Source organism: Micromonospora sp. RHAY321 (assembly GCF_023896955.1).
Taxonomy (GTDB): Bacteria; Actinomycetota; Actinomycetes; order Mycobacteriales; family Micromonosporaceae; genus Micromonospora.
Genome location: NZ_JAMHIW010000016.1, coordinates 56,702 through 113,902, shown reverse-complemented (window position 1 = coordinate 113,902; position 57,201 = coordinate 56,702). Strand labels below are relative to the sequence as shown.

The window sequence follows — 57,201 nt, the reverse complement described above, 5'->3', positions numbered from 1 at the left end:
CCTCGCGGCCGAGTCGCCAGACCTGCTCGACCACGCCGGCGGTGTCGGCGACCGGCGAGGTGTTGGCCATCGCGCAGACGGCGGTGTAGCCGCCCAGCGCGGCCGCCCGGGAGCCGGACTCGACGGTCTCGGCGTCCTCCCGTCCGGGCTCGCGCAGGTGGGTGTGCAGGTCGACCAGGCCGGGCAGGGCGACCAGGCCGGTGCCGTCGACGACGGTGGCGTCCGGCGCGGACAGCCCCGGGCCGACCTCGGCGACCACGCCGTCGCGGATCAGCAGGTCGGTCGGCGCGGCGCCGACGACGCTCACACTGGTGATGAGGTACGCGGTCACCGGTTGTTCCCTCCGAGCAGCAGGTACAGGACGGCCATCCGCACGGAGACCCCGTTGGTGACCTGTTCGACGATGGTGGAGCGGGGTGAGTCGGCCACCTCGGGGGTGATCTCCATCCCCCGGTTCATCGGGCCGGGGTGCATGACGATCGCGTGCGCGGGCAGCCGGCGCATCCGGGGCCCGTCCAGGCCGTAGCGGCGGGCGTACTCGCGGGCCGAGGGGAAGTACGAGTCGTTCATCCGCTCCCGCTGCACCCGCAGCATCATCACCACGTCCACGTTGGGCAGCACGGAGTCGAGGTCGTAGGAGACGTCCGTGCCGGGGGCGAGCGCCGCGGCGATGTCCACCGGGATGAGGGTGGGCGGGCCGACCAGGGTGACCTTGGCGCCGAGGGTGGAGAGCAGCAGAACGTTCGAGCGGGCCACTCGGGAGTGCAGCACGTCCCCGACCACCGCGACCGACAGGCCGGCCAGCCGGCCCAGCCGGGCCCGCATGGTGTACGCGTCCAGCAGCGCCTGGGTGGGGTGTTCGTGGGTGCCGTCGCCGGCGTTGACCACCGACCCGTCGACCCAGTTGGCCAGCCGGTGCGGAGCACCGGACGCGGGGTGTCGGACGACCACCGCGTCGGCGCCCATGGCCTGCAGGGTCAGCGCGGTGTCCTTCAGGCTCTCGCCCTTGGTGACGCTGGACCCCTTCGCGGAAAAGTTGATCACGTCGGCGCTGAGTCGCTTCGCCGCCGCCTCGAAGGAGATCCGGGTACGGGTGGAGTCCTCGTAGAAGAGGTTCACCACGGTCCGGCCGCGCAGCGCGGGCAGCTTCTTGATCTCCCGGCCGGCGACGGTGGCCATCTCGGCCGCGGTGTCCAGGATCTCGGTGGCGGTGTCGGCGTCGAGGTCCGCGCCGGAGAGCAGGTGCCTGATCATGCGGTGGGACCCCCGTAGAGCTTGACCTCGTCCGTCCCGTCGGTCTCGGCGAGCGTCACCTTGACGCTCTCGGCGAGCGAGGTCGGGATGTTCTTGCCGACGTAGTCGGCCCGGATCGGCAGCTCCCGGTGGCCGCGGTCGACCAGCACGGCGAGTTGCACGGACGACGGGCGGCCCACGTCGTTGAGCGCGTCGAGCGCGGCCCGGACGGTGCGGCCGGAGAAGAGCACGTCGTCGACGAGGATGACCCGCTTGCCGTCGATGCCGCCGGGCGGCAACTCGGTGGGGCCGACCGCGCGGGTCGCGTGCCGGCGCAGGTCGTCGCGGTACAGAGTGATGTCGAGCACACCGACCGGAACGGCGACGTCCTCGAAGGTGCTGATCCGGGCGGAGAGCCGCCGGGCGAGGGGGACGCCCCGGGTGGGAATCCCGAGCAGCACCGTGTCTGCGGCGCCCTGGGTCTTCTCCAGGATCTGGTGGGCGATGCGGTCGACCACGCGTTGCACGTCGGCGCTGGCGAGGATCACCTTCACCGAGGGTTGTCGCGGTGGCGACGAGCGGGCAGCCGGTGGGTATGCCACGGCGGACCTCCTTCCCCGCCTCACGGGACGGGTCGTTAAAGGATGTCGGGCACCTCCGGCCGGTCCGGGGGCGGACGTGGGCCGGGGCTTCACGCCACGTTACCAGTGGTCACCGGGCCGATGGACGGCGGCCGCTGATCATCGGATCAGGCCGACGAATGGGGATAACTCCCCCCGTGCTCCCCAACGGTAAGGTCACGACCACTTGACCAGGTGTCGCAATCCCCGTACCGTCACGCTCCGTAGCGATCGACGGGAGAACCCCGAGCAGCACTGGGAGTGTCCGAATGCCCTCTGAATACGCCAAGTCGCTGGGCGCCCGCCTGCGCTCCATCCGCCAGCAGCAGGGTCTGTCCCTGCAGGGCGTGGAGGAGAAGTCGAACGGGCGGTGGAAGGCCGTGGTGGTCGGCTCGTACGAGCGCGGCGACCGGGCCGTGACGGTGTCCCGCCTGGCCGAGCTGGCTGAGTTCTACCGCGTCCCCGTCTCGGAGCTGCTGCCCGACGGCAGTGGGGTCCGTCACGAGCCAACCAGCAAGATCGTCCTGGACCTGGAGCGGCTCTACGACGAGGCCTCCGAGGACCTGGCCTACGTCGCCCGCTACGCCCGTGCCATCCAGCAGCAGCGCGGTGACTACAACGGCCGGGTGCTCTCCATCCGCGCCGACGACCTGCGGGCGCTCGCGATCGTCTACGACGCCTCGCCGTCGGGTCTGATCGAGCGGCTGACCGAGCACGGTGTGCTGGTCGCCGACCCGCGGGCGTTCTTCGCCTCCTGAGCAGTCGATCCACCGAAAGGGCCCGTGCCATCCGGCACGGGCCCTTTCGTCGTACGGGAGCTGAGCGGTGGCTCAGCGGGTGGCGTACTCGGCGATCCGCCCGAGAATGCCGTTGAGGAAGCGCGGCGAGTCGTCCGTGGACATCTGCCGGGCCAGCTCGACGGCCTCGCTGATCGCCACCGCGTCGTCGATCTCGTCGACGTAGAGCAGCTCGTAGACCGCGATGCGGGCGAGGTTGCGGTCGACCACCGGCATCCGCTCCAACGTCCAGCCCTCGGCGTAGCTGGCGATCAGCTCGTCGATCCGGTTCAGGTGCTCGGCGACACCCTCGACCAGGCCCACCGCGTAGCCCAGGTGCTCCGGTGCGGGCTTCTCGATCCGCTGGAGGTAGCCGGCGAGCACCTCCACCGGGGGCCGGTCCCGCAGGTCGGCCTCGTAGAGGACGTCCAGCGCCCGCTTGCGCGCCTTGCGGCGCGCCGGCATCTGCTGCTTGGGACCCTCAGCCATCAGGAGCGGCCGAGGTAACGGCCGTCGCGGGTGTCGACCTTGATCTTCTCGCCGGTGGTGATGAAGAGCGGCACCTGCACGGTCGCGCCGGTCTCGACGGTGGCCGGCTTGTTGCCGCCGGTCGACCGGTCGCCCTGCAGACCCGGCTCGGTGTACGTGACCTCCAGCACCACGCTGGTGGGCAGCTCGATGTAGAGCGGGACGCTCTCGTGCGTGGCGACGGTCGCCTCGGCCTCGGGGAGGAGGTAGTTGGCCGCCTCGCCGACCGTGCCGCCGGGGACGGTGATCTGGTCGAAGGTCTCCAGATCCATGAAGACGTAATCCTCGCCGTCGGCGTACAGGTACTGCATCGTGCGCTTGTCCACGGTCGCGGTTTCGACCTTGGTGCCCGCGTTGAAGGTCTTGTCGACCACCTTCCCGGACAGCACGTTCTTCAGCGTGGTGCGCACGAACGCACCACCCTTACCGGGCTTGACGTGCTGGAACTCGACGACGGCCCAGAGCTCGCCGTCCAGGTTGAGTACCAGGCCGTTTTTGAGGTCGTTGGTGGAGGCCATTTCCTGCCTTGATCATCAATTGGCGGACAGACCCTGCGAGTCTACTAGCTGCGTCGAATCGCCCGACCCCCGCTCGGTGCGCTTCAGTCGGCGGCCGTGGCGCGAACGGCCAAATGGTGCAGAGCAAGTCGATATCCGTCAATACCGAGCCCGCAGATCACACCCGTCGCGACCGCCGAGACCACCGAGTGGTGCCGGAACTCCTCACGGGCGTGGATGTTGGAGAGGTGCACCTCCACCAGCGGCCCGCGCAGCATGGCGCAGGCGTCCCGCACCGCGTACGAGTAGTGCGACCAGGCAGCCGGGTTGAGCACCACCGCGGCACCCTCGTCGGCGGCGGAGTGCAGCCAGCCCAGCAGCTCGTGCTCGGCGTCGGTCTGCCGGACCGTCACGTCGAGCCCCAACTCCTCGCCGGTGCGCTCGCAGAGCGCCACCAGGTCGGCGTAGCTGGTCGAGCCGTACACCGCCGGCTCGCGGGTGCCCAGCCGGCCCAGGTTCGGGCCGTTCAGGACGTACACCCTCACCGGCCACCCACCTCGCGGTAGGCGGCTTCGAGCAGCGCGTCGTCCGGACCCTCGAGCATCCCCGGGCGGACCAGCCCGTCCAGCACCACGAAGCGCAGCAGGCTGCCCCGGGCCTTCTTGTCCACCCGCATCACGGCCAGCAGCTTCGGCCAGGCGTCGGCCGGGTAGCTCACCGGCAGGCCGAGCGCGGCCAATGCGCTGCGGTGCCGGTCGGCGGTTGGCGCGTCCAGCCGGCCGGCGAGCCGGGCCAGCGCGGCGGCGTACACCAGGCCGACGGCGACGGCGTGGCCGTGCCGCCAGCGGTAGCCCTCGACCTGCTCGATCGCGTGGGCCAGCGTGTGGCCGTAGTTGAGCACCTCCCGCAGGCCCGACTCCCGCAGGTCGCCGGCGACCACGTCGGCCTTGACGCGGATCGCCCGCTCGATCAGCTCCCGGGCCACCGGCCCGCGCGGATCGGTGGCCGCGGCCGGGTCACGCTCGACGAGGTCCAGGATCGCCGGATCGGCGATGAAGCCGCACTTGACCACCTCGGCCAGCCCGGCCGCCAGGTCGGTCGCGGGCAGGCTGTCAAGCGTGGCCAGGTCCGCCAGGACACCGACCGGCGGGTGGAACGCCCCCACCAGGTTCTTGCCGGCGGCCGTGTTGATCCCGGTCTTGCCACCCACCGCGGCGTCCACCATGCCCAGCAGCGACGTGGCCACCGGCACCCAGCGCACGCCGCGCAGCCAGCAGGCCGCGACGAAGCCGGCCAGATCGGTCACCGCGCCACCGCCGACCCCGACCACCGCGTCGGTACGGGTGAATCCCGCCGAGCCGAGCCGGTCCCAGCACGCGGCGGCGACGTCGATGTGCTTGCCCGCCTCGGCGTCAGGCACCTCGATCGGCAGCGGCTCGACGCCGGCGGCGCGCAGCCGTTCGCCGATCGCGTCGGCCAGCGCCTTCAGCGGGGGCGCGTGCAGCACCGCCGCTCGGGTCGCGCCGGGCAGCAGCCCGGGCAGCGCGTCCAGCAGATCGCGTCCGACCAGCACGTCGTACGGCCGTTCGCCGCCGACGGGAATCCGGGTCACCTCGTCCATCGCCGGCAGCCTAGTCCAGCGGGGGCCGCGGTGAGGGTAGCTGCCCACCTGCTGGCCGGGCGGCCCACTCGGCAAGCAGCCGGGCGTGCTCGGCCACCGCGGCGCGCAGCGCGTCGGGGTGTCGCACGGTGAACGGGCAGCCCAGCCCGGCGAGCAACGCGGCCGTGCCGGGCAGGCTCTCCACCCGGGTGCGCAGCAGCACGCCGTCGGTGGTGGCGGTCAGCTCGGCCACGCTGGGCGGGACGCGGCGGCGGGCGGCGACCAGGTCGGTCTCCAGCAGCACCTCGATCTCGTGCGCGTACGGCACGGCGGCCAGCGACCGTGTCACCCGGGCCACCGGGTCGAAGCCGTCCGGCACGGTGAACGTCGCGGTGCCGGGCGTCACCGCGTCGACCCGGTCCAGCCGGAACGTGCGGATCTGCCCACGCCGGTGGTCGTGGCCGGTGACGTACCAGCGGCCGGCGTGGAAGACCAGCCCGTACGGGTCGAGCTCACGGTGTGACCGCTCGCCCCGCCAGGAGCGGTAGTCCAGCGCCACCCGCTGCCGGTGCCGGGCGGCCGAGGCCAGGGTGAGCAGGGTGCCCGACGCCGGCTGCCGCCCCGGCTCGGGTCGGCGCAGGGTGAACCCGAGGTGCTCCTGCACGGCGGCCAGCCGGTCCGCGAGCGCCGCCGGCAGCACCCGGTGGATCTTCGCCAGGGCGGTGGCGGTGGCGGGTTGCTCGGTGCCCAGCCCGACCCGTTCGGCGACGACCAGACCGAGCAGCACGGCCATGGCCTCGTCGTCCGTGAGCATCAGCGGTGGCAGCTTGAACCCGGGCCGCAGCCGGTAGCCGCCGTAACGACCCCGGTCGGCGGTGACCGGGATGCCCAGCTCGACCAGGGTGGCGGCGTACCGGCGCACGGTCCGCTCGTCCACGCCGAGCTGGCCGGCCAGCTCGGCGGCGGTCGACCGGTGCCGCGTCTGCAGCAGTTCGAGCAGGCCCAGCACGCGAGCGGCGGGATGTGACACGGGCCACTCCTCCAAACCGGGCGGATTCTGTCCGGTTGCAATCGTACGGTCGTGTCCATACCCGAGAGAAGGAGCGACAGATGGCGACGTTCGTGCTGGTACCGGGGTTCTGGCTGGGTGCCTGGGCATGGCGCGAGGTGACCGCCGCGCTGCGGGCGCAGGGGCACGAGGTGTACCCGATGACGCTGACCGGGTTGGCCGAGCGGGACCACCTGGCCGGACCGGAGGTGGGGCTGGAGACGCACACCACCGACATCGTCCGGCTGATCGAGGTCGAGGACCTGCACGACGTACTGCTGGTCGGGCACTCCGGCGGCGGCATGCCGGTCGCCCAGGCGGCGGACCGCATCCCGGACCGGATCGCCCGGGTGGTCTACGTGGAGAGCGGGCCGCTGCCGGACGGCACGGCGCAGTTCGACACGGTGCCACCGGAGGAGCAGGAGGCGCTGCGGGCCGCGATCGGCACCGGTCACCTGCTGCCGCCGCCGGCGTGGGACCCGGCGGCCGACCCCGCCAACCTGGCCGGCCTGGACGAACCGACCCTGGCCCTGCTGCGCGCCCGGGCCACCCCGCAGCCCCTGCGCGCGGCGACCGACCCGGTGCGGCGCACCGGCGGCCGTCCGGTGCCGACCGCGCTGGTGGCCAGCACCTTCCCGCTGACGGTGGTGGAACAGATGATCGGCGAGGGACACCCGTTCTTCGCCGGGCTGACCGGTGGTCGGCTGTTCGAGCTGCCGACCGGGCACTGGCCGATGCTCAGCGAGCCGAAGGCCCTGGCCGACGTGCTCGACACCGTCGCTCGCGGCTGAGGAGGACGGGTCGGCCCGCCCCGGTCGATCGGCCGGGCGGGCCGGCCTCAGCGGGACAGCAGCTCGGTGATCTCGGCGACGATCTCCTCCGGGGGCCGACCGTCGGTGCGCACCGTCACGGTGGCCACCTCGGCGTAGAGCGGCCGGCGCTGGTCCATCAGGTGCTTGAGGGTGGCCCGTGGGTTGATCGCGAGCAACGGCCGACCGGCACCGAGCCCGACCCGCTTCACCGCGTCGGGAAGCTCGACGGACAGGTGCACCACCCGGTGCCCGACCAGGGCGGCCCGGTTCTCCTCGGCCAGCACCGCGCCACCGCCCAGAGCGAGCACCCCCGGGCTGGCCGCGAGCGCCGCGGCCACCGCGGCCCGTTCGAGGGTACGGAAGTGCTCCTCACCCTCGTCGATGAAGATCTCCGGGATGGGCTTGCCGGCCATCGCCTCGATGTCGGTGTCGGTGTCGCGGAACTCCACCCCGAGGGCCTCGGCGAGCGCCCGCCCGACGGTGGTCTTGCCGCAGCCGGGCGCGCCGACCAGCACGACGACCGGCGCCATCAGCGGATGACCAGCGCGTCGAGGTAGCCGGTCAGGTTGCGGCGAATCTCGCCGACCGAGTCCCCGCCGAACTTCTCGGTGGCCGCCTCGGCCAGCACCAGCGCGACCATCGCCTCGGCGACCACCGCGGCGGCCGGCACGGCGCAGACGTCCGAGCGCTGGTTGATCGCGGTGGCCGGCTCACCGGTGGTGATGTCCACGGTGGCCAGGGCCCGGTTCAGCGACGAGATCGGCTTCATCGCGGCACGGACCCGCAGCGGCTCGCCGGTGGTGATGCCACCCTCCAGGCCGCCGGCCCGGTCGGTGACCCGGCGGACACCGGTGGCCGACGGGATGATCTCGTCGTGCGCCTCGGAGCCACGGGAGCGGGCCTGCTGCCAGCCGTCGCCGATCTCCACGCCCTTGATCGCCTGGATCGACATCAGCGCGGTGGCGAGCCGGGCGTCGAGCTTGCGGTCCCACTGCACGTGGCTGCCCAGGCCCGGCGGCACCCCGTACGCCAGCACCTCGACCACGCCGCCGAGGGTGTCGGCGGCCTTCTTCGCGGCGTCCACCTCGGCGACCATCAGGGCACTGGCCTCCGGGTCGAGGCAGCGCAGCGGGTCGGCGTCGATCCGGGCGGCGTCGGACGGGGTGGGGCGCAGCCCGGGCTTCGCGGCCACCGGGCCCAGCTCGACGACGTGCGAGACGATCTCGATGCCGAGCGCCTGGCGGATCAGCGCCTTGGCGACCGTGCCGACGGCGACCCGGGCGGCGGTCTCCCGGGCGCTGGCGCGCTCCAGGATCGGCCGGGCGTCGGTGTGGCCGTACTTCTGCATGCCGGCCAGGTCGGCGTGGCCGGGCCGGGGACGGGTCAGCGGCGCGTTGCGGGCCTGCCGGGCGAGCTCGTCGGGGTCCACCGGGTCGGCGGCCATCACCGTCTGCCACTTCGGCCACTCGGAGTTGCCCACCCGGATCGCCACCGGGCTGCCCAGGCTGACGCCGTGCCGCAGGCCGCCGAGCACCTCGACCTCGTCCCGCTCGAACGACATCCGGGCGCCGCGGCCGTAGCCCAGCCGCCGGCGGGCCAGCTCGTCGGCGATCTCGGTGGTGGTCACCTCGATACCGGCCGGCACGCCCTCCAGCAGCGCGACGAGGGCGGGGCCGTGCGATTCACCTGCAGTCAACCAGCGCAACACAGCGGTCAGTCTGTCACGGCGGGCCACCGGCCCGGTGCGCTGCCCGCCGCGTCCCGCCCTGCGGACGACCGGCGGCTGCCGGGCCGGGCCGCGTCGGGCGGCGCGGAAGCCGTCACGAGCCCCGGTGCGCGATCAGCGACTTGGTGAGGCCCAACAGCCGCTCGTTGCGGATGGTGGCGTCCGGGAAGAGGTGCCGCATCTCCGCCCGGCCGATCAGTTCCGTGGTGAGGACCTGCCGGATGGCCGCCTCGTACGACTTGCCCGGGGTGTAGGCCAACGGCCACCTGCGCGCCACGACCACGCGCGCCGGCACCGGCAGGAACTGCATGCCGGGCGCCACCCAGTGCGGCTCGACCGGGAAGTACCGGTACGGCGTCTGCACCCAGTACGCGGGCGCCAGCTCGCGGATCGCCTCCGCCATGCGCCGGCGGCGTTCGTGCCCGCCCACGTGCTCGAGCACGCTGTTGCTGAAGACGAGGTCGTAGCGGCGGCTGAGGATGCTCTTGGGCAGCTCGCAGGCGTCGGCGTGGTCCGCCTCGGCCCAGTCGGGCAGCTCCGACGGCAGCGGCTCCAGGTTGACCACGTGGACGCGCGCCGGACGGACGGGCACCCGGGCCCAGCTCTCCACGCGCCCTCCGAGGTCGAGGACGTTCATCTCGGCGAGGTGCGGGAACGTGTCCGACAGCCAGGCGGCGCGCCGCGCCCGGCGCTTCGCACCGAGTGAGGTCGGTGAGTCGACCAGGCGGAACCGGAGCGAGTGAAGTGCCATGAGCGGCATCCTTGTCTGCTGTGTCGGGGGGCGGTTCGCGCGGCGAACCGGTCGGCAGGTCGGTGGGCGCGGGCTTCAGATGCCCCGGCCCCGCTTGTGCAGGGTGCGCAGGACGGCGTCGGCCCGGACCATCCGGCCGGCCACCGCCAGTGCGAGGTAGGCGCGTGGCTCCCGCGGGTTGCGCCGGATGGTGCGCCGCGCCCAGCGCAGCGCGCCCCGCCGGTCACCGGACGCCGCCCGGGCGAAGGCGATCTGCCCGGTGACCCGCGCCTCGCCGGCCGGCTGGGTGCCGAACTCCGGGTAGCGATCCAGCAGCCACTGCAACGCCTCGGAGATGGTGTCCCAGCGCTGCGCGAAGTACGAGCGCTGGTGCCAGCGCACCAGCACGTAGGGGGTGCGCAGGTTGACCAGCGGGGCGCTGCGGGCGGCCCGGAGCAGGAACTCGTAGTCCTCCGCGTAGCTGCCCGGGATCTCCTCGTCGACCAGCCCGAACCCGTCGCGCAGGGCCGCGGCGCGGATCAGGAAGGTGGACGGGTGCAGCTCGGTCATCCGGTCCCGGAGCAGGTCGGCCAGGGCGACCCGGTCGAGGTCGAGCACCCGGTCCACGGTGTGGCCGTCGTAGCTGACCCGGATGCCGCAGCTGACGAACTCGGCCTCCGGCGCGGCGGCGAGCGCGGCGATCTGGGCGGAGAGCTTGCCCGGCAACCACTCGTCGTCGTCGTCGCAGAACGCGATCAGCTCACCCTCGGCGACCAGGGTCCCCGAGTTGCGCGCCCCGGCCAGCCCGGGAGTGCGGCCGTTGCGGATCACCCGGACGACACGGTCCGGCCGGGACAGCTCGGCCAGCGACGCGTCCGGGTCGGAGTGGTCGTGCACCACCACGACCTCGACGGCGCCGGGATGGTCCTGGTCGAGGATGGCCCGGACGGCGGCCCGGAGCAGCTCCGGCCGGTCCCGGGTGGGCACCACGACACTGACCGTGGGTCGTGGCGTCATCGGTCCCGCCCGGTCCGCGCCCAGGGGAACCACCACGCCCGGCGTCGCCCGGGTGCGGAGGCGACCAGCGCGTCCACGATCTGCCCGACCCGGGCCACCGCCGCGTGCCGCGCGTCGTGCGCCTGCGGGTCGGCGGCGACCGCGAAGCGGGTCGGGTCGGCCAGCCCGGCGGCCAGCGCGTCGCGCAGGGCCTGACGGGTCTCGCAGAGCGCGACCATGCCGGCCGCGCCGAGCCGGCGGGCGAAGAGCAGTTGGTGGTCGTCGACGTGCTCGCCGTGCGCCGGGTCGCGAGGGACCACGATGGGCAGGTGACCGTGCCGGCGGGCCTCCAGGATGGTCGCCGGGCCGCCGTGGCAGACCACCAGGTCGACGTCGGCCATCGCGGCCTGCAACGCGTCGTGGCCGAGGAACGGCACCGCGCCGGGCACCGCCGGGGCCCGGGTGTGCCCGTGCTGGATGGTGAGCCCGACGTGGTCGGCAGCCTCGACGTGCCACTCGTCCAGCCAGTTCACCAGCCGGTCGAAGGGGTGCTTGTCGGTGCCGACGGCGACCAGCAGTTGGAGCCGCGCGTCGTCGGCGCGGTCCCGCTGGCGGGGCACCAGCGCCGGTTCCGGGCGGGGGGCGGGCCGGGCCGGGTGCGGCACGGGCCGGGGTGCGGCGGATCGGGCGGTGGGTGCGGTGCCGGTGGTCGCCTCCCCGCTCACAGCAGTGTTCCCACGACGGTCGCCTCCGGGTACTGCCGGCGTTGCTCGTCCCACTGCACCAGCATGGCGGAGAGGAACGGCCGGCAGAGCCGGGCGGTCAACGTGGGGGTGTCGATCCGGTCGTACACCTCGATGTAGACGGTGGGGACGCGGCGCAGCCGGGCCAGCACGATGAACGGGACGGCGACCCCGGCGCCGGTGGTGACCACCGCGGCGACCCGCCGACGACGCAGCACCCGCCAGGCGAGCAGCGCGTTGCGCAGGAGGTTCGGCAGGTTCCGGGTGGTCGGGTGGTGTGCCGGCACCAGGTCCTCCCCGGCGAGCAGCGACACCGCCTCCGGGGTGTCGAAGGTGACCCAGCATCGGGGCCGATTCTCGTACCAGGACCGCAGTGCCAGCAGTTGGGCCAGGTGGCCGCCGCTGGAACCAACCAGCAGCAGGACCGGGGGCCCTCCGTCCTCAGTGCTCGTGTCCACGCGACTCCCCACAAGTTCGCTTGGAATTTCGGTCGGCGCCAGGCTGAAGCAGACCACAGGCCGACCGGCCGTTGTATAGGGCGACCGGACGAGCGTTCGATCTCCCGGCCGGGCTTTCCGGCGCGCCGGTCGCCCGATGGTCCATCGACCACCGTCACGACAAGCAATTCTTCCGTCACGCTCAGCCAGTGGTCAACAGTCAACCGGCGTGGCGGTTTGTCGGAATCATGCCGTCTGTCGTTTCTCGACGATGTCCAGCAGAGAGGGGTGCAGGGCGGCGTTCCAACCCGCTCCGCCGTCGGCCAGCCGCCACGTCCGCAGCCACATCTCCAGCAGGTAACCGTCGGCCACCAGGCGGCGCTGAGCCGGCCCGAGCCCCAACCGGTCGCCGTACCGGTCGAGCTGGGCGTCGACGGCGCCCGCGGCCGTGCCGGCCGGTTCCGCCTGCAGCACCAGAGCCCGCTGGAACGCGTCGTGCGCCAGGTCGAAGCCGAGCGGGACCGCCTGCCCACTGTGCTCCCAGTCCCAGGCGACCAGTCGTCCGCCGTGCAGGCCGAGGTTCCACGGCACCCAGTCGCCGTGCCAGTGTCCGAACTCGACCGTGGTGTGCCCGTGCCGTCGTTCCAGTCCCGCCACCGCCGCGACCGCCCGCGCGCCGGACGGGTCCGCCGATGCCGCCCGGGCAGCCTCGGCGGCCAGCCGACCGAGGAACGGTGAGCCGGCCAGCGGGCGGGGCGGGGCCGCAGCGCGTCCCCTGCGGGCCACCGCCAGCAGCGCGGCGATCCGAGGCCGGTCGGTGACCGGCACGCCGCGTACCCGCGACGGCAGAGGCTCGACCACCGCCACCACCTGTCCCGCCCAGTCGAGCCCGGCCAGCAGCTTGGGTGTCGCCGGGTGGTCGGGAACATCGCCCACCTCGGCCAACGCGCGCAGCGCGGCGCACTCGACGGTGACGAGCGCCCGGGTGGCACCGTTCCAACCGATCTTCGCGTACCCGCGGGGCCGGCCGTCGGGGGCGAAGAGCTGAAGGGTGGGCTTGTGGTTCGGGTCCGGTGGGCGTACCCCGCACGCCGCGTACAACGGCGCGCCGCCGAGGGCGACGGCGAGCCGCTCGGCCAGCAGCAGCTCGGCGGGTTCCTCGCCGGCCGGCACCGAGACGGTGAGGGTGGGAAAGGCCCGCCGTAGCGCGCCGACACGGGACAGCCCGCCCAGCGCGGCCCGCACCGCGCGCACCCTCGGTGGGCGCAGCGCGTTGTACGCGAGCAGGGACGCCGCCGTGGCCCGGGGCGCGCCGAGCGGCAGCAGGAACCGTGCCCGGGCCAGCGACGGGACCACCGCGTACCGGGCCACCGGGCGGTGACCGGCCGGCGGGTCGCCCCCGACGGTCAGCGCGACGCGCTCGTCGCCGAAGACCGCCCGGGTCACCCAGCCCAGCCCGTCGCTCCGGGAACGCGGATCGGTGCACGCGGTGACCTGGGTGGTCACGCCGCCCGCTCCGGCCAGTCGAGGTCCAGCGCCAGCCGCCGCCGCAGCGCGTCGTTGTACGGCCGGTAGTACGCGGTCAGCTCCGCGCGCAGCGCCGGGTCCAGCGGGGCGGACCGCCGGTCGTTGTAGACCTTGAAGTTCGGCAGGTCGTGCGGGGGCAGCCCGAGGAAGTCCAGCGTCCGGCGGTAGGTGGCGCGCGCGTCGCGGTAGAGGTCCTCGCTGGGCAGGAAGAGGATCTGCGCCGGGTCGAACCGGTCCAGCCACGGCTCCAGGTGCTCCAGGTAGCGCCCCCGGGCCCGGTAGGTGTACCAGTCGTAGGGCTCGCTGACGTACTCCGGCTCGGCGATCAGCCGCTCCCGCTCCCCCGCCGTCCGCTCCTCCTCGGCGGCCAGCGCGTCGGCGAAGTCCAGCGGCTCGATGCCGTGCGTCCGCCGCTCCTTCCAGTGCGAGTACGCCCGCTCGACCGGGTCACGCAGCAGCACGATCAGCCGCACCGACGGCATCAGCGCGGCGACGCGCTGCGCGGCCAGCGGGTGGAACATGTAGAGCGGGGCCGCCTCACCGACCCGCACCGGCCCGCGGTGCCGGCTCTCCAGCGCCGCCCGCTGCCGCCCGGTCGGAAAGTGCGACCGGTACCAGGCCTCGCCCCGGTGCCAGTTCTCCTCGAAGTAGTGCGAGGACTTCGTGTTCCAGGCCGGGAAGAGGCGCGGCACCAGCGGGTGCTGGATCAGGTAGTTCCACAGGGAGGTGGTGCCGCCCCGTTTGGTGCCGATGATGAGGAAGTCCGGCAGCGGCCGCCGGTCGCTGGTGCGTACCGCGTAGTCGACCAGGGAACTTCTCACCCGGTTGGTCACCTGGGTCGGCACGAGCTGCTTCACCCGGTCTCGGAGGGACGACACGGCGGACCTCACCTGCCCTTCATCGACGCCGCGGCGGCACCGTCGGCGGCCGACGCCGCCCCCTGCCCGCCACGGAGCTGCCTCATGGTCACCCGGATGCGTCGTCGCACCCGGGGCACCGTCAACAAACCGACGCAAGCGGCGGCCAGCACGCTCAGCGCCACCACCAGACCGGCGATCCCCCGACCGCCCGTGGACACGCCGACCAGTGCCGCGATCCCCACCCCGGCGACGACCCCGGCCGCCGCGCGTACCAGCGCCGCGTCGACCAACGGCTGGCCGACCACCGTCCGGGCGCAGCCGAACGCGGTGAGGTTCTCGGTGGCGATGCCGACCGCCCAGGCGACGGCGGCACCCGTCACGCCGTGTTCCGGGATCAGCCACAGCCCGAGGGAGACGGTGACCAGCAACCCGGCCACCGCCGCGACCAGATGCAGGCCGCTGCGCCCGCCCATCAGCAGCAGGCTCTGCACGTTGCCCACGCCGGTATTGATCAGCATGGCCAGGGCGAGCACGGTCATCGCGGTGGTGCCGGCGGTGAACTCCGGCCCGAAGAGCTGGAGGAACGCCAGCCCGAACACGGCGAGCAGCAGGTACACCGGCCAGGACAGCACCAGCGCCCAGGTGGTCAGCTGCCGGTGCACCGCCGCGGCGGCGGCCCGCTCGCCGCGACCCAGCAGCCGGGACAGCTGCGGCGACACCGCCACCCGCAGCCCCTGCATGGCGAGCTGCCCGGCCAGGATGTAGCGGCCGACCGCGCCGAACACGCCCGCGTCGGCCTGCCCGGCGAGCACCGAGGTGAGCAGCACGCCGACCCACACGGCGCTGGCGTCGATCGCCGCGGACGCGGCGCGGGGCAGCGCGAAACGCCAGAACGTCGACCAGTCGGCCCGCTCGGGACGCAGTGCCGCGCCCCGGCCGACGCCGAGCGGACCGGCCACCAGCAGCAGGCAGACGAGCACGGCGAACGCCGCCGGGACCAGCCAGCCGGTCATGCCGACCAGCACGCCGCCGCTGGCGACGGCGGCCACACCAACCAGCACCGGCCGGGCGACCGGCACCAAAACGGACTGCACACCGACGTACGCCTGGATCGGGCGGACGCAGCGCAGCACGGCGAGCAGGAGCGTCATCGCCACCACCAGCGGCACCGCGGCGAAGCTGACCGCGATCAGGGTCGTACCGCCGGCGCCCGGCCCGTCCAGCAGGCGGGGCGCGAGCGCGTCCGCCGCGAACACCCCGGTGAGGCCGACGAGGACGGCGGCCACCAGCGGCGGCAGGAACGCCACCGGGAGCACCCGGGCGGCGTCGCCCCGCCCGCCGGCGCGCCGCCTGGGCAGCGTCCAGATCAGGCCGGTCTCCGCACCGAGCGTGCACACGGCGGCGGTGACGGTGACGACACCGATCGCGGCGAAGAACGCCCCCGAGCCGACGGTGCCGTAGCCGCGGGTGATGACCACCGCCAGCAGGAAGCCGAAAAGCCCGTTGGTGGCGGCACCGGCCAGCCCCGCGAGGCCGGTGCGGGCGCTACGCCGGGCCTCGGTCGTACCGTCGGTCGGCTGCTCGTCGCCGGCGGAGTCGGCGGCCGCACGGGTGCCTGCCGTCATCCCGGAACGGCCGTCAGGCCGCGCGTGGCCGGTGCCCGCCGCCCGGGTCCCGCCTCCCGCTCGGTGAGCGCCATCGCGACGGCGACCGCGAAGTAGGCGACCGTGATGGTCGGGTCGGCCATGCCGTAGAACGGGATCTGCACCAGGCACACCACCGGGACCACCGCCAGCCACTGCCCGGGCGCCGAGCGGGCCCGGGCGCAGATCACCGTGACGGTGACGAACCAGGCCAGGAAGCAGAGCAACGCCGGTACGCCGTGACTGAACAGCACCGTCCAGAGCTGCCCCTGGGTGCCGACCGGCACCTGCGCCGCGACGGTGTCCACGCTGACCGGCGCGCCGTACCCGAGCCAGGGTGAGTCCCCGATACGGCGGATGACCTCCGCGTAGAGGGAGAACCGGTCACTGTTCGTGTCGCTGGACGCGACCCGGTTGCCGATGAGCTCTCCGACCGGGATCAGAAAGGTGGTGAGCCCGCCGAGGAGCAGCACCCCGACGACGGACGCGCCCACCCGGACGTTGCCGCGCAGCGCGGCCCGCGCGCCGAGCACGGCCAGGCCCACACCGAGGCTCGCGAACATCACCCGGTTCAGGGTGAGGAAGGCCGGCGCCAGGGACAGCGGCAGCGACACGAGCAGTGCCCAGCGGAGGATCCCGCCGCGGCGCAGCATCGTGTACGCCACGACGCAGGGCAGCGTCATCGCGTACGCGCTGCCGTAGTTGTTGGTGTACGGAAAGGGCGCCGCCGGCCGGTAGATCGGGTTGAGCGACAACTCGCTGTACTCGGCGGCGGTGACGTGCACCAGGTCCTGCATGTACGGGTGGCCGGCGACCCCGGCGGGCAGCAGCATCTCCACCGGGGTGGTCAGCGCGAACCGGGGCGCCACCACACCGAGCCAACCCAGTGCGACCAGACCGAACCAGAACAGGCAGACCGGTACGAGCGCCGCCGCCAGATCGGCTCGTTCCCGGGCGTAGACATAGACGTACACGCCCACCACGAGCGCGGTGAGGTAGTAGCCCAGCCGCAGGCCGAAGGGGAGCAGCGAGACCGGCGACGACAGTCGGGTGGCGCTGAGCAGCACCAGGGTCAGGAACAGCAGCCAGATGCCGGTGGCCGGTGGCAGCGGCACCCGCCCCCGGACGATCAGCATCGCCAGCAGCACCGCGCCGAGCAGTGGCCAGACCAGGTAGAACGCGCCCGCCAGCCACCACAGTGGGACCAGACCGAACATGATCAGCAGCGGCCAGCCGGGCAGGCGGGGCGGCGGCGGTGGCAGCGGTACGGTGCTGGCCGGCGGGCCGCCCCCGTCCGGCTCGAGGCTGGCCAGGGCGACGGTGACGGGCACCGGTCAGGCCCGTCCGCTGCGGGTGAGCACGAAACCCAACGGGGCGACGCCGGCCGCGCGCAGCCGCTCCGCGAGCCGGCGCAGGTCGCCCTGCCGGGTCCCGTCCTGTTCGACGACCACCACCGCGGTGCCCTGGCGGGCCGCCGCGACGCCGCGCTCGTCGGCCTCGGCCGGCGGCGCGTTGAACAGCACGATCCCGGTGGAGGCGCGCTGCCGCCACGTGCCGAACCGCACTCCCCCAGCACCCACGGGAATCTCCTCGGCGCTGTTCCGGACCGTGCTCGTGCCGCTCGCGGTCGTACCCGGGGCCGCCCGGGGCAGGGTCAGGGTGGCGTCCGGGTCCGCCGACGGGCGCCGGCCGACCGGGTACGGCAACGGGCGGCGGACGGGGATCTGCTCGGTGACGTCGTGGCCGCTGGCCAAATCGGCGGCCCGGGGCTTCGGGACGAGCGAACGGACCGGACTGGCCGTCGCCGGCAGCCGGTCCCGGTCGGCCAGCACGGCGGCGCGCAGCTGCTCGAGGCGGCCGCTGTCGTCGGCCACGTACACGTCCCGGCCGGTCGCGGCGAGCGCGACGGCCAGACCGGCGGTGATGGCTGTCTGGTCCTCGCGGGTGGTCAGCAGAGCCACCCGGGCCGGCTCGCGAACCCGCTCGGCGATCGCCATCGCCACGTACCGGATGTCGGCGTCCACCGCTTTCCCCCGGCCGCGGAACAGCCGGCCGCGCACGGTGCCGAGCAGCGGCAGGCCGGTGACGTCCCGTCCGTCGTGGACCGACCGGACCCGGCGGTCGGCGGACTCCCACGCGTACGCGAGCACCACGCCGAGCAGTGCGCCCCCGAGCAGCCCGGCCAGCACGTAGAGCAGCGTGTGCCCGTCGGAGGAGACCAGGACGTGTTCCGCGCTCTGGGTGATCCAGCCCGGGTTGACGTCGACCGCCGCGATCTCGGTCCGCGACGACTTCAACTGGGTCAGCTGGTTGTTGGTGCCGCCGAGTTCGGCGACCGCCGCGTCCAACGAGCCGTCCCGCGCGCCCGCGATGCGCCGCTGCAACGCCTCCCGCTGCTTGTCCACCTCCGCGATGCTCTCGTCGTAGCGCCGCAGCATCTCGGAGCGCTGCTTCTCGTACATCGTCCGCCGCACGTCGAGGTAGGTCTGCGCGGCGAGGTTGACGTTGCGGACCGCGTCCTCGGCGGAGCGCCCGGTGTACGAGAAGCGCAGGATCTGCCCGCCGGTCGGCACCTCCACCTCGAGTGCGTCCCGCACGTCGCGCTGGTCGTCGCCACCGGCGGTCACGAGCCGTTGCACCACCTCGGTTCCGGTGGCGATACCGCTCTCCACGTTCATGTTCACCGCGCGGTCGGCGGCGGCGCCGCTCGGGGTGAACGCGTCGGTGACGACCGGGCGCACCGCCACCACCGCGCTCGCGGTGACCGCGCCCGGACTGAGCAGGACGTACCCGAGGGCGGCGAGCAGCCCGACCGCGGCGACCGCCGCCACCAGCCGGATCCGGTGCAGGGGGACGCGGAGCAGGTCGGTCAGGGTGACCGTCCGGGCCGGCGTGCCCCCACCGCCGAGCGGGTCGGCGGACCAGGAACCGGAAGGTGCATCAGCCATGAAACTTCACCGTCTGTTATGGAGTGCCCGGACGGAACGACGCCCGTGCGCGCCGTACATTCCCCTGCGACGCATCCGGCCAGCGACGTGGTCCGCCGCCGGCCCGATGTGATCTATCGATTCTCTGTGACGAACGGGTCGGTCGTCACTGCACGGAGAAGAAAATCCTCGGCGTGGACCAGGTCAGTCCCCCGCCCGCTGGCGCAATCACCGTGCTGGTCGCGCCGTCCACGGCCGGGGCGGCCGTCAGGTCGAACGCCACGCTGCGCAGCGTGCCGTCGGTCGCGCCGTACACGATCCGGCCGCCGACCCAGGCCATGCCCCGCACCGACGACCAGGTGACACCGGTCGTGGGAAGGGGGAACTCGGTGGCGCCCAGGTAGTTGCCGTCGATCTCGAAGTAGCGGTAGTAGAGCGCGTTGGCGCCGCTGCGGGTGTAGTAGAGCCGGCCGTCGAGGTAGAACGCGCCGGTCATGCCAGCGGCGTTGAACCAGTCGTTGAACCCCGACGACTCCCACGGGACGCCGATGGCGCCGCCGTTGAACATCGAGACGTCGATCCGGCTGCCGGTGGGGGTGCCGGCCACCGTGTGCGCCCAGTAGATGCGGTCGCTCACCCGCCAGGTCGCCCCGGCGTTGGTGTAGGTGGGCTGGCTGACCGTGGCCGGCGTGCCGACGCCCGCGCCGCTGAACGGCACCTTGGCCAGCTGGCCCTCGCCGGTGCCCAGGTAGAGGTTGCCGGTGGTCGCGGTCGGCGGGTTCTTCGGGACGACGGTGCGGCCTCCGGCGAGCGGGAACATGCCGAGCCGGCCGTGGTACTCGCTGCCCATGCCGTCGGAGTTGTGCCCGAAGTAGAGCCCGTCGCTGCCCCGCCACAGCACCGGCACCTGGGAGCCCCAGTTGCTGGTGCCGGCCGGCATGGACGCGCTGCCGCGGCGGCCGGGGTTCCAGGCCACCGGCAGGCCGGTCGCGGGGGTGACGGCGGCGATGCCGAGCCGGTCGATCGCGCCGTCGCCGGCCGCGTCGGAAGCGTTCGGGTTGTTCAGCCAGCGGAAGTGCCCGCCCAGGTAGATGACGTTGTCGGCCACCTCCACGGAGGTGATGGTGTCGTTGCCGGTGTAGTCGACCCAGGTGCCGAGCTGGCCGCTGCCCCGGTTGGCGGTCTCGAACCGGATCAGCGCGTCGCAGTAGGCGGCCGGCCAGCCGGCGCCACCGTTGGTGCCGACGACGAACCAGGTGCCGTCCGCACCGAACTTCACGTCCTGCACGTAGTGCACGAAGGTCGTGGGCGCCGCACACGGCGGGACGAACTTCTCGGTGCTCCAGTCCAGCACGGTCGGCGTACCCGAGAGGTCGATCAGCGCCATCTGGTTGCGCGACAGTCCGTTGACCAGGGTGAAGTTGCCGCCGGCGACCATGGTCTGCCCGTCCGGGGTGACGTCGATCGTCCAGCCGTACGAGCCGGTGCCGTGCCGCCCGACGGTGGCGTTGATGGCGAAGGTCGGGTCGATCGCGCCGGTGCTGGCGTTGAGCCGGCCCAGTCCGGAGTGCGCGGCACCGTTGAGCCAGTTGAAGGCGCCGGCGACGTAGAGCCAGTTGCCGCGCAGCACCATGTCCCGGATCATGCCGCCGTCGGAGCGGCCGACCCAACTGTCGACCGTCGCCCCGGTCGTGGGGTTCAGCGCCACGAGGTTCTTCCGCGAGACACCGTTGACGGTCTTGAACCCGCCGCCGACGATGAGCGTGCCGTTCGGGCCGGCGAGCAGGGAGTTGACCGGGCCGTCGAGGGCCGGCAGGAAGGTGGTCGAGATGGTTCCGCTGGTCCGGTCGTACGCGAACAGGTAGCTCTGCCCGATCCACGGGGCGCTGGCGTTCTGCCGGATCTCGGTGAAGCTGCCGCCCACGTACACCTGCGAACCGACCTGCGCGAAGGCGCGGCTCTCACCGTCGCGGCCGTGCGGCGTGTTGTCGGCGGGGTTGGTTGACACCAGGGTCGCCGTCTCGGGGGCGGGCACCACGGTGGCCGAGGCCGCCGACGGGACGGTCATCACGGCGGCGGCGGTCACCAGGCCGACCAGGGCCGCGCGGATGCGGAATCCGGCAGATCGCCGAGAGAGCGGAACTTCGGGCACGCTACGCCTCCAAGATGGACGAGAACCCGCGTAGCGTGCCTCGCCGATCCCGGCCGGCGACATCCGCCGATTGGGCGGTCAGTGGCCCCGAGCGACGACATCAGCACTGGCTGTCGGATGTCCGACGGACCTCCGACCACCCCTCGCCGTCGCGCGAGCGTCGCGGTGTCAGCCCCCCGGAATCGGTTGGCTGAGATAGGCGTCGCGGCCGGCCCGGGCGAACCCCGCAAGGGCGGACGCGTCGTGGTTCATCGTCATGTCGCAGGTGCGCGTCCGGGTGGTCACGCCGGCGGAGTTGAAGTAGATCGCCGCCTTGATCTTCGGGTGCGCCTTGAGCGCGGCCGGGAACTCCTCGAACCAGCGCCGCTTGGCGTCCGGGTCGGCCGTGTCGAAGTTGGTGCCGAACTCGGCGAGCATCCGGGGCTTGCCCGCGCCGATACCGCTCTGGTCGAGCCAGCGGTAGAAGCTGCCGATGGTGGTCGACGGGCTCTTCCACGTCGTACTGCCGTTGCAGACGTGAAAGTTGTACGGGTCCCAGGCCACCCAGTCCACGAAGCGGTCCCCCGGGTACAGGCCGGCGTACCGGCCGTAGTGGCCCGACCAGCCCATCATCGTCCACACCCAGACGGCGTTGTGGGCGCCGGCGGCGGTGAACCGGTCGTGCACGTACTGCCAGGCGCGGACGAAGTCGGCGTCGCTGCCCTTGCCCGGATCGTCCTCCGGCTCGTGGTCGAAGCCCATGAACACCGGCACACCGGTCGCCCTGATCCGGGCCGCGACAGCGTCGATGGTCCCGTCGTGCCGGCCGCCGTAGACGTCCTTCCAGGTGAGGACGGCACCCGAGGAGAAGACCCGGGACTCCCAGGCGAAGAACATCACCCGGCCCTCACGCATCTGCTGTTGTTCGTACGAGTCGGGGAAGGCCCCGTTGCTGCCGCTGTTGGAGAAGTCGTGGTAGCGGTGCACGATGTCGAAGCTCCGCCCGACCTGCGCCTCGATGTCGGTGATGGCCCGGCCGTGATCCCAGGTCGACGGGTTCGTCGGCGAGTACATCCCCCACCAGGCTCCGCACGAGGGCACCAGCTTCGGCGACACCTGTCCGCACCCTGTGGGGGGACGCGGCGCTGAGGTGGGCGGCGGGCTGGGCGCCGGCCGGGTCGGGCTCGCGCTGGCAGACGGCGGCGGCGTGGTCGGTGCCACCGTCCGGCTGGGCGAGGGCGCGGCGCTGCTCGGCGCCAACGTCGGGGTCGGGCGGCTCGCGACGTCGTACGCCAGGACCAGCCGGGGACGCAGGTCCGGGTTGCGGTTCTCCGTCGAGGCCCAGTAGATCCGGGTCTCCAACCCGGTCTGCGCCATCGAGACGGTGAGCGTGCCGTCGCCCGTGACCAGCTTGGACACGTCCCACTCGTTGAAGCCGGGCCGCACACCGGTGACCGTGTCGACGGCGGGGCCTACCGGCCCCGGCGCCGGCCGTGCCAACCGGGCGTCCAGCGTGGACGCGTGAACCGTCACCGTGGCGTCGAACGCCTGCCAGGCGTGCACCCGCAGGGTCGCCCGGACGTTGACCGCGTTCGGGGGCAGCGTGGGCGTCGCGAACTCCAGGACCGCCTCCCGTGCACCACTCGGGCGGGCGTCGCAGCGGTTCGGGCAGGTGGCGAGGGTGGTCTTCGCGCCGTTGTCCCCGTCCTGGCTGACGGTCGTCGCCGTGGTGTCCGCCGACGCCGCGATCGAGACGTCGTCGGCGGCAAGCAGCGGCACCATGGTGGCCACCAGTCCACCCACGACCGTCGTGGCGGCCACGCCGAGCAGCAGCGCCTTGCGTCGGCCACCGCCGCGTCGGACGTGGCGGGGCGCTCCATACCTGCTCAAACCAGCTCCCTGTGTCGACCACCGTAAACTGTGCGCAGCGTATCGGCGTACACACGGCGACGAGTGGCTGACAACCGGTAGCTAAGCGGGTCTTAATGGCAGCCTAAGGATGCCCGCAGGTCGCCGGCTGTGCGGCGAACGGTCAGGTGGTGGTCGCGACCCGCACGGGCACCGCCGTCGCGGGCCCGGCGGGTGTGCGGACCCGGCCCTCGGCCACGAGGACCGTCAGCACCATCACGCCGAGCAGCAGGGCACCGAAGATCCAGCCGCCGATCACGTCGGTGAACCAGTGCCGCTCGGCGTAGATGCGCGTGTAGCCCTCCACCGAGGCCAGCACCGCCAGCGCGGTCACCAGGGCGACCCGGCCGCGCCGCGGGATTTTCCACGTCAGGCCCGCCAGCACCGCGATGGTGCCGAAGGTGAGCATGACCCGCGCACAGCCGCCGGAAGGATAGGTGCCGAGGTCGGTGGGTGGGTGGCCCCGGTCCACGGTGAGGGCCAGGATCTGCTGGGTGTACTGCTCCACGACGAACTGCATCGGCATCGCGAGCAGCGGGATCCACCAGCGGCGACGACGCCAGGCGATGGCGAAGCCGACCGCCGCGACCACGGTGACCCACTTGAGCGGGTACCGGTCGCCGAGCGCGGTGACGAACGAGTTGATGTCGGCCCACGCCTCGACCCGCCGGGCGTGCACGTAGTCGAAGACGGCGTGGTCGACGGTCGGCTCCAACCTGGACAGCGCCTCGCCCAGCGGCCAGCAGATCGCCACCACCGCCGCGCATCCGGCGAGCGCGACGACGAGGGCGGCCCCGAGCCGGCCGAATGCGTCGGTGAGCCCGGCCACCGCGACGCGCAGTCGCTCCGCCATCCGACTCTGCCGCACGGCCGGCGCCCAACGGACGGCCGCCAGGGGAACCAGAACGACGGGCGCCAGCATCGACAGCGCGCCCAGCACGTAGATCAGGACCATGGCCGGTCACCGCCGTCCGGGCCGAGCGAACGGCACCGCCCCATCCATGGCACGCCACCGCGTGGTGAACGCCAGATCATCGGTCCTCCTGTCCGCGGGCCGTCGAACAACTCCCGATCCAGGCCCCGTGGACAGCCTCCCGGACAGGATCGACCACGCCGGCACCAACACGTGGCGATCGATTGGTGACACGTTAGGGGACGCCTGACCACCGCGATAGCCGCCGCGTCCGTCCTGTCGCGTTCCACCGCCTCGGGTGTCGCACTGCCGACAGTCGCGGTCGCCGGGCTGGTCGAGCCAGCTCAGTGGCGGGACGCGTGCAGGGCCGCCGCCATCGCGTCGCGGGGCGCGCTCACCCCGGTGAACTGCTCGAACTGGCCGACCGCCTGGGCCAGCAGCAGGTCGAGCCCGGAGACGATCCGACAACCGGCGACCTGCGCGGACGCCGCGAGGGGCGTTGGCCACGGATCGTAGAGCGCGTCGAAGAGCACGGTGTCCGGCCGCCAGGCGATCATTGCGGCGAGCGGGTCGGCGACGCCCTTCGGCACGGTGGAGATCACGACATCGGCGCGGCACCGGTCGGCGGCGACGGCCCAGGACGCGCCGGCCATCGACAGGCCGACCGCCCGTGCCACCGAACCCAACTCCTCGACCGCCTCGGGTCGACGCGCCACCACGGTCGCCGTGCGCACGTCGAGGAGGGCCGCCGCGGCCAGCGCCGCGCGGGCCGTCCCACCCGCGCCGAGCACCGTCACCGTCGCCCCGGGACGTACGCCGGCGGCGGTGAGCACGTCGACCATGCCGCCGACGTCGGTGTTGTCCGCGTACCAGGAGCCGTCCGGCCGGCGTACCAGCGTGTTGGCCGCGCCGACGGCGACGGCGACCGGCGAGGCCTGCGCCGCCACCGCGAGCGCCGCCTCCTTGCCCGGCATGGTCACCGACAGCCCGGCCCACTCCGGGCCCAGGCCGGCGACCAGGGCCGGCAGCTCCGCCGCCGCGCACTCGATCCGGGTGTACGACCACCCGGTCAGCCCGGCCGCCGCGTAGCCGGCGGTGTGGATCACCGGGGAGAGGGAGTGCGCGATCGGTTTGCCCAGCACCGCGGCCCGTCGTCGGAGCGCCATCAGATGATGCCGGCCTCCCTGGCCTTGGCCTCGTTGCGCTGGTGGGCCTCGTAGGTCTCCGCGAAGGCGGAGTGGCCCTGCTTGTCGATCGCCACGAAGTAGAGCCACTTGCCCGGCGGCGGGTCCATGGCCCCCTCCAGGGCCTGCTTGCCCGGGTTGTTGATCGGGGTGGGGACCAGGCCCCGCAGCTTGCGGTTGTACGGGTTCTTCGGGTTGTCCAGATCGGCCGCCGTCATCTGCGCGGACGTCTTGGTCTGCTGGCCGGTCAGCTCCAGGTAGTAGTTGACCGTGACGTCCATCTCCAGGCAGTTGCAGGGGAACTCGCCGTAGACCCGGTTGTAGGCCACCCGGGCGACCTTGCCCAGGTCGTCCTTGTTGCCCGCCTCGGCCTGCGCCAGCGAGGACACGATCAGCGCCTCGTACGGGCTGACGCCGCCCCGCTCCTTCTGCACCCGGTCGGCGAACTTCATCTCCTCGGTGACGGTGAGGAAGTTCTCCACCATCAGCTTGAGGATGCTCTCCGCGGTGGACTTCGGCGGGATCTCGTACGTGTCCGGGAAGAGGAAGCCCTCGACGGACCTGGGGACCTTCTTGCCGTCCTCGCGCTTGAACCACCAGTCGGGGATGCCGAGCTCCAGCGGGTTCTTCGCGGCGGCCTCGAAGTCCTTGACCGGGATCTTGGTCTTCTCCGACAGCAGCTTGTAGATGTTCTTGCTGCTGCGCCCCTCGGGGATGGTCAACCCGTTGACGATCTTGTTCTTCAGGTCGAGCATCGCGGTGACGGCACTCGCGCCGCTCATCTGCTTGCGCAGCTTGTACGTGCCCGGCTGGATGTTCTTGCTGCGCGAGTTCGCCTCGGCGGCCTCGATGAACGCCTTGTGGCTCTTCACCACGTCCGCGGTGACCAGCGCGTCGGCCATGTCGGCGATGAGGGCGCCGTTCTTGATCTCGACGGTGACCTCACCGGTGCCAGCCCCGTCGTAGTCCGGGGTGACGAAGTAGTTCTGGATCCGGTCGAAGCCGTAGAACGCTCCGCCGCCGATGCCGCCCAGCAGGACCAGGGCCAGCAGCAGGGCCATGAACGTCTTGCCCCGTCCCCCGGAGCTGCCGCCCTTGCGCTTGCGGACGAAGCCGCGCCGGTGCCGGCCCTTCTCCCCCCGCTCCGGCTCGTCGAACCCAAGGTCCAGATCGTCGATCATTACGTCCGCCTCCGCTGCGCGTCCAGCCAGCTCTGCAGGATCTCCACCGCGGCCGCCTGGTCGACAACCGCACGTTGACGCTTGCCCCGAACGCCACGCTCGGCAAGCCTACGAGAAGCGACCACGGTCGACATCCTCTCGTCAGTGAGCGCTACCGGGACGGGTGCTATCACATCGACCAGTCGGTCAGCGTACGCCTTCACATGGATGGCCGCCGGTCCGTGCTTGCCGGCGAGATTGACCGGAAGGCCGACGACGACCTCGACGGCCTCATGTTCGGCCACCAACGCCGCCAGCTGGGCAATGTCGCTCGGCACCGCGTCCGCCGCGGCGGTGAGATCCCGGGCGAGAGTCACCAGCGGCGTCGCCAGCACCCCGTCCGGATCCGAGCGGGACACCCCGACCCGCACCTGACCGACGTCCACGCCGATCCGAACGCCACGCGCGCGTTCACTCACCGACGGTCACCGCCGAACCGAACAGGCCAGGGCGGGCCGATCGGCCCGCCCTGGTCGAAAGATGGTGGTCCATCACGCCTCGGTGATCGCCTTCTCGACGGTGAGTAGCAGGTTCGGCGCTTCGGCCGCCGGCAGGCCACCACCCTGGGCCAGGTCGGGGCTGCCCCCGCCGCGCCCGGAGAACGCCGCCTTCACCAGATCCGACGCGGCGAGACCCCGACCGCGGGCGGCCTGGTTGACCGCCACCACCAGGGACGCCTTGCCGTTCGCGCGGGCCGCCACCGCGACCACCGCCGGCCGCGCCGGGTCGATCTTGCCCCGGATCTCCTGGGCCAGCGTCCGCACGTCGTTGCCGGCCGCGCCCTCCGGCGCCTCGGTGCCCACGTACGCCACCCCGCGCACGTCCTTGGCCTGCGCGGCGAGCGCCGACGCCCCGCCCAGCACCAGCTGGGCGCGCAGCTTCTCCAGCTCCTTCTCCGCGTCCCGGAGCTGGGTGACGGTCTGCTCCACCCGGTCGGCGACCTGCTCGTTGGGCACCCGGTACAGCTCGGCCAGCCGGGAGACCAGCAGGTGCTCGCGGGCCAGGAAGCCGAAGGCGTCCATGCCGACCAGCGCCTCGACCCGGCGAACACCGGAGCCGATCGACGACTCGGAGAGGATCTTCACGAGGCCGAGCTGGGCCGAGCGGGCCACGTGCGTGCCGCCGCACAGCTCCCGGGCGTAGTCGCCCACCTCGACGACCCGCACCTCTTCGCCGTACTTCTCGCCGAAGAGCGCCATCGCCCCGATCCGCCGCGCCTCGTCCAGCGAGGTGATGAAGGCGTGCACCTCCAGGTCGGCCAGGAGCACCTCGTTGACCTGCTGCTCCACGTCCCGCAGCACGCTCGGCGACACCCCGGTCGGGGTGTTGAAGTCGAACCGCAACCGACCCGGCGCGTTCAACGAACCCGCCTGGGTGGCCGAGTCGCCGAGGAAGTTCCGCATGGTCTGGTGCACCAGGTGGGTGGCCGTGTGCGACCGGGAGATCGCGCGCCGCCGGGTGGTGTCGATCTCGGCGTAGCCGGTCTCGCCGGCGCGCACCTCACCCCGGATCACCCGGGCCCGGTGCACGATCAGACCGGGCACCGGCTGCTGCACGTCGAGCACCTCGACCTGACCGCCGCCCACGGTGATCATGCCCTGGTCGGGTTGCTGACCGCCGCCCTCGGCGTAGAACGGGGTCGTGTCCAGCACCAGCTCGATGGTGTCGCCCTCGGTCGCCGCCTGACGCGGGCCGCCCTCGCCGAGCAGCGCCCGGACCGTCGACTCCCGCGCCACCTCGCTGTACCCGGTGAACGTCACCGGGCCACCCGCGTCCAGCACCGACCGGTACGCCGACACGTCGGTGTGCCCCGTCTTGCGGGCCTGCGCGTCCGCCTTCGCCCGGGTCCGCTGGTCGGCCATCAGCCGGCGGAAACCCTCGTCGTCGACCTTGAGGCCCTGCTCGGCGGCGATCTCCAGGGTCAGGTCGATCGGGAAGCCGTACGTGTCGTGCAGCTGGAACGCCTTCGCCCCGGACAGCGCCGTGCCGCCCGCGGTGCGGGTCTCGGCGATCGCGGTGTCCAGGATCGTGGTGCCGGCACGCAGGGTGGACAGGAAGGCTTCCTCCTCGGCGTACGCGTACTGCGCGATCCGGTCGAAGTCGGTCGCCAGTTCCGGGTACGACGGCGCCATGCAGTCCCGCGCCACCGGCAGCAGCTCGGGAAGCGCCCGATGCTGCCAGCCCAGCAGCCGCACCGACCGGATCGCCCGGCGCATGATGCGGCGCAGCACGTAGCCACGCCCCTCGTTGCTGGGGGTCACGCCGTCGCCGATCAGCATCAGCGCCGTACGCACGTGGTCGGCGATCACCCGCAGCCGGACGTCGTCCGGGTGCGACTCGCTGGCCACGTGGCCGGAGTGCGCGCCGTAACGCTTGCCGGTCAGCTCGGCCGCCCTGTCCAGGATCGGCCGGACCTCGTCGATCTCGTAGAGGTTGTCGACGCCCTGCAGGATCGAGGCCATCCGCTCCAGACCCATGCCGGTGTCGATGTTCTTCGCCGGCAGCTCGGCCAGGATCGGGTAGTCGTCCTTGGTGGTGCCCGGACCCCGCTCGAACTGCATGAAGACGAGGTTCCAGAACTCCATGTAGCGGTCCTCGTCGACCGCCGGGCCACCCTCGCGGCCGTACTCGGGGCCGCGGTCGTAGAACAGCTCGGAGGACGGCCCGCACGGGCCGGGGATGCCCATCGACCAGAAGTTGTCGGCCTTGCCCCGGCGGACGATCCGGTCGGCCGGCACGCCGATCGAGCGCCAGATCTCGAACGCCTCGTCGTCGTCCAGGTAGATCGACGGCCAGATCCGCTCCGGGTCGAGGCCGAAGCCACCGTCGGCCTGCGACTTGGTGATCAGATCCCAGGCGAGGGGGATCGCGCCTTCCTTGAAGTAGTCACCGAAGGAGAAGTTGCCGTTCATCTGGAAGAACGTGCCGTGCCGGCTGGTCTTGCCGACCTCGTCGATGTCCGGCGTGCGGATGCACTTCTGCACGCTGACCGCCCGCCGGTACGGCGGGGCCTGCTGACCCAGGAAGTAGGGGACGAACTGCACCATGCCGGCGTTGACGAACAGCAGGTTCGGGTCGCTGATGGCGGGCAGCGGAGCCGACGGCACCACGGCGTGACCGTTCGCCTCGAAGTGCGCGAGGTACCGCCGCTTGATCTCCGCCGTCTTCATCGCTGGTGTTCCTCCGGAAAAATCTCTCGATCGCCGATGCGCGGGTCCTCCCGCAACTCGGCGAACTGGTCGTCGAACGCCTCACCCTGGGCGAACGCCTGGTGGATCTCCTGCTCGCGCTCGGCCATCCCGATGCGAACGTCCTCCACGAAGCTACGCAGCGACTCGACCAGCCCGCCAGCGGATTCCGACAACGAGCTGGCCATGCCGGCCGGGGTGTACGCCTGCGCGGTCCGGGTCGCCTTGCGGACCACCACCACGCCGACGGCGAGCCCGATGCCGAGCCAGAACAACCGCCTCATGTCTCGCTACCTCCTGGTGCGCCGGCCGGTCAGCGGTTGCCGCGCCGGGCAGCGCGCCGCTGCTGCTTGATGGTGTCGCGCACCTCGCGCTCGGTCTCGGCGTGCCGGCGGCCGGCGGCGGCCTTGCGTACGCCGTAGCCGAACGCGGCCACCTTGACCAGCGGGTTCGCGGCCGCGGCGGAGACCACGGTGGCCAGGTTGGCGACGTTGGCCGTGACGTTCTGCGCGTGGCTGGTCATGGTGTCGACCTTCGCCAACTGGAGGTTCACGCCGTCGAGCGAGGTCTGCACCTGCTCCAGAGCGGTGTTGACGTTCTTCACCGTGGTGTTCACGTCGCCGAGCAGCGGTGCGGTCCGATCGTTGAGGTCGTTGATCATCCGAGTGGTGGCGTCCACCGTGTGCCGCAGCCGCAGGATGGGCAGCGTCAGGATGAGCACCAGCACCGCGAACGCGCACGCCGCGATCAGCGCCGCGACCTCTCCAATGTCGCCCACGCCTGTCCTCCTCAAGCAGAGTTCCGGGGACCCTACGTCCCCGGAACGCACCACCGTGGTACCCGTACCGGTCCCCCGAGCCATCGCGATCAACGGCAGCGGGCGGGTCCACCAGCCCCAGACCCTACCGTCCGTGATGGAAACCGGCTCAGGACGGTGAGGGTGTCAACTCGCCCAGCGGGTCCGCGCTGACTGTCGGGAACGGGTCCTCTCCGGTCAGTGACGGATCGGTGCTCGGCTGGGGCCTGGTCCGCTCGTCGTCGATCGCGTTGCGCACCTTCACCGACACCAACGAGCCGGTGCACTTCGTCGCAGCGGCCGACGGGTCTCCGGACGGCACGACCGCCGGCTCGCCGTCGACCGGCGGCGGTACGCAGGTCGGCTCGCGCACCCACAGGTCGAGGGTCAACTCGTCGCGACGCCAGCAGGTGTAGCTGCCCTTCGTCTCCTGTTCCGGGCAGCGGGACACCTTCCACGGTTGCCAGCCGTCCTCGCGGAGTGCGCTCTCGTAGACCCCCGCCGTCTCCTCCGGCGACTTCTCCGAGGTGACGGTGCGTTCGCGCAGTCGACAGTCGAGCAGGCACCAGCGGCTGCCGCTGACCTCGTCGACCGTCTTCGCCGCGGCCCAGCCGGGCACGTTCAGCTGGTCCAGGTTGTCGAACACCGGGTCGCGACTCAGCGTACGGATGCCGAAGAAGAGCGGCACCGCGCCGAGCAGCACGACGCTGACCAGCACCAGCACCGCCGCCCGCAGCCGACGCCGTTCGCGCAACTGCCGGCGCAGCTCGGACCGGGCGCCGGGTGCGCCGCTCTCGTCGTCGGGCGCCGCCTGGCCGGCCGGGCGCAGCGCGGGTCCGTCGGACGGCTCGGGCGCCGGCCGGTCCACCGGCCCGCCCGGCACGGGCACCACGGCAGCGGCCCGGGCCACGCCGACCGGCTCGCCGGGGCGGTTGGGCGGTGGCACGGGGGCCACGCCGGAGGGCTCTGGACGACCGGGGTCACGAGGCGGGGGCAGGGCACGGCCGGCGGCGCGGTCGGCCGGCGCGGGTCGAGCGACCGGAGCACCGCCGCGGGCCGTCGCGGGGCCGGTGCCGGGCTCGCCACCCACGGGCGGGTGTCCGGCGCCGGCGGGGCGGACGGCGGCACGAGCCGGACCATCCGGGCGTGGGCGGGGCGGACCATCCGGGCCAGCGCCCGGCGGCACGGCGGCACGACCCGGACCATCCGGGCGTACGCGAGGTTGACCATCCGGGCCAGCGCCCGGCGGCACGGCAGCACGACCCGGACCATCCGGCCGGGCGGCGCCACGGGCTGCGGCCTCGGCACCCGGGCCGGGCCGCGGTGGCCCGGCGGGGCCGTCGTGGCCGGGATCAGCCGCCGGACGGCGGCGTCGGGCGGTCGGGTCCGACGGGGGCGCCGCAGCGCCCCGGCGGACGGTCGGCCGCTCGCCGGTGACCGGCGGATAGGTCGGGCCGGCATTCGGCTGCTCCCCGGTGGACTCCGGCGTCCCGGGTCGGGCGGCACGGCGACCGGTCGGGGGGTCCGCGCCCGGGTCGACCGGCGGCCCGACGGCCCGACGGCCGGCGGGGCGCTCCGCTGCCGGGTCGGGCGCGGCGAGCCGGCCGGCCGAGCGGTCGGTGAGATCACCCGCACCCGCCGGCGGCGCGGGTCGACGAGGTGCGGCCCGACCCCCGGCCGGGGTGGGCGGGGTGTCACCACGCCGGTTGACTGTCGGCAGGCCAGGGTCGGTGTGCGGCAGACGGCCGGCCTGACGCAGCCAGTCGGCCGGTCGCTCCGGCCGGTCGGTCCGGGGCTCGCCGGCGGCCGCAACGCCGCGCTCCTGCTCCTCGGGGGCCGCCCGGCGGCGCCCGGCGCCGTCGGTCTGGCCGACGATCGGCGCGGCGCCGGTGTGGCCGGTGGACGCGTCGGGCACCGGCGGGGCGTTGCCCGATCGGGGCACCACCGGCTCGGGTTCGGCGGCGCGACGGCGCCCACCGGGGGCCGGGCGGCCGCGCTCGGCGGGCCCACGGCCGGAGGCCTCCGCCGCTCCGGGGTCGACCGGGCCCGGGCGACGCCGGGCGGTCCGCGGATCACGGTCGACGGCGGGGTCTGGCCGCAGTCCACCAGGGACCGACGGCACGGCACCGGACGGCGGCGCGTCGAACTGGCCGCCGCCGGGAGCGGTCGGTGGACCGGGGGCTCGCGCGGGATCGTTCGCACGCCGACCGCCCGGCCCGCCGTTGGCGGGCAGTGGACGGCCGGGCTCGGTGGGTTCCGGGCCCGGGCCGCGACCCGGCTGCGCGGCGTCGGGCCGGCGCAGCGGCGGCATCGCGTCCGCCCGGCCCACGGGTGCGGCGGTGACCGGCCGGCGACCGGCCGGCGCGCCGGCGCTCGGTGGGCCAGCGCCGGGCGGGCCGGCGGGCGGGCCGGCAGGGGCGACGCCCGGGCGGGGTCGGGCCGAGCCCGCCGGTCCGCCGGAGGTCGGGGGCCCGGGTGGGCCCACCGGCTCACCACCGGCCGGGCGGGCGGCGGTGGGCGCGGGCGGTGGCACGGCGGCACGCGGGCCGCCGGGTGCCGCCGGTGCCCCGCGGCGAGCCGGCTGGCCCGGGGCGGGGACTCCCGGGCCTGCGGCCCGGGGCCGGTCGGCGGGCGGCCGCTCGTCGGGGCGGCGGTTGGGCTGCGGCGGTGCCTCACCGGGCCAGGGGCCGTCGACGGGTCGGCGCGCGGCGGGGCCGTCCGGGTCACCACGGCGAGCCGCGGGTGGCACCGGGGCGTCCGGCGGCACCGGGGCACCCCCGCGCCCGGCCGGCTCTGCCGGCGACCCGTCGGGGCCCAGCTCGGAACGTTGCTGCTTGGCCGACCGCAGGTCGTCGATCCAGCCGAACTCCTCGCCGGCCACCGGCTCCTCCGGCTCGGCCTCGGCCCGGCCTCGACCCCAGCGGCGGCCCTTGGCGCGAGGATCGCGCCGCTCGTCCGGGCTCTCGTCCGGGCGGTCCGCACCACGCGACTTCACTGTTGACCCTCTCCTGCGGCGTTCGTGCCGCTGTCCTGCATCGTGCCGGGACCGCCCGTGCCCGTCGTCGGGAGACCGTCCCCGTCGGCTAGCGCCGGCCCGGTCTGCGCCGTTACGGACGGCCCCGCCGGGGCGTCCGGGCGGGCGGGCGGGGCCGGCAGCCCGCGCACGATCCGGCGCAGCAGCGGCAGCCGGGTGGCCACCGACCGCTCCGCCCCGTGCGGGCTGGGCCGGTAGTAGTCGGTACCCACCAGGTCGTCCGGCACGTACTGCTGGGTGACCACGCCGCGCTGGTCGTCGTGCGGGTAGCGGTAGCCGGTGCCGTGACCCAGCCCTCGGGCGCCGGCGTAGTGCGCGTCGCGCAGGCCCCGGGGCACCGGGCCGCCCCGGCCGGCCCGCACGTCGGCGATCGCCGCGCCGATGGCGGTGGTGGCCGAGTTCGACTTGGGTGCGGTGGCCAGGTGGATCACCGCCTGCGCCAGGTTGAGCTGCGCTTCCGGCAGCCCGACGTACTCGACCGCGTGCGCGGCGGCGGTGGCCACGCTCAACGCGCCGGGGTCGGCCATGCCCACGTCCTCGCTGGCGAAGATGACCAGCCGGCGGGCGATGAACCGGGCGTCCTCCCCGGCGACCAGCATCCGGGCCAGCCAGTGCACCGCGGCGTCCACGTCCGAGCCGCGCATGCTCTTGATGAACGCGCTGACCACGTCGTAGTGGGCGTCGCCGTCGCGGTCGTAGCGCACGGCGGCCACGTCGACCGCCTGCTCGGCGGTGGCGAGGTCGATCCGGTCCGCGCCGAGCGCCGTGGCCGAGGCCGCCGCCGCCTCCAGAGCGGTCAGCGCCTTACGGACGTCGCCGGACGCGAGCCGGACCAGGTGGTCCTCGGCCTCGGTGGCCAGGGTGAGCGCGCCGCCCAGGCCACGCTCGTCGGCGACCGCACGGCGTAGCAGCCCCCGCACCGCCTCGTCGTCCAGCGGTTGCAGGGTGAGCAGCACGCATCGGGACAGCAGGGGGGAGATGACCGAGAAGTACGGGTTCTCCGTGGTCGCGGCCAGGAGCGTGACCGTACGGTCCTCGACGGCGGCGAGCAGCGAATCCTGCTGGGTCTTGCTGAACCGGTGCACCTCGTCGATGAAGAGCACGGTCTGCGGGCCGCCCGAGCGGCGCTGTCGGCGGGCCGCCTCGATCACCGCCCGGACGTCCTTGACCCCGGCGGAGAGCGCCGACATGGCGACGAACCGGCGGTCGGTGGCCGCGGCCACCAGGTGCGCGATGGTGGTCTTGCCGCTGCCCGGTGGTCCCCAGAGGATGACCGACATCGGCGCGCCGCCGGAGACCAGCTGGCGCAGCGGCGCGCCGGGGGCGAGCAGGTGCTCCTGCCCGACCAGCTCGTCGAGGGTCGCCGGGCGCATCCGGACGGGCAGGGGCGAATCGTCCGCTACCGGAGTGAAGCCGTCGGCACCGGCGGGACCATCGGGCGCGCTGCGCGTCCCGGCGGGTGCACCGAGGGAGAAGAGGGCGTCGGACTCCATCACGAAGACAGTACCGGGCCGGACCCGCGACGCCGGAATCGCGCCGCGGGCCGGGCCACTGGTGATCGGTTCCGGTCAGCCACGGCCGGGGCGCCGGCCCCGGTACCAGCGACCGCCGCCACCGCCGCCACCGGCGCGCGGGCCGCTGCCCACGCCACCCAGGTAGAGCGAGAGCAGGAACAACCCGAGAAGCACGAGCGTGTTCCAGTTGAACAGGTCCGGTGCGCCGAAGTTCGTGTCGAGCAGATCGATCAGCAGGGCAAAGCCAAAGACGATGGCGGCCAGAATGGCGAGCATGTCGGTCCTCCGGTGGGGGTTCCCAGTAGGTCGGCCCCGGATGTACCCAATCGGTCGACTCGCCAATCTCCACGGTGGATTCGGCCGCACCGGTGCGGTCCGCCGCAGCCGCTGGCCCGCCGGCTCCTAGGCTGGTTCGCGTGATCACGTACGACCAGGTGCTGCAGGACCGCGCCGCCATCCTGGCCGCCGCCGGCAACCACCCCTACGCCCGGCACGCGCTCTGGCGTGGCGTGCCGGCACGCGGCTACCGGCGTGACGGCGCCGTGTTGTGGTTGTTGCCGCCCGGGCAGGGGCCGGCCGGTGGCGCGATCGGGACGGCCGGGCCGGCGATCGACGTGTGCGTCGCGCTGGTCGCCGACGGGGTGCTGCGACCGGAGCAGTGGCTGCATCTCCCCCGGCACGATCCGGCCCTGGCGGCGGGCCGGCTCGCGGTGGCGCGGCACGACGACTGGGACTTCCACTGGACGAGCACGCCGCCGCCGGCCCAGCCGGGCGAGCAGCGGGTGGTACGACTCACCGCCGCCGACCACCCGGCGCTGGAGGCGCTGATCGACGAGGCGTTCCCGACCACCACCTCCCGCCCCGGCGACCCTCGGGTGGTGGACTGGTACGGCATCCGGGCCGGCGGCCGGTTGGTGGCCTGCGGCGCGGACCGCAGCCGGGGCGACATCGGCTTCCTCGCCGGCCTGACCGTCGCCCCCGACCAGCGGGGTCGGGGGCTGGGTGCCGCGCTGACCGCCGGGATGACCCGGGCGCTGCTGGCGCGCCACGACACCGTCGGTCTCGGCGTCTATCCGGACAACGTCGGGGCGGTGCGGCTGTACCGGCGGCTCGGCTTCACCGCCACCCTCCCCCTCAGCTCGCTACGGCTGGCCTGAGGGGGAGGAGGGGGCCGCCCTACCGTCCGGCCGCCTGGGGTTCGGCGGGTTCGGCAACGGCGGCGGGATCCGCTGCGCGCTGGCGTCCGGCCCGCCAGGCGGGCAGGTAGAGCGGGGCGGCGACGGCCAGCACGACGGCGCCGACCACCATGGCGGTGCCGACGCTGGTGACGGCGGCGAGCGCGGTCAGTGCCACCCCGCCGAGCGCGCCGGCCGGCTGCGCCATCATCGAGTTCAGTGAGAGCACGCTGGTCCGGTAGGGGCCGTCGACCTGTCGGTGCAGCAGCCCGCTGTGCAGTGGATTGGACGCGCCGTGCACGGTGTAGCAGGCCAGGTACGCCACGAGCACCCCGACCGGCCCGGCGAAGAGTCCCATCCCGACCACCGTGACGCCCTGCAGGATGCGCAGCAGGGCCGCCCCGGGCGCGGCGCCGGGCCAGCGCAGCAGCAGCGGGGTCAGCGCCGCGCCGGCCGCCGAGGCGAGCCACGCGGCCGAGTTGGCCGGCCCGAGCAGCGCGGCGGCGCGTTCCGGGTCACCGACCACCTCGGCGAGCCGCACCGGCAGCAGCGACTCGAAGGTGACCATGCCGAAGCCCCAGAACAGTTCCACCGCCACCAGGGCCAGCAGCACCCGGGAGCGGCGCAGCAGCCCGAACGCCTCGCCGATCATCCGGGGCGCCTGGACCACCGAGGCCCGCAGTCCCGCCGCCCCGGTGGCCGGCCCCTCCTCGACCAGCAGGGCGAGCAGCGCGACCAGTGCCGCGGCCTGGGCGAGGATGGCAACCAGCACGGGCACCGTGAGCGCGCTGACCGGCCCGATCGGGCCGAGGAGGACCAGGCCGCCGCTGAGCAGCGCGCCGGCGCCGATGGCCGCTCCGACGACGGTGCCGGCGTAACCGAGGCCCCGCTCGTACTCGGCTTTCGGGTCGGCGGCGAGGGTGGCGTCGACGTACCAGGACTCCAGTGGGCCGCTGTCGAGCGCACGGTAGATCCCCTGCAACGCCCAGACCAGGAAGAACAGCAGGAACGAGTCGGCCACCGCGAACAGCGACAGGGAGATGAGGTTGAGCGCTCCGGCGGCGAGCAGCACCGGTCGACGGCCGAGGGCGTCGGCGAGCCCGCCGGTGGGCAGCTCCAGGGCCAGCACCAGCAGACCCTGCGCGGTGCTGACCAGGCCGATCTGCGGCAGCGACAGGCCGCGCTCCTGCATCAGCAGGATCATCACCGGGATCATCAGGCCGGTGGGCAGCCAGCGCAGGCCGTAGAGCGTGAGGTAGCGACGCCGGACCTGGCGTACGGACAGGGCGCTCACCGGTACTCCTCCTTCAAGGGGTAGGTGGCCAGGAAGACCTGCACCGGGCGGGCCTGCGGGTCGGAGGAGTCGACGGGGTCGGCCTCGCGGTGGTACCGCTCCAGCACCTGCCACACCTCGGCCTTGAGCTCCTCCAGCCGAGCCGGCGGGATGGTCATGAAGATGTCGCTCATGCCGAAGGCGTCCCGCCAGGCGGGGGACCACTCGTGCTGGGTGGCGAACCAGCGTTCGGCGTGCTCGACGAGATGCCGCACCTGGTCGCCCTGGATCCACTCGATCGCGGCCCGGGCGTCGGGGTCGTCGTCGAAGTCGGTCGGTTCCCAGTTGGTGACGTCGTGCGCGGCCTGCCACCAGCGCTGCCGTCCGCTGCCCCGGTCGGGATCCTCGACGACCAGGCCGACCTCGGCGAGTTGGCGCAGGTGGTAGCTGGTCGCGCCGGTGTTGGTGCCGAGCATCTCGGCCAGTGTGGTGGCGGTGGCCGGGCCCTTCACGCGCAGTGCCCCGACCAGCCGCATCCGCAGCGGGTGCGCGAGCACCCGGACCTGCCTCTTGTCGATCCGCACCTCACGCGGCGCCGGCCGCGGGGTCTCTTCGTCGTTCGCCATGCATGCACATTATCTCTGCACACTTCCTGTGCACAAGAGTTATGCACAGGAAGTGTGCAACGGCGGGGTCAGTGCCTGAGGAGTTCGCGCGCCCCGCGCAGCCGGGTCCGCAGCAGTCCGGCGGCACGGCTGGAGTCCAGGCGTACGTCGCCGGGGCCGGGCACCCCGGCGGCGGTGCTGGTGGTGGTCTTCAGGCCTGCCGCGTCGAGCCCGAACCGCTCGGCGACCAGCAGGCCCAGCTCGGCGCGGCTGACCGCGTCCGCGCCGGCCACGTTGAGCGGGCCGGCGTACGCGCTGTCGACCAGCTCGAGCACGGCGTCGGCCAGGTCGGTGACGTCGACCGGGCAGCGGATCATGTCGGTGAACAGGGTGGCCCGCCCGGCGAGCGCCTCCCGGGACAGCTCGATCTGCTTGCTGCCCTCCCCCAGGATCAGCGAGGTACGCACCAGCGCCGCGCCGGGGTCGACCGCCCGCACGGCGGTCTCGGCCGCGGCCTTCGCGGCGCCGTACGCGTTCACCGGGGTCGGCGGCTCGTCGTCGGAGTAGGGCGAGGGGCGGCCGGCGTGCAGCGCGTCGCTGGAGATGTGCACCAGCCGGGCGCCCACCTCGGCGGCGGCGACCGCCACGTGCGCGGCCCCGTCGGCGGTGACCGACCAGTCGCCGTACCGGTAGGGGGTGCTGACCACGGCGTCCGGGCGCACCTCGGCGACCAGCGCGCGCACGGCGGCCCGATCGGTCACGTCCAACCGCCGCACCGCGACCCCCGGCACGGCGATGTCGCCGGAGTGGCATGTCCCCACCACCGACCACCCGGTGCCCGAAGCCCGCCGGCACACCTCACCGCCGAGAAACCCACTGGCCCCCACCACGAGCACCCGCATACCACCACTCCCCTGTGAACGATCAAGAGGTTTGCGTCACCCCGACGGGCGATGATGACGCAAACCTCTTGATCGACCAAGCAGGGGGGCGGGGGGGTTAGACCGGGTCGGCTACCGGGGCGGCGGGGCCGGCGGTGCCGGTGTGCGCCGTCGCTGGAGGCTTCGGCTTGGCGTCGATGCCGGCCTCGGTGCGCTGCTGGCCGGTGATCGGCGTCGGCGCGCCGGTCAGCGGGTCGAAGCCGCCACGGGTCTTCGGGAAGGCGATCACCTCGCGGATGGAGTCCGCGCCGGCGAGCAGCATGCAGACCCGGTCCCAGCCGAAGGCGATACCGCCGTGCGGCGGGGCGCCGTACTTGAACGCCTCCAGCAGGAAGCCGAACTTGTCCTGCGCCTCCTCGGGGGTGATGCCGAGCAGGTCGAAGACCCGCTTCTGCACGTCACCCCGGTGGATACGGATCGAACCGCCGCCGATCTCGTTGCCGTTGCAGACGATGTCGTACGCGTAGGCCAGGGCGCGGTCCGGCGCCTCCTCGAACCGGTCCACCCACTCGGAGTTGGGCGAGGTGAACGGGTGGTGCACGGCCGTCCAGCCGCCCTCGTCCGTCTTCTCGAACATCGGCGCGTCGACCACCCAGCAGAACGCCCAGGCACTCTCGTCGATCAGCCCGGCCCGCTTGGCGATCTCGACGCGGGCCGCGCCCAGCAGCTCCTGCGCCTCACGGGTGGTGGCGCTGGCAGCGAAGAAGACCGCGTCGCCCGGCTTGGCGCCGACCGCGTCGGCGAGCCCGCCCAGGTGCTCGGCGGAGAGGTTCTTGGCCACCGGGCCGCGCGCCTCGCCGGTCTCGGCGTCCAGCACCACGTACGCCAGGCCGCGCGCGCCGCGCGCCTTGGCCCAGTCCTGCCAGCCGTCCAGCTCCTTGCGGCTCTGCGCCGCGCCGCCGGGCATCACGACCGCGCCGACGTAGCCGCCCGCGTCGATCGCCCCGGCGAAGACCCGGAACTCGGTGCCGCGCAGGTAGTCGGTCAGCTCGGTCAGCTCCACGCCGTAGCGCAGGTCCGGCTTGTCCGAGCCGTAGCGGGCCATCGCGTCGTGCCAGGTGATCCGCGGGATGGGCCGGCTGATCTCGTGCCCGGCCAGGTCCTTCCACAGCGCCGAGACGATCGCCTCGCCGAGGTCGATCACGTCGTCCTCGGTGACGAAGGACATCTCGATGTCGAGCTGGGTGAACTCCGGCTGCCGGTCGGCGCGGAAGTCCTCGTCGCGGTAGCAGCGGGCGATCTGGTAGTACCGCTCCATGCCGCCGACCATCAGCAGCTGCTTGAACAGCTGCGGCGACTGCGGCAGCGCGTACCAGCTGCCCGGCTGGAGGCGGACCGGGACCAGGAAGTCGCGGGCGCCCTCCGGCGTCGAGCGGGTCAGCGTCGGGGTCTCGATCTCCAGGAAGTCCCGCTCGTGCAGCACGCCCCGGGCGAGCTGGCTGGCGCGCGAGCGCAGCCGCAGCGCGTTCGCCGGGCCGCTGCGGCGCAGGTCCAGGTAGCGGTACTTGAGCCGGATGTCGTCACCGGCCTCCACCTGGTCGTCCACCGGCAGCGGCAGCGGAGCCGCCTCGGAGAGCACCTCCAGCTCGACGGCGGTCACCTCGACCTCGCCGGTGGGCAGCTCCGGGTTCTCGTTGCCGGCCGGCCGGCGGGTCACCTCGCCGGTGACCTTCACGCAGAACTCGTTGCGCAGCGCGTGCGCGTCCTCCTCGCGGAACACCACCTGGACCACGCCGGAGCCGTCGCGCAGGTCGACGAAGATGACCCCGCCGTGGTCGCGCCGGCGGGCCACCCACCCGGCGAGCGTCACCGACGTGCCGGCGTCCGTCGCGCGCAGGCTTCCGGCATTGTGGGTACGGATCACGGCTGGCAACTCCTCATCGTGGAACAGTCCTCATGGGCATTCTGTCAGGGGCGGCCGGCCTTCCTCGGGGGCACCCAGCAGGCCGGGTCATTCTTCGTTGGACGGCCGGGCGAACCAGGCTCGGCGGGTCGGTGTGTTGGTTAACGTGGCGAAATGCGCGCCGTACCGAACTGGGCCGTCGCCACGGCGGCGGCTGCGCCCCTGCTGCTGGTGGCCGGCTGGACGGTCGCCGAAGCCCGGCAGTCCGCCGGCTACGACCCGGTGCGGGACACGATCAGCGAGCTGGCCGGGCACGACGCCACCGACGCCTGGATCATGATCAGCACGCTGGTTCTGCTCGGCTGCTGCTATCTCGCGACCGCGGCCGTGCTGCACGCGGCCGGGGTACCCAGTCGCTTCCTGCTGGCCGTCGGCGGCGTGGCCACCATCGCGCTGGTCGCGTTTCCCCGGCCGACCGTGGGTGGGTCGCTGAGCCACGGCATCGTGGCGACCGTGGCCGTTCTCGCCCTGGCTCTCTGGCCGGCCGGCTCGGCACTGAAGCTGCCGCGTGGCCGGGACGCCGCACATCCGGCCGCGCCGGAGCCGCCGTGGGCGTTCCGCCGGGCGGTCGGGTTGAGTGCCACGGTCGTGCTGCTGGCCCTCTTCGGCTGGTTCGCGTTCGAGGTGACCAGCGGCTCCCGGACCGGCCTGGCCGAACGGGTGACGGCGGTGGCCGTCTCGCTCTGGCCGCTGCTCGCGGCTCTCTCCGCGCGCCGGGCGCACCTCGCATGGGCGGCGGGTGGCGCCACCCCCGTCGGCCCGGTACTCCCGACGGTCGGCCTCGTACCGCCGGATCCGCTCGGACCGGCTCAGGGGCCGGACCGGCTGGCCTGAGTCGGCCACGACGACGTGGCGGCGGCTCAGGAGTCGCGAACGCGACGCGGGCCGCCGGAGGGTTCCGGCGGCCCGCGAGCGGTGGATCGATCAGAAGACGCTGACGCCGTAGCGGCTGAGCGCCTCGGTGACCGGCTGGAAGTAGGTGGTGCCGCCGGTGCGGCAGTTGCCGCTACCGCCGGAGGTCAGGCCGAGGGCGGTGCCACCGGCGAAGAGCGAGCCGCCGCTGTCGCCCGGCTCGGCGCAGACGTTGGTGCGGATCAGACCGGAGACCGAGCCCTCGGCGTAGTTCACCGTGGCGTTGGTAGCGGTCACCGAGCCGGAGCGCAGGCCGGTGGTGCTGCCGGAGCGCTGCACCGCCTGGCCGACGGAGGCGTTGCCGGCGCCGGTGATGTCCCGGTAGCTGCCGTTGTAGAGGTAGACGTTGCCGGCGGCGTTGGCCGAGTTGCTGTGCCGCACGATGCCGTAGTCGTTGCCCGGGAAGCTGGTGCCGGTACGGGTGCCGATCAGCGCCGTCTGGGCGGAGTTCGAGTACCAGCTCGCCGAGATGTTGGTGCAGTGCCCGGCGGTCAGGAAGTAGTAGGTGGTGCCGCTGCGCACGTTGAAGCCGAGCGAGCAGCGTCCGCCGCCGCCGGCGTAGATGGCCTGACCACCGGAGATCCGGGTGCTCAGCACGCCGGCCTCGGCCTCGATCCGGACCGCGCCGTTGGCCCGCGCGGCGGCGGCCTTGACCCGCTCCAGCTTGGCCCCGGTGACGGTGCTGTCCACGGAGACGACGACCTGGTTCGTGACCGGGTCACTCCACCACGCGGTGCCGGGGATCTTGGCGGAGCGCTCCAGGTCCGCCGTGGCCCGGTTGAGCTCGGCGGCACCGCGGGTGACGTACCGGACGGAGGCGCCGGCGTTGCTCGCCTTGCGGGCGGCAGCCGCGTCGGTCACGGTGACGACGGACCTGCCGCTGGCGTCGATGTACGAGCCGGCGGAGCTGTCACCGAGCTGCGCGGAGATGGCGGCGGCGGCGTCCGGCGAGGCGGCGGGGGCAGCCTGGGCGGGCGCGCCGACGAGTGAGCCGACGACCAGGGTTCCGGCCACGGCGACGGTGGCCGCGACGCGGAGTGAGGACCTCGTGGGTCGCATGTAACAAACCTCCTGGGCGGGGGAACGGGTCTCGCCGGGGACGGCGATCCCGAGGGGGACACCCTGCCGATCTGGGAAAACCGGCCGAGTGAACTGAAGTATTCACATACATAAGATCGTTGGCAAGACTTGGTTTCGCCCGGATTTGTCGATCTTCATCGGCCACATCGCCGCAACACCTCTGACACGCTCGCGAACGCCCACCGTCACACCGAATCACCGCCGGACAGCACCCGCCGTTCGGCGGTGGCGACCGGCGGTCCCGACGGTCGGCGTCAGGAGGTACGGCGGCGGGCGCCGGGACCCGGGCGGGGCACCACGTCACGGTGCCGGGTCACCTCGTGTCCGTCCGCGCAACGCAGCGTGACGCGTACCTCCGCGCCGCAGTCGCGGTGACCCACGCTCAGCGGCGAGCCCTCCGGGTCGGCGAGGTGCCGGTCGCCCCATCCGAGCACGGCGACCAGCACCGGCCAGAGGTCCATGCCCTTCTCGGTCAGCCGGTACTCGTGGCGCAGCCGGCTGCCCGGCTCCCGGTACGGCTCGCGGCGCAGCACCCCCTGCTCGACGAGGGTGGACAGCCGGTTGGTCAGCACCTGGCGGGGAATCCCCGTGCGCACCCGCATGTCGTCGAAGCGGCGTACGCCGTTGAACACCTCGCGGAGCACCACCAGGGTCCACCGCTCGCCGAGGACCTCCATCGCTCGGGCGATGGTGCAGTTGTCCACCGACCAGTCCAGTGCCGCGGGTCTCATCCGCCCAGGCTAGGTCTCATTGACAGACTCAGCAACGTGCTGCGAGGCTGCGTCCATGACACAGACGCAGGAGCCGACGCGCACCCGTACCTTCACCTGGTCGGATCCGGCGACCAACGCCGCGCAGCTCGGTCGGCGCGGTGGCCTCGACATGATCCGGGCGATGATCGCCGGCGAGCTGGCGGCGCCTCCGGTCATGCACCTGATCGACATGGCGCGGATGGAGGCGGACGAGGGACGGGTCGCCGTCGAGCTGGTCCCGCAGGAGTTCCACTACAACCCCCTCGGCACCGTCCACGGTGGTGTCATCTCCACCCTGCTGGACACCGCCGCCGGCTGCGCGGTGCACACCACGCTGCCCGTGGGCGTCGGCTACACCTCGCTGGACCTGAACGTGAAGTTCCTCCGCCCGGTCACCGTCGACAGCGGCATCCTGCGCTGCGAGGGCACCGTGCTCCAGCGCGGCCGCCGCACCGCCCTGGCCGAGGCCCGCCTCACCGACGCCAGCTCCCGCCTCGTCGCACACGCAACGAGCAGCTGCCTGATCTTCCCCCTGAACCCCACCCCCTGACCCGACCCCCGACCCCGTTTGCCTCGATCATGAGGTTGACGGGCGATCGGAAGATCGAACAACCCGCCAACCTCATGATCAACGAGGCGGGACAGGAGCCGGGAGCCAGGAGCCGGAGCCTGGGGTCAGCGCTGGGCCAGGCGGGCGGCTCGGGCGTCGCGCTTCTCCTCGAAGCGGGACGCGGCCTGCTCCAGGGTGTCGAGTTGGGCGGCCAACTGCTCGCGGGCGGCCTCGCCGTCGGCGTTCAGGCCGGTCACGTTGAACACGTCCCACTGGCGCAGCACCGGCATCAGCACCTCGTCGCGGTGCTGGCGCAGGTCGTAGATGCCGGCGAGGGCGATCGCCACCGACTTGCGGGCGAAGCCGTCGATGCCGTTGCCCGGCATCTGGAAGTTGGCCACCACGTCGGCGACGGCCCGCATCGCCTGGCTCGGGGCCAGCTCGAACGCGCCGGCGAGCAGGTTGCGGTAGAAGACCATGTGCAGGTTCTCGTCGGCCGCCACCCGCGCCAGCAGCGCCTCGCAGACCGGGTCGCCGGTGGCCTTGCCGGTGTTGCGGTGCGAGATCCGGGTGGCCAGCTCCTGGAACGAGACGTACGCGAGCGAGTGCAGGACCTCGTCGTCGTGCACGTTGACGTAGCCGGCGGACATGTGCGTCATCCGGGCACGCTCCAGCGCCACCGGGTCGACCGCCCTGCTGACCGTCAGGTAGTCGCGGATCGCCGTGCCGTGCCGGCCCTCCTCCGCGGTCCACCGGTGCACCCAGGTGCCCCACGCGCCGTCCCGGCCGAACAGGGTGGCGATCTCGTGGTGGTACGAGGGCAGGTTGTCCTCGGTCAGCAGGTTGACGATCAGCGCGGTACGCGCCACGTCCGGGATGGTGGAGTCGGTCGGAGACCACGCCTCGCCGCCGAGCGGCCCGTCGAAGGTACGCCCGTCGCTCCACGGCACGTACTCGTGCGGGAACCACTCCTTGGCCAGCGAGAGGTGGCGGTCCAGATTGCGCGCGACCACCGGCTCCAGCTCGACGAGCAGTGCGGTCTGACTCACTGTGGTGCTCACGGTCACGAGAAACTCCCTACGGTGGCGTAACTTACGCTACCGTAGGTCCCCGCGGCCGTACGCGCCAGTCGGACTCTCAGCCGACCACCGGTTTGAGGTCCGCCCGAGGCGGCATCCACTCCCCCGCGGCCGCCGTGACCTGCTCACCGGAGCGGATGTCCTTCACCTCGTCCGGGCCGCCGTCGGCACCCGGGAACCAGACGTACGGAATGCCGCGCCGCTCGGCGTAGCGGATCTGCTTGCCGAACTTCGCCGCGCTCGGCGACACCTCGGTCGGCACGCCGCGCCGCCGCAGCGCCTCGGCCACCCGGTTGCTGGCCGTACGCCGCTCCTCGCTGGTCACCGCCACCAGCACGGCGGTCGGCACCTCGCGGGAGACCGACAGCTCACCCGCGCCGAAGAGCAGGCCGAGCAGCCGGGTCACCCCGATCGAGATGCCCACCCCGGGGTACGAGGTGGTGCCGGCGCTCGCCAGGTTGTCGTACCGGCCGCCGGAGCAGATCGAGCCGAACCGCTCGTAGCCGCGCAGCTGGGTCTCGTAGACGGTGCCGGTGTAGTAGTCCAGACCGCGGGCGATGCGCAGGTCCGCCACGCACAGGCCGGGCGAGTGCTCGGCGGCGGTCTCGACCACCCGGACCAGCTCCTCGATGCCCTCGGTCAGCAGCGGGTCGTCGACGCCGAGCGCGCGTACCGCGTCGGCGAACGAGGCGTCCGGCGCGGAGATCTCGGCCAGCGCCAGGCACGCCTTGGCCTGCGCCTCGCTCGCGCCAGCGGTCTGGGCCAGCAGGTCGGCCACCTTCGCCGGGCCGATCTTGTCGAGCTTGTCCACCGCGCGCAGCGCCGCCTCCGGGTCGGTCAGTCCGATGCCCCGGTAGAAGCCCTCGCAGATCTTGCGGTTGTTGACCTGGATCGTCACCGGCGGAATCGGCAGCGCCCGCAGCGCGTCCCCGATCACCAGCGGCATCTCCGCCTCGTGGTGCGGGGCCAGGGTGTCCCGGTCGACGATGTCGATGTCGGCCTGGACGAACTCCCGGTAGCGACCCTCCTGCGGCCGCTCGCCCCGCCACACCTTCTGGATCTGGTAGCGGCGGAACGGGAAGGCCAGCTTGCCGGCGTTCTCCAGCACGTACCGGGCGAACGGCACCGTGAGGTCGAAGTGCAGGCCGAGCTGGTCGTCGCCGCCCGCGCCCTCAGCGTCGGCGTGCAGCCGCCGGATCACGTAGACCTCCTTCGAGGTCTCGCCCTTGCGCAGCAACTGGTCCAGCGGCTCGACCGCACGGGTCTCCAGTGGGGCGAAGCCGTACAGCTCGAAGGTGGCCCGGATCCGGTCGAGCACGAACTGCTCGATCATCCGCTGGCCGGGGGTCCACTCCGGGAAGCCGGAGATGGGCGTGGGCTTGCTCATCGGCGTACTCCTTGCGATTCCGCGCCCGCGGCGCGGTGGTGTCGTGGGGTCCGCGCGCGGCGCGGACAAAGATCTAGAGGCCCCGGGTGGGAGCGGCCGGCGACGTGCCAGCCACCTCGATGAGGTACGGGTTGCTGGCGCGCTCGCGGCCGATGGTGGTGCTGGGGCCGTGGCCGGGCAGCACGACCGTGTCGTCGGCCAGCGGAAGGATCTTGTCGCGCAGGCTGGTGAGCATCGCCGGCATGCTGCCGCCGGGCAGGTCGGTGCGGCCGATCGACCCGGCGAAGAGCACGTCGCCGGAGAGGCACAGCTCGTCGGCCTCCCAGCCGGAGCCGGCGCCGGGCAGCCGGAACAGCACCGACCCGCCGGTATGGCCCGGGGCGTGGTCGACGGCGATCTCCAGACCGGCGAGGGTGAGGGTGGCGCCGTCGGTCAGCTCGGCCACGTCCTCCGGCTCGGTGTAGCTCAACCGGCCACCGAAGAGCGAGGTCAGGTCGCTCGAGAGGCCCTTGGCCGGGTCGGCCAGCATCTCCCGGTCACCGGGGTGGACGTACGCGGTGATGCCGCGGGCACCGCAGACCGGCGCCACCGAGAAGGTGTGGTCGAGGTGGCCGTGGGTGAGCAGCACGGCGGCCGGGTGCAGGCGGTGCTCGGCGAGCAGCGCGTCGAGCTGGTCGAGCACCCCGATGCCGGGGTCGACCACCACGCACTGCTCCCCCGGCGCGGTGGCCACCACATAGCAGTTGGTGCCGAAGGCGTCCGCGGGGAAGCCGGCCACGAGCACGGGCGCTGTCCTTTCCGTCGAGCTGTCGTCCTGCCCAGCAGCCTAACCGGCGGGGCGAGCCGGTTTGCCGCGTCCGTCCCTCCCGCCCCGCCGGGCACAGTGACATCGCCCGATAAGGGCTGCTGACGGCGGGGTGGACCTCGTACACCACATTCCCAGTCGCTAGCCGTACACTCTGGCGGGCGTGTGGCGCGGCACACGTGACGCCTGACGGGCCGGGACGCCCGGCCGCCGGCGACGACCAGGTAGAGGAAGGGGAGCACGGGTGGCTTCCAGCAGGGACCGGCAGCGCAAACTGGCGCGGGCCAAGCTCGACCGGCAGTTGGCCCGCCGGGCCGCCGCCACGCGGCGCCGTCGGCAGATCCAGGCCGGTGTCGGCGCCGCCCTGGTCCTCGTGCTGATCGTGGCCGGCTCGGCCTGGGCACTCGGGGCGTTCGACTCCGACCCGAAGCAGAACACGGCCGCCGAGGACGTCTGCCTCTGGACGCCGCAGGACGCGACGGCCAACACCAACCTCAAGGACGTCGGCACCCCGGAGACCAAGGGTCTGCCCACCGACGGCACCCGGGCGATGACCGTGACGACCAACCAGGGCGCGCCGATCACCGCCGAGCTGAGCCTCACCAACTCCCCGTGTGCCGCGGCGAGCATCGCCCACCTGGCGAGCCGGTCGTTCTACGACAACACCAAGTGCCACGAGATCACCGCCGACGGCGCTCTGCGCTGCGGTGACCCCAGCGGCACCGGCCTCGGCGGCCCCACGTACTCGTTCTACAACGAGGACGTGCCGACCGTGCCGTCGGCGTCGCCGTCGGCCACCCCGGCGCCCGGCCAGCCGCCCACGTACCCGAAGGGGACCGTGGCCATGATCTCCAACCCGCCGGGCAGCAACGGCAGCCAGTTCCTGATCTTCTTCAAGGACTTCACCACCACCGACCCGAAGTTCCCGGTCATCGGCCGGGTGACCGGCGGGCTCGACGTGGTGGAGAAGATCGGTGCCCTGCCGACCGTGGACAATGGGACGGGGGCCAAGGTCAAGCCCAAGACCGACGTGGTGATCCAGAGCCTCACCGTTGGTGAGCCGGTCACCGCCGCGGCACCGTCGCCGTCGGCCTCCGGCGCCCCGGCCAGCAGCCCCAGCGCCGGCTGACCGGTCACCCCACCCACCCGAGCGGCACCCAGCAGCAGACAGCCAGGAGGATCCAGGCGTGACGTCCACCAGAGAGCGGCAGCGCGCGGCGGCACGCGCCCGGCTCGAGAAGGAGATGGCCGAGCGCGCGGCCAAGGCCCGCAAGCGCCGCCAGACGCAGGCGATCATCGGCGCGGGCGCCGCGCTGGTGCTCGTGGTCGCCGGCACCGTGTGGCTGGCCATGAGCCTCGGCGGCGACGACGACAAGACCGACACCGCCGCCCAGGCGCCCGGCGCGTCCGAGTGCGTGTTCAACCAGCTTCCCGCTGACCAGCGGAGCCCGCAGATCAAGGACGTGGGGCTCCCGAGCAACCAGCAGTCGGGCACCGGGGTGCAGACCATGACGATCGACACCAACCTCGGCCCGATCACGGCCAAGGTCGACCGGTCGCTGGTGCCGTGCACGGCGGGCAGCTTCACCTACCTCGCGGAGAAGAACTTCTTCGACAACACCAAGTGCCACCGCCTGGTGACCGAGGGCATCAAGGTGCTGCAGTGCGGCGACCCGAGCGCCACCGGCAACGGCTGGCGGCAGACCGACGGCATGGGCGGCCCGAGCTACAAGCTGCCCGAGGAGAACCTGCCCACCGAGAAGCGCCCGCCGTACCCGGAGGGCGTCATCGCGATGGCCAACTCCGGCCAGCCGGGCAGCACCGGCAGCCAGTTCTTCATCGTCTACGGCGACTCGCCGCTGGACCCCGCGTACACCGTGCTGGGCACCGTCACCGGTGGCCTGGACATCGTCAAGGACGTGGCCAAGGCCGGCGACGACGGGGCGTTCGCCCAGCAGGCCGGCGGTGGCCACCCGAAGAAGGAGGTCATCATCAAGGACCTCGCGATGAGCCCGCCGCAGGGCTGACACCCGCAGCGAACGACGAAGCGCCCGCCGGCTGAGCCGGCGGGCGCTTTCGTGTCGGGGGTCAGGCCCCGGAGGTGACCCGGTACGCGTCGAAGACACCGTCGACCTTGCGGACCGTGGCCAGCAGGTGGCCCAGGTGCTTCGGGTCGGCCATCTCGAAGCTGAACCGGCTCACCGCCACCCGGTCGCGGGTGGTGGTGACGGTGGCGGAGAGGATGTTGACCCGCTCGTCGGAGAGCACCCGGGTGACGTCGGCCAGCAGCTTGTGCCGGTCGAGTGCCTCCACCTGGATGGCGACCAGGAACGTCGAGGCGGAGGTGAGCTTCCAGCTGACCTCGACCACCCGCTCGCTCTGCGCCCGCAGGTCCTCGGCGTTGGCGCAGTCGTCGCGGTGCACGCTCACCCCGCCGGAGCGGGTGACGAACCCGAAGACCGAATCCGGCGGAACCGGCGTGCAGCAGCGGGCCAGCTTGATCCAGACGTCGCTGACGCCGCGGACCACCACGCCCGGGTCGCTGCTGCTCTGCCGGCTGCGCGGCGGCCGGGTGGCGACGGCGGTCTCGGCGATGTCCTCCGCCGCGCCCTCCTCGCCGCCGTACGCGGCCATCAGCTTCTGCACCACCGACTGCGCGGAGACCTGGCTGTCGCCGACCGCCGCGTAGAGCGAGGCCACGTCGGCCAGGTGCAGGTCCCGGGCGATCGACATCAGCGCGTCGGAGGTGAGCATCCGCTGCAACGGCATGCCCTGCTTGCGCATCGCCTTGACGATCGCGTCCTTGCCGGCCTCGATCGCCTCCTCGCGCCGTTCCTTGTTGAAGTACTGGCGGATCTTCGTACGCGCCCGGGGGCTCTTGACGAAGCCCAGCCAGTCCTGCGTCGGGCCGGCCGTCTCGGACTTCGACGTGAAGATCTCGATCACGTCGCCGTTGGACAGCGTCGACTCCAGTGGCACCAGCTTGCCGTTGACCCGCGCGCCGATGCACTTGTGCCCGACCTCGGTGTGCACCGCGTACGCGAAGTCCACCGGCGTCGACCCGGTGGGCAGGGGGATGACGTCACCCTTCGGGGTGAAGACGTACACCTCCTGGCTGGACAGGTCGAAGCGCAGCGCGTCGAGGAACTCGCTCGGGTCGGCCGCCTCCCGCTGCCAGTCCAGCAACTGCCGCAGCCAGGTCATCTCGTCGATGTGCGCCGGCGGGCCGACGATCTGGGTGCCCTTGTGCTCCTTGTACTTCCAGTGCGCGGCGATGCCGAACTCCGCGGTGCGGTGCATCGCGTAGGTGCGGATCTGCATCTCCACCGGCTTGCCGGTGGGCCCGATGACCGTCGTGTGCAACGACTGGTACATGTTGAACTTGGGCATGGCGATGTAGTCCTTGAACCGGCCCGGCACCGGCTGCCAGTTGGCGTGGATCACGCCCAGCGCCGCGTAGCAGTCCCGCACCGTGTCGACCAGGATCCGCACACCGACCAGGTCGTAGATGTCGTTGAAGTCGCGACCCCGCACGATCATCTTCTGGTAGATCGAGTAGAGGTGCTTCGGCCGACCGGTCGTCTCCGCCTTGATCTTGGCGGCCTTGAGGTCGGTCTGCACCTTCTGGGTCACCTGCCGCAGCAGCGCCTCACGCTGCGGCTGGTGCTCCCCGATCAGCCGGTTGATCTCCTCGTACCGCTTCGGGAACAGCGTGCCGAAGGACAGATCCTCCAGCTCCCACTTGATCGTGTTCATACCCAGCCGGTGCGCCAGCGGGGCCAGGATCTCCAGCGTCTCCTTGGCCTTCTGCTCCTGCTTGGGCCGGGGCAGGAAGGTCAGGGTGCGCATGTTGTGCAGCCGGTCGGCCAGCTTGATCACCAGCACCCGCGGGTCCTTGGCCATGGCCACGACCATCTTGCGGATCGTCTCGGCCTTGGCCGCGTCGCCCAGCTTGACCTTGTCCAGCTTCGTGACGCCGTCGACCAGCAGGGCCACCTCGCCGCCGAAGTCCGCGCGCATCTGGTCGAGCGTGTACTCGGTGTCCTCGATGGTGTCGTGCAGCAGCGCGGCGACCAGCGTGGTGGTGTCCATCCCCAGGTTGCCCAGGATGGTGGCCACGGCGAGCGGGTGCGTGATGTACGGGTCGCCGGACTTGCGGTACTGCCCGGAGTGCCACCGCGCGGCCGTGTCGAAGGCACGCTGGAGCAGCCGGACGTCGGCCTTCGGGTGGTTGTCCCGGTGGCTCGCGATGAGCGGCTCCAGCACCTCGCTGACCTGCGAGGTCTGCCAGGGCGCGTTGAAGCGGGCCAGACGTGCCCGCACCCGCCGGCCGGTGGGCGCGTTGGACAGCCCGAAACCACCGCTCGGTGCGGGGTCGAGGCCGGCGTCGGTCGGGAACGGGACCACGACACCGTCGGCACCGGGCGACGCCTCGGCGGCGGCCGGCACGGCAGCGGCCGGAAGCACCGCGCCCTCTGCCGGAGCCCTGCCGGAGCCGTTGCCGGCGCCCGTCACCCGGGCCGGCGCGTCACCGTTCCGGTCGGTCACCGAGCCGTCAGCGTCGCCTGTCGGGTGCACCGTGCCCTCCACCGGAGGGACGACATCGTGGGACACCGGCCTCCTCACCGCTCGCCGGAAACACACCGGCCGTACGTCGGCCGGCCTGGTCTCGCGCCGCCGGACGGCGTACCGCCGGCGTCAGCAAAGGGCAATGCTACCCGCACGGACGGTCCCCTGCCGCTCCGCCGGACGGTCGGCGCCCGCTCCGCCCGACGGGTCGGGCCTCAAACGGTCAGCAGGGCATGCACCGGACGCGGGGCCAGCCGTTCGCGGGCGCCCAGGAAGGCCAGCTCCAGCAACACGGTGAACCCGGTGACGGTGCCGCCGGCCCGCTCGACCAGCTCCAGCGTCGCCTCGGCGGTGCCGCCGGTCGCCAGCACGTCGTCGACCACGAGCACCCGGTGCCCGGCCGTGAAGGCGTCCTCGTGCACCTCGAGGGTGGCCTCGCCGTACTCCAGCGCGTAGGAGACCGAGTGCGCCGGGCGCGGCAGCTTGCCGGCCTTGCGCACCGGCACCACACCCACCCCGGTCGCGTACGCGATGGCCGCCGCGACGACGAACCCGCGCGCCTCGATGCCGACCACGACGTCGAAGCTGTCCCGCCCGTGGTGGTCGATGATCCCGTCGATCACCTCGCGGAAGACCTTGCCGTCGGCGAACAGCGGCATCAGGTCCTTGAACAGGACACCGGGCTTGGGGAAGTCGGGCACGTCCAGCACCCGGCTGGCCACCAGTCGGGCGGCCTCCGGGCCGCTGTCCCCGCGCGGCGCGGTGCTGTGGGTCTCCGTCACGGCTGTTCCGCTTCCCTTTCGACGACGACGGCGTCCGGCGATGCTGCTCGCACAGCATGCCGGACGCCGTTCGGGCGTTTCCTCCCGGGTCTGACCCCGGCTGCCGGTCAGCGCCGCTTGGCGCCGCCCGGCCGGTTGCCGCCGCCACCCGGGCGACCGCCTCGGGCACCGGTCGGCCGCTTGCCCGCCGGACGGGCGCCCACCTTGGGGGCGGCACCGGCCAGCGCGGCGGCGTCCTGGTCGATCGGGGCGTCGGCCCCGTCGGCCTGCGCCGGGCTCGGGGCGCCCTTCGGCGTCACCTCGCCACGGGCCAGCGAGCCCCGGCGGGCCAGCACCCGCTTGTTGTGCGCCTGGATCCGCGGGTCGTAGTTCTTCAGCAGCGCCAGCAGGGGCGTGGCCACCAGGATGGAGGTCAGGAACGCCACCGCCATACCGACGAACAGCACCAGGCCGAGGTCCTTCAGCGTGCCGGCGCCGAGCAGGCCGGCGCCGATGAAGAGCAGACCACCGACGGGCAGCAGGGCGACCACCGAGGTGTTCAGCGACCGCATCAGGCTCTGGTTGACGGCCAGGTTGGCCGCCTCGCCGTACGTCTGGTTGTTGTTGGCCGTGATGCCCCGGGTGTTCTCCTGCACCTTGTCGAAGACCACCACCACGTCGTAGAGCGCGAAGCCCAGGATCGTGAGGAAGCCGATGATCGTCGACGGGGTCACCTCGAAGCCGACCAGCGAGTAGATGCCGGCGGTGAGGATCAGGTTCATGAACAGCGAGGAGACGGCGGCGACCGCCATCCGCCACTCGAAGCGCAGGATCAGGTAGACCATCACCAGCGCGATGAAGATGACCAGACCGAGCACGGCCCGCTCGGTGACCTGGCTGCCCCACGCCTCGCTGACCTGGTTGCTGCTGATCTGGTTCGCGTCGATGCCGAGGTCCTCGGCAATCTGGGCCTTGACCGCGTTGGACTGCTCGACGCTGAGCTGCGCCGTACGCAGCTCGTAGGAATCCCCACCGGGGCCGCCGACCTTCTGCGCGGTGGCCACCTCGACGCCGGTGTTCTCGGCGGCGAGGGCCGAGTTGACCTCCCGCTCGGCGTCGTCCAGGGTGCCGACGCTGGCCGGCACCTGGAACGAGTTGCCGCCGGCGAACTCGATGCCAAGGCTGAAGCCGCGTAGCCCGAAGCTGAGGATCGCGATCAGGATCAGGACCCCGGCGACGCCGAACCAGAGCTTGCGCCGACCGACGACGTTGAGACCGGCCTCGCCGTTGTAGAGGCGGCTCGCCAGACCGTTTTCAGCCATCTCAGGCCTCCTTGGCGCGCGGGTTGCGGGGCTGAGTCTGCTGGGTGCGGGCCGGGAGTGCCCGGCCCAGACCGCTGACCCGCGGGGACAGGAACGCCCGGGTCCGGGCGAACATCGTCATGATCGGGTGCCGGAAGAGGAAGACCACGACCAGGTCCAGGACGGTGGCCAGGCCAAGCGCGAACGCGAAGCCCTTGACCGTGCCGACCGAGACCACGTAGAGCACCACCGCGGAGAGCAGGGTGATCGCGTTGGCCGAGATGATCGTCCGGCGGGCCCGGATCCAGGCTCGGGGCACCGCGCTGCGCGGGCTGCGCCCTTCCCGGATCTCGTCCTTCAACCGTTCGAAGTAGATGACGAACGAGTCCGCCGCCACACCGAGCGAGACGATCATGCCGGCGATGCCGGCGAGGGTGAGCGTGAAGCCGATCTGCCGGCCGAGCACCACCAGCGCGCCGAAGACCAGCAGCGCGGAGAGGATCAGGCTCAGGAAGATCACCGAGCCGAGCAGCCGGTAGTAGAAGAACGCGTAGATGATGACCAGCAGCATGCCGATGCCGGCCGCGAGCAGACCGGCGCGCAGGTGGCTGGCACCCAGGGTCGCGGTGACGTTCTGCGACTCCTGCGGCTCGAAGGTCACCGGCAGCGCGCCGTAGCGGAGCTGGCCGGCGAGCGCGCTGGCGTCCTTCTGGGTGAAGTTGCCGGTGATCTGGGAGTTGCCGGTCAGCACGCCCTGGATCTCCGGGGAGGAGACGATCTCGTTGTCCAGCACGACGGCCACCCGGCACTTGCCGTCCTGACCCAGCGCGGTCGCGTCGCAGGCCTGGCCCTCGTTGTTGAACGCCTCACGGGTCAGCGCCGTCCACTTGCCCTGGCCATCGCCGGTGAAGTCCAGACTGACCACCCAGGCGTTGGTCTGGTCGAGCACCGCGTCGGCGTCGCTGACGTCGGTGCCCTCGACCTTGGCCTGGTCGAGCAGGTACTTGGAGGCGCCGTCCTCGCAGGAGACCACCTGCTGCTTCGGGTCGGAGATCGACGCCGGCGGGCGCTTGTCGAGCTGCGCGCAGCCGATCGTCGGCACGTTGAACTGCATCTGCGCCGGCAGCACCGCCACCTCCTGCGGCGACAGCGTGCCGAACGGCTTGAGCTTGTCGGCCAGCGACGGGTCGGCGGTCAGGTCGGCCGGGGCCTGCAGTCCGCTGGCGGCCTGCCAGGCGGGGGCGCCGACCTTCTGCTCGACGGCCTTGCGCTGCTCCTCGATGCTGGCCGGCACCGGCTCCTCGCTGGCGCTCGGCGACGGCGCGGCGGCACTCGCCGAGGCCGACGGGGTCGGCGTGGCGCTGGCGCTGGGCGCCGGGGCCATCCCGCCCTGCCCGCCGCTGGGCGACGTGGTCACCTTCGGAGCGGCGCTGCCCGACGGGCTCGGCGACACGCTGCCGGACGGGGCCGGGGACGCGCTGCCCGAGGGGGCCGGTGTGGCGGCCGGCGGCGGCGCGGCGGCCACGCCGCTGCCGTCGGCGGCCTTGAGCACCTTGCGGAAGCGCAGCTCGGCGGCGTCGCCCACCTCAGTGAGGTCCCGGTTCTCGCCGGGCAGGGAGATGACGATGTTCCGGTTGCCCTCGGTGACCACCTCGGCCTCGGCCACGCCGAACGCGTTGACCCGGCTCTCGATGATCTGGCGGGCCTCCTCGAGGTTCTCGGCCGTCGGGGGCCTGCCGTCGACGCTGTTGGTCGCCTCCAGTGTCATTCGCGTCCCGCCGATGAGGTCCAGGCCGAGCTTAGGCTCGAGCCGGTCCTTCAAGCTGCCGCTGGCGCCGCCCGCGAAGAACACCAAAAGGTAGAGGACGACGAAGATGAACCCGAGCACGGCGAGCTGCCGGCCGGGCCGCATCTGTCCCTGAGGTGGTGCCACGGTTGTCCTGTCTCCCTGTACGGTCGCGCCGCTGCGCGCGGCGGCGGCGGGTGTCGGGCCGGGGGTCCCGGCCGACGGGTCTGACCTGGGCCGGCGGGGGTGCCGGCACGGTGGCCGGACGCGCCGGCGTGGGACGCCGACGGTCACGGGAACGTGCCGACGTCCGGCGTCGACCCAACTATCCAGTTTTCACGTCGCGTCCGCTGCCCCGTCGGGCGCGGTGCCCCCGGCGGCCGACGTGACCGGCCGTACGCCGGACCCGCCACCGCCGGGAGAGGGCGTCACTCCTTGACGGTGTCCGCGTCCTCGGTGGCCGGCTCGCTCGGCAGCTCCGCGCGGGTGACCACCCGGGCGATGGCCGGCCGGGCGTAGCGGGTCTGCACGCCCGGAGCGACCTCGAGCAGGACGGTGTCGTCCTCGATGCCGGTGACCGTGCCGTAGAGCCCGCCGATGGTCACGACCTCGTCGCCAGGGCCGAGGTTGGACTGCATCGACTCCGCCTCGCGGCGGCGCTTCTGCTGGGGGCGGATCATCATGAAGTACATGACCCCGAAGAGCAGGGCGATCATCAGGATCGGCGTGAAGCTGCCGGCCCCGCCACCCGCTGCTGCGTAATGCACGGTTACTGACCTTCCCATTGGCCACCTGCCCGGCACGGGGGGTGCCGGAGCGGAGGCGGATTCTCACGTCCTGTACAGACCGCGGCGAAGTCTAATCCCTGCACCTGAGAACACCGAATGCGGTGCAGATCACGTTCACATCACGGCTGATCGGCATCCAACGAGAACAGATCGGGTGCCGGTGGGACATCCACCCCAAATGTACCATTCGGCGGAGTACGTCCGAGATGCCGCCAGGCGGCCTCGGTGGCCACCCGACCGCGTGGGGTACGGGCCAGCAGGCCCGCGCGGACCAGGAAGGGCTCACAGACCTCCTCGACCGTGTCCGGCTGCTCCCCCACCGCCACGGCGAGGGTGGACAGCCCCACCGGGCCACCGCGGAACGAGTCGACCAGCGCGGTCAGCACCGCCCGGTCGAGCCGGTCCAGACCCAGGGCGTCCACGTCGTACACGGTCAGAGCCTTGCGGGCGGTGCCCAGGGTGACCACCCCGTCGGCCCGCACCTCCGCGTAGTCGCGGACCCGGCGCAGCAGCCGGTTGGCGATCCGCGGGGTCCCCCGGGACCGGCCGGCGATCTCCGCCGCGCCGTCGGCAGTGATGGGCACGCCGAGAATCCGCGCCGAGCGGTGCAGCAGCGTCTCCAGGTCGGCCGGGGCGTAGAAGTCCAGGTGCGCCACGAAGCCGAAGCGGTCGCGCATCGGGCCGGTCAACAGGCCCGACCGGGTGGTCGCGCCGACCAGGGTGAACGGCTCGACGTCGAGCGGGATGGCGGTCGCGCCCGGGCCCTTGCCGACCACCACGTCGACCCGGAAGTCCTCCATCGCGCTGTAGAGCAGTTCCTCGGCCGGTCGCGCGATCCGGTGGATCTCGTCGATGAACAGCACGTCGCCCTCGGCGAGGCTGGTCAGGATGGCCGCCAGGTCACCGGAGCGCTCGATCGCCGGGCCACTGGTCACCCGGATGC

53 protein-coding genes (2 of these 53 only partly in view) are annotated in these 57,201 nt (G+C 72.8%); 7 read left to right on the top strand and 46 right to left on the bottom strand.

Annotated features, from left to right (window positions below; translation table 11 throughout):
• The 3 genes in view from M8C17_RS26055 to pyrR are tightly spaced (each overlapping or abutting the next) and all read right to left on the bottom strand, a layout consistent with a single transcriptional unit that may run on beyond the window.
• A protein-coding gene (locus tag M8C17_RS26055; RefSeq protein ID WP_252419189.1) for a dihydroorotase crosses the window boundary here: on the bottom strand, positions 1-331 show its 5' portion. Its footprint begins 947 nt before the window's first position; the window shows 331 of its 1,278 coding nt (coding positions 1-331); the start codon lies at positions 329-331; its stop codon lies beyond the left edge, outside the window.
• On the bottom strand, positions 328-1,254 hold the full coding sequence (locus tag M8C17_RS26050; RefSeq protein WP_252419188.1) for an aspartate carbamoyltransferase catalytic subunit: 927 nt from the start codon (positions 1,252-1,254) through the stop codon (positions 328-330). Before M8C17_RS26050 ends, M8C17_RS26055 begins: the two co-directional genes overlap by 4 nt.
• Positions 1,251-1,835, bottom strand: a complete 585-nt coding sequence (pyrR, locus tag M8C17_RS26045; protein WP_252419187.1) for a bifunctional pyr operon transcriptional regulator/uracil phosphoribosyltransferase PyrR — start codon at positions 1,833-1,835, stop codon at positions 1,251-1,253. The genes M8C17_RS26050 and pyrR overlap by 4 nt, the downstream gene beginning before the upstream one ends.
• Before the next feature lie 287 nt (positions 1,836-2,122).
• Here pyrR and M8C17_RS26040 point away from each other — a divergent pair, with 287 nt between their 5' ends.
• Positions 2,123-2,611, top strand: coding sequence for a transcriptional regulator (locus tag M8C17_RS26040; protein WP_007458348.1), 489 nt, complete (start codon positions 2,123-2,125; stop codon positions 2,609-2,611).
• A gap of 72 nt (positions 2,612-2,683) precedes the next feature.
• Here M8C17_RS26040 and nusB read toward each other — a convergent pair whose 3' ends face one another.
• From nusB to M8C17_RS26015, 5 genes are all read right to left on the bottom strand, one after another.
• Entirely contained in the window at positions 2,684-3,094 is a 411-nt protein-coding gene (gene nusB, locus M8C17_RS26035) for a transcription antitermination factor NusB (RefSeq protein ID WP_252419227.1), read from the bottom strand.
• Positions 3,095-3,117: 23 nt separating this feature from the next.
• A complete protein-coding gene (gene efp / locus M8C17_RS26030; RefSeq protein WP_210917934.1) occupies positions 3,118-3,675 on the bottom strand; it encodes an elongation factor P in 558 nt (185 codons plus the stop codon).
• An 83-nt stretch (positions 3,676-3,758) separates the two neighbouring features.
• Positions 3,759-4,199, bottom strand: a complete 441-nt coding sequence (aroQ, locus tag M8C17_RS26025) for a type II 3-dehydroquinate dehydratase (RefSeq protein WP_252419186.1) — start codon at positions 4,197-4,199, stop codon at positions 3,759-3,761.
• Positions 4,196-5,275: a 3-dehydroquinate synthase gene (aroB, locus tag M8C17_RS26020; RefSeq protein WP_252419185.1), complete on the bottom strand. Its 1,080-nt coding sequence runs from the start codon at positions 5,273-5,275 to the stop codon at positions 4,196-4,198. The genes aroQ and aroB overlap by 4 nt, the downstream gene beginning before the upstream one ends.
• Before the next feature lie 10 nt (positions 5,276-5,285).
• Positions 5,286-6,284 carry a YafY family protein gene (locus M8C17_RS26015; protein ID WP_252419184.1) on the bottom strand — a complete coding sequence of 333 codons (999 nt, stop codon included), beginning with the start codon at positions 6,282-6,284 and terminating at the stop codon, positions 5,286-5,288.
• An 80-nt stretch (positions 6,285-6,364) separates the two neighbouring features.
• Between M8C17_RS26015 and M8C17_RS26010 the strand changes: the two genes are divergently transcribed.
• On the top strand, positions 6,365-7,093 hold the full coding sequence (locus M8C17_RS26010; RefSeq protein ID WP_252419183.1) for an alpha/beta fold hydrolase: 729 nt from the start codon (positions 6,365-6,367) through the stop codon (positions 7,091-7,093).
• A 47-nt stretch (positions 7,094-7,140) separates the two neighbouring features.
• Here M8C17_RS26010 and M8C17_RS26005 read toward each other — a convergent pair whose 3' ends face one another.
• The 23 genes from M8C17_RS26005 to M8C17_RS25890 all read right to left on the bottom strand — a co-directional run bounded on the left by M8C17_RS26005 (position 7,141) and on the right by M8C17_RS25890 (position 34,867).
• Entirely contained in the window at positions 7,141-7,644 is a 504-nt protein-coding gene (locus tag M8C17_RS26005; RefSeq protein WP_252419182.1) for a shikimate kinase, read from the bottom strand.
• Complete coding sequence (gene aroC / locus M8C17_RS26000; protein WP_252419181.1) at positions 7,644-8,822, bottom strand: chorismate synthase; 1,179 nt, start codon at positions 8,820-8,822, stop codon at positions 7,644-7,646. The genes M8C17_RS26005 and aroC overlap by 1 nt, the downstream gene beginning before the upstream one ends.
• A gap of 112 nt (positions 8,823-8,934) precedes the next feature.
• Positions 8,935-9,591 carry a class I SAM-dependent methyltransferase gene (locus M8C17_RS25995; protein WP_252419180.1) on the bottom strand — a complete coding sequence of 219 codons (657 nt, stop codon included), beginning with the start codon at positions 9,589-9,591 and terminating at the stop codon, positions 8,935-8,937.
• Positions 9,592-9,666: 75 nt separating this feature from the next.
• A complete protein-coding gene (locus tag M8C17_RS25990; protein WP_252419179.1) occupies positions 9,667-10,587 on the bottom strand; it encodes a glycosyltransferase family 2 protein in 921 nt (306 codons plus the stop codon).
• Complete coding sequence (locus M8C17_RS25985; RefSeq protein ID WP_252419226.1) at positions 10,584-11,189, bottom strand: glycosyltransferase; 606 nt, start codon at positions 11,187-11,189, stop codon at positions 10,584-10,586. The genes M8C17_RS25990 and M8C17_RS25985 overlap by 4 nt, the downstream gene beginning before the upstream one ends.
• 98 nt (positions 11,190-11,287) lie before the next feature.
• Positions 11,288-11,767: a UDP-N-acetylglucosamine transferase subunit ALG14 gene (locus M8C17_RS25980; protein ID WP_252419178.1), complete on the bottom strand. Its 480-nt coding sequence runs from the start codon at positions 11,765-11,767 to the stop codon at positions 11,288-11,290.
• Positions 11,768-11,992: 225 nt separating this feature from the next.
• The gene (locus tag M8C17_RS25975; RefSeq protein WP_252419177.1) at positions 11,993-13,252 is read right to left on the bottom strand and encodes a hypothetical protein; all 1,260 of its coding nucleotides are present in this window, start codon (positions 13,250-13,252) and stop codon (positions 11,993-11,995) included.
• Positions 13,249-14,151: a sulfotransferase domain-containing protein gene (locus tag M8C17_RS25970; protein WP_252419176.1), complete on the bottom strand. Its 903-nt coding sequence runs from the start codon at positions 14,149-14,151 to the stop codon at positions 13,249-13,251. The genes M8C17_RS25975 and M8C17_RS25970 overlap by 4 nt, the downstream gene beginning before the upstream one ends.
• Positions 14,152-14,159: 8 nt before the next feature.
• Complete coding sequence (locus tag M8C17_RS25965) at positions 14,160-15,758, bottom strand: lipopolysaccharide biosynthesis protein (RefSeq protein WP_252419175.1); 1,599 nt, start codon at positions 15,756-15,758, stop codon at positions 14,160-14,162.
• On the bottom strand, positions 15,755-17,089 hold the full coding sequence (locus tag M8C17_RS25960; RefSeq protein ID WP_374559206.1) for an O-antigen ligase family protein: 1,335 nt from the start codon (positions 17,087-17,089) through the stop codon (positions 15,755-15,757). The genes M8C17_RS25965 and M8C17_RS25960 overlap by 4 nt, the downstream gene beginning before the upstream one ends.
• Before the next feature lie 21 nt (positions 17,090-17,110).
• Positions 17,111-18,724 (bottom strand): lipopolysaccharide biosynthesis protein, encoded by a 1,614-nt coding sequence (locus tag M8C17_RS25955; protein ID WP_252419174.1) that lies wholly within the window; start codon positions 18,722-18,724, stop codon positions 17,111-17,113.
• Positions 18,725-18,869: 145 nt separating this feature from the next.
• Positions 18,870-20,813, bottom strand: coding sequence for a hypothetical protein (locus M8C17_RS25950; protein WP_252419224.1), 1,944 nt, complete (start codon positions 20,811-20,813; stop codon positions 18,870-18,872).
• A 210-nt stretch (positions 20,814-21,023) separates the two neighbouring features.
• A complete protein-coding gene (locus M8C17_RS25945; RefSeq protein WP_252419173.1) occupies positions 21,024-22,724 on the bottom strand; it encodes a glycoside hydrolase in 1,701 nt (566 codons plus the stop codon).
• A gap of 142 nt (positions 22,725-22,866) precedes the next feature.
• Positions 22,867-23,697 carry a phosphatase PAP2 family protein gene (locus M8C17_RS25940; protein WP_252419172.1) on the bottom strand — a complete coding sequence of 277 codons (831 nt, stop codon included), beginning with the start codon at positions 23,695-23,697 and terminating at the stop codon, positions 22,867-22,869.
• Positions 23,698-23,999: 302 nt separating this feature from the next.
• Positions 24,000-24,821, bottom strand: a complete 822-nt coding sequence (locus M8C17_RS25935; RefSeq protein ID WP_252419171.1) for a shikimate dehydrogenase — start codon at positions 24,819-24,821, stop codon at positions 24,000-24,002.
• Complete coding sequence (gene mltG / locus M8C17_RS25930; protein ID WP_252419170.1) at positions 24,821-26,020, bottom strand: endolytic transglycosylase MltG; 1,200 nt, start codon at positions 26,018-26,020, stop codon at positions 24,821-24,823. Before mltG ends, M8C17_RS25935 begins: the two co-directional genes overlap by 1 nt.
• On the bottom strand, positions 26,020-26,478 hold the full coding sequence (gene ruvX, locus M8C17_RS25925) for a Holliday junction resolvase RuvX (RefSeq protein WP_252419169.1): 459 nt from the start codon (positions 26,476-26,478) through the stop codon (positions 26,020-26,022). Before ruvX ends, mltG begins: the two co-directional genes overlap by 1 nt.
• A 72-nt stretch (positions 26,479-26,550) precedes the next feature.
• Entirely contained in the window at positions 26,551-29,229 is a 2,679-nt protein-coding gene (alaS, locus tag M8C17_RS25920; RefSeq protein ID WP_252419168.1) for an alanine--tRNA ligase, read from the bottom strand.
• Positions 29,226-29,531 carry a hypothetical protein gene (locus M8C17_RS25915; protein WP_252419167.1) on the bottom strand — a complete coding sequence of 102 codons (306 nt, stop codon included), beginning with the start codon at positions 29,529-29,531 and terminating at the stop codon, positions 29,226-29,228. Before M8C17_RS25915 ends, alaS begins: the two co-directional genes overlap by 4 nt.
• 29 nt (positions 29,532-29,560) lie before the next feature.
• Entirely contained in the window at positions 29,561-30,025 is a 465-nt protein-coding gene (locus tag M8C17_RS25910) for a DUF948 domain-containing protein (protein WP_252419166.1), read from the bottom strand.
• A gap of 148 nt (positions 30,026-30,173) precedes the next feature.
• Positions 30,174-30,872 carry a hypothetical protein gene (locus tag M8C17_RS25905; RefSeq protein ID WP_252419223.1) on the bottom strand — a complete coding sequence of 233 codons (699 nt, stop codon included), beginning with the start codon at positions 30,870-30,872 and terminating at the stop codon, positions 30,174-30,176.
• A 2,162-nt stretch (positions 30,873-33,034) separates the two neighbouring features.
• Positions 33,035-34,570: a replication-associated recombination protein A gene (locus M8C17_RS25895; protein WP_308209591.1), complete on the bottom strand. Its 1,536-nt coding sequence runs from the start codon at positions 34,568-34,570 to the stop codon at positions 33,035-33,037.
• A 75-nt stretch (positions 34,571-34,645) separates the two neighbouring features.
• On the bottom strand, positions 34,646-34,867 hold the full coding sequence (locus M8C17_RS25890; protein ID WP_252419165.1) for a hypothetical protein: 222 nt from the start codon (positions 34,865-34,867) through the stop codon (positions 34,646-34,648).
• 140 nt (positions 34,868-35,007) lie between these two features.
• Here M8C17_RS25890 and M8C17_RS25885 point away from each other — a divergent pair, with 140 nt between their 5' ends.
• Positions 35,008-35,748: a GNAT family N-acetyltransferase gene (locus M8C17_RS25885; RefSeq protein ID WP_252419164.1), complete on the top strand. Its 741-nt coding sequence runs from the start codon at positions 35,008-35,010 to the stop codon at positions 35,746-35,748.
• A gap of 19 nt (positions 35,749-35,767) precedes the next feature.
• On the opposite strand, the gene M8C17_RS25880 is transcribed toward M8C17_RS25885, so the two are convergent.
• From M8C17_RS25880 to aspS, 4 genes are all read right to left on the bottom strand, one after another.
• Positions 35,768-37,060, bottom strand: coding sequence for an MFS transporter (locus M8C17_RS25880; RefSeq protein ID WP_252419163.1), 1,293 nt, complete (start codon positions 37,058-37,060; stop codon positions 35,768-35,770).
• Positions 37,057-37,665 carry a transcriptional regulator gene (locus M8C17_RS25875; RefSeq protein ID WP_252419162.1) on the bottom strand — a complete coding sequence of 203 codons (609 nt, stop codon included), beginning with the start codon at positions 37,663-37,665 and terminating at the stop codon, positions 37,057-37,059. The genes M8C17_RS25880 and M8C17_RS25875 overlap by 4 nt, the downstream gene beginning before the upstream one ends.
• A gap of 68 nt (positions 37,666-37,733) precedes the next feature.
• Positions 37,734-38,546 (bottom strand): sugar nucleotide-binding protein, encoded by an 813-nt coding sequence (locus M8C17_RS25870; RefSeq protein WP_252419161.1) that lies wholly within the window; start codon positions 38,544-38,546, stop codon positions 37,734-37,736.
• Positions 38,547-38,643: 97 nt separating this feature from the next.
• On the bottom strand, positions 38,644-40,449 hold the full coding sequence (aspS, locus tag M8C17_RS25865; protein ID WP_252419160.1) for an aspartate--tRNA ligase: 1,806 nt from the start codon (positions 40,447-40,449) through the stop codon (positions 38,644-38,646).
• Between the two features lie 153 nt (positions 40,450-40,602).
• On the opposite strand from aspS, the gene M8C17_RS25860 reads away from it, so the two are divergent.
• On the top strand, positions 40,603-41,322 hold the full coding sequence (locus M8C17_RS25860; RefSeq protein WP_252419159.1) for a DUF998 domain-containing protein: 720 nt from the start codon (positions 40,603-40,605) through the stop codon (positions 41,320-41,322).
• Positions 41,323-41,412: 90 nt separating this feature from the next.
• Here M8C17_RS25860 and M8C17_RS25855 read toward each other — a convergent pair whose 3' ends face one another.
• Both M8C17_RS25855 and M8C17_RS25850 read right to left on the bottom strand, forming a co-directional pair.
• Positions 41,413-42,459 (bottom strand): S1 family peptidase, encoded by a 1,047-nt coding sequence (locus M8C17_RS25855; protein ID WP_252419158.1) that lies wholly within the window; start codon positions 42,457-42,459, stop codon positions 41,413-41,415.
• A gap of 275 nt (positions 42,460-42,734) precedes the next feature.
• Entirely contained in the window at positions 42,735-43,211 is a 477-nt protein-coding gene (locus tag M8C17_RS25850; protein ID WP_252419157.1) for a helix-turn-helix domain-containing protein, read from the bottom strand.
• 55 nt (positions 43,212-43,266) lie between these two features.
• Here M8C17_RS25850 and M8C17_RS25845 point away from each other — a divergent pair, with 55 nt between their 5' ends.
• The gene (locus M8C17_RS25845) at positions 43,267-43,782 is read left to right on the top strand and encodes a PaaI family thioesterase (RefSeq protein ID WP_252419156.1); all 516 of its coding nucleotides are present in this window, start codon (positions 43,267-43,269) and stop codon (positions 43,780-43,782) included.
• Between the two features lie 125 nt (positions 43,783-43,907).
• On the opposite strand, the gene M8C17_RS25840 is transcribed toward M8C17_RS25845, so the two are convergent.
• The 3 genes from M8C17_RS25840 to M8C17_RS25830 all read right to left on the bottom strand — a co-directional run bounded on the left by M8C17_RS25840 (position 43,908) and on the right by M8C17_RS25830 (position 47,032).
• Positions 43,908-44,849: an acyl-ACP desaturase gene (locus M8C17_RS25840; protein ID WP_252419155.1), complete on the bottom strand. Its 942-nt coding sequence runs from the start codon at positions 44,847-44,849 to the stop codon at positions 43,908-43,910.
• A 70-nt stretch (positions 44,850-44,919) separates the two neighbouring features.
• Positions 44,920-46,248: a histidine--tRNA ligase gene (gene hisS, locus M8C17_RS25835; RefSeq protein WP_252419154.1), complete on the bottom strand. Its 1,329-nt coding sequence runs from the start codon at positions 46,246-46,248 to the stop codon at positions 44,920-44,922.
• Positions 46,249-46,321: 73 nt separating this feature from the next.
• Positions 46,322-47,032 carry an MBL fold metallo-hydrolase gene (locus M8C17_RS25830; RefSeq protein ID WP_252419153.1) on the bottom strand — a complete coding sequence of 237 codons (711 nt, stop codon included), beginning with the start codon at positions 47,030-47,032 and terminating at the stop codon, positions 46,322-46,324.
• Between the two features lie 265 nt (positions 47,033-47,297).
• Here M8C17_RS25830 and M8C17_RS25825 point away from each other — a divergent pair, with 265 nt between their 5' ends.
• Positions 47,298-48,182 carry a peptidylprolyl isomerase gene (locus M8C17_RS25825; protein ID WP_252419152.1) on the top strand — a complete coding sequence of 295 codons (885 nt, stop codon included), beginning with the start codon at positions 47,298-47,300 and terminating at the stop codon, positions 48,180-48,182.
• A gap of 58 nt (positions 48,183-48,240) precedes the next feature.
• The gene (locus tag M8C17_RS25820; RefSeq protein ID WP_252419151.1) at positions 48,241-49,080 is read left to right on the top strand and encodes a peptidylprolyl isomerase; all 840 of its coding nucleotides are present in this window, start codon (positions 48,241-48,243) and stop codon (positions 49,078-49,080) included.
• A 61-nt stretch (positions 49,081-49,141) separates the two neighbouring features.
• On the opposite strand, the gene M8C17_RS25815 is transcribed toward M8C17_RS25820, so the two are convergent.
• From M8C17_RS25815 to ruvB, 6 genes are all read right to left on the bottom strand, one after another.
• Positions 49,142-51,667, bottom strand: a complete 2,526-nt coding sequence (locus M8C17_RS25815; protein WP_374559155.1) for a bifunctional (p)ppGpp synthetase/guanosine-3',5'-bis(diphosphate) 3'-pyrophosphohydrolase — start codon at positions 51,665-51,667, stop codon at positions 49,142-49,144.
• 170 nt (positions 51,668-51,837) lie between these two features.
• On the bottom strand, positions 51,838-52,404 hold the full coding sequence (locus M8C17_RS25810) for an adenine phosphoribosyltransferase (RefSeq protein ID WP_252419150.1): 567 nt from the start codon (positions 52,402-52,404) through the stop codon (positions 51,838-51,840).
• Positions 52,405-52,511: 107 nt separating this feature from the next.
• The gene (secF, locus tag M8C17_RS25805; protein ID WP_252419149.1) at positions 52,512-53,705 is read right to left on the bottom strand and encodes a protein translocase subunit SecF; all 1,194 of its coding nucleotides are present in this window, start codon (positions 53,703-53,705) and stop codon (positions 52,512-52,514) included.
• A 1-nt stretch (position 53,706) separates the two neighbouring features.
• The gene (gene secD, locus M8C17_RS25800; protein WP_252419148.1) at positions 53,707-55,617 is read right to left on the bottom strand and encodes a protein translocase subunit SecD; all 1,911 of its coding nucleotides are present in this window, start codon (positions 55,615-55,617) and stop codon (positions 53,707-53,709) included.
• Between the two features lie 281 nt (positions 55,618-55,898).
• Complete coding sequence (gene yajC, locus M8C17_RS25795) at positions 55,899-56,255, bottom strand: preprotein translocase subunit YajC (RefSeq protein ID WP_252419147.1); 357 nt, start codon at positions 56,253-56,255, stop codon at positions 55,899-55,901.
• 122 nt (positions 56,256-56,377) lie between these two features.
• Positions 56,378-57,201 carry the 3' portion of a Holliday junction branch migration DNA helicase RuvB gene (gene ruvB / locus M8C17_RS25790; RefSeq protein WP_252419146.1) on the bottom strand. Its footprint extends 244 nt past the window's final position, so 824 of the gene's 1,068 nt are visible here — the last part of the coding sequence; the start codon falls outside the window, past its right edge — the gene reads right to left on this strand; the stop codon is at positions 56,378-56,380.

Excerpts from the sequence above, each read along its gene's own strand:
- M8C17_RS25850 (WP_252419157.1), bottom strand. The coding sequence starts at position 43,211 with ATGAGACCCGCGGCACTGGACTGGTCGGTGGACAACTGCACCATCGCC.
- M8C17_RS25915 (WP_252419167.1), bottom strand. The coding sequence starts at position 29,531 with ATGAGGCGGTTGTTCTGGCTCGGCATCGGGCTCGCCGTCGGCGTGGTG.
- M8C17_RS25870 (WP_252419161.1), bottom strand. The coding sequence starts at position 38,546 with ATGCGGGTGCTCGTGGTGGGGGCCAGTGGGTTTCTCGGCGGTGAGGTG.
- M8C17_RS25895 (WP_308209591.1), bottom strand. The coding sequence starts at position 34,570 with ATGGAGTCCGACGCCCTCTTCTCCCTCGGTGCACCCGCCGGGACGCGC.
- aroB (WP_252419185.1), bottom strand. The coding sequence starts at position 5,275 with ATGGACGAGGTGACCCGGATTCCCGTCGGCGGCGAACGGCCGTACGAC.
- M8C17_RS26040 (WP_007458348.1), top strand. The coding sequence starts at position 2,123 with ATGCCCTCTGAATACGCCAAGTCGCTGGGCGCCCGCCTGCGCTCCATC.
- M8C17_RS25995 (WP_252419180.1), bottom strand. The coding sequence starts at position 9,591 with ATGGCACTTCACTCGCTCCGGTTCCGCCTGGTCGACTCACCGACCTCA.
- nusB (WP_252419227.1), bottom strand. The coding sequence starts at position 3,094 with ATGCCGGCGCGCCGCAAGGCGCGCAAGCGGGCGCTGGACGTCCTCTAC.
- M8C17_RS25955 (WP_252419174.1), bottom strand. The coding sequence starts at position 18,724 with ATGGCTGATGCACCTTCCGGTTCCTGGTCCGCCGACCCGCTCGGCGGT.
- M8C17_RS26010 (WP_252419183.1), top strand. The coding sequence starts at position 6,365 with ATGGCGACGTTCGTGCTGGTACCGGGGTTCTGGCTGGGTGCCTGGGCA.
- M8C17_RS25890 (WP_252419165.1), bottom strand. The coding sequence starts at position 34,867 with ATGCTCGCCATTCTGGCCGCCATCGTCTTTGGCTTTGCCCTGCTGATC.
- M8C17_RS25860 (WP_252419159.1), top strand. The coding sequence starts at position 40,603 with ATGCGCGCCGTACCGAACTGGGCCGTCGCCACGGCGGCGGCTGCGCCC.
- mltG (WP_252419170.1), bottom strand. The coding sequence starts at position 26,020 with ATGATCGACGATCTGGACCTTGGGTTCGACGAGCCGGAGCGGGGGGAG.
- M8C17_RS25855 (WP_252419158.1), bottom strand. The coding sequence starts at position 42,459 with ATGCGACCCACGAGGTCCTCACTCCGCGTCGCGGCCACCGTCGCCGTG.
- efp (WP_210917934.1), bottom strand. The coding sequence starts at position 3,675 with ATGGCCTCCACCAACGACCTCAAAAACGGCCTGGTACTCAACCTGGAC.
- M8C17_RS25875 (WP_252419162.1), bottom strand. The coding sequence starts at position 37,665 with ATGGCGAACGACGAAGAGACCCCGCGGCCGGCGCCGCGTGAGGTGCGG.
- yajC (WP_252419147.1), bottom strand. The coding sequence starts at position 56,255 with ATGGGAAGGTCAGTAACCGTGCATTACGCAGCAGCGGGTGGCGGGGCC.
- M8C17_RS26005 (WP_252419182.1), bottom strand. The coding sequence starts at position 7,644 with ATGGCGCCGGTCGTCGTGCTGGTCGGCGCGCCCGGCTGCGGCAAGACC.
- M8C17_RS25990 (WP_252419179.1), bottom strand. The coding sequence starts at position 10,587 with ATGACGCCACGACCCACGGTCAGTGTCGTGGTGCCCACCCGGGACCGG.
- M8C17_RS25965 (WP_252419175.1), bottom strand. The coding sequence starts at position 15,758 with ATGACGGCAGGCACCCGTGCGGCCGCCGACTCCGCCGGCGACGAGCAG.
- M8C17_RS25845 (WP_252419156.1), top strand. The coding sequence starts at position 43,267 with ATGACACAGACGCAGGAGCCGACGCGCACCCGTACCTTCACCTGGTCG.
- M8C17_RS25940 (WP_252419172.1), bottom strand. The coding sequence starts at position 23,697 with ATGGTCCTGATCTACGTGCTGGGCGCGCTGTCGATGCTGGCGCCCGTC.
- secF (WP_252419149.1), bottom strand. The coding sequence starts at position 53,705 with ATGGCTGAAAACGGTCTGGCGAGCCGCCTCTACAACGGCGAGGCCGGT.
- alaS (WP_252419168.1), bottom strand. The coding sequence starts at position 29,229 with ATGAAGACGGCGGAGATCAAGCGGCGGTACCTCGCGCACTTCGAGGCG.
- M8C17_RS25935 (WP_252419171.1), bottom strand. The coding sequence starts at position 24,821 with ATGGCGCTCCGACGACGGGCCGCGGTGCTGGGCAAACCGATCGCGCAC.
- M8C17_RS26050 (WP_252419188.1), bottom strand. The coding sequence starts at position 1,254 with ATGATCAGGCACCTGCTCTCCGGCGCGGACCTCGACGCCGACACCGCC.
- hisS (WP_252419154.1), bottom strand. The coding sequence starts at position 46,248 with ATGAGCAAGCCCACGCCCATCTCCGGCTTCCCGGAGTGGACCCCCGGC.